This window comes from Nocardia concava NBRC 100430, assembly GCF_000308815.1.
GTDB classification, from domain to species: Bacteria; Actinomycetota; Actinomycetes; order Mycobacteriales; family Mycobacteriaceae; genus Nocardia; species Nocardia concava.
In genome coordinates this window covers 169,086-212,623 of the sequence record NZ_BAFX01000124.1, presented here as the reverse complement: position 1 = coordinate 212,623, position 43,538 = coordinate 169,086, and the positions used below count along the sequence as shown (strand labels likewise).

At 69.0% G+C, this 43,538-nt stretch carries 32 protein-coding genes (1 of these 32 only partly in view); 13 read left to right on the top strand and 19 right to left on the bottom strand.

All coding sequences use genetic code 11. The annotated features are described in order from the left end of the window. Together ON43_RS30040 and ON43_RS30035 are read left to right on the top strand one after the other, a co-directional pair. Positions 1 to 12,505 (top strand): non-ribosomal peptide synthetase (locus ON43_RS30040; RefSeq protein ID WP_040812880.1); only part of this gene is annotated, 12,505 nt, incomplete at its 5' end. Between the two features lie 171 nt (positions 12,506 to 12,676). Continuing rightward, positions 12,677 to 13,981, top strand: coding sequence for a family 1 glycosylhydrolase (locus ON43_RS30035; protein ID WP_040812976.1), 1,305 nt, complete (start codon positions 12,677 to 12,679; stop codon positions 13,979 to 13,981). Between the two features lie 118 nt (positions 13,982 to 14,099). Here ON43_RS30035 and ON43_RS30030 read toward each other — a convergent pair whose 3' ends face one another. After that, positions 14,100 to 14,900, bottom strand: coding sequence for an enoyl-CoA hydratase/isomerase family protein (locus ON43_RS30030; RefSeq protein WP_040812877.1), 801 nt, complete (start codon positions 14,898 to 14,900; stop codon positions 14,100 to 14,102). Further along, positions 14,897 to 15,643 carry an IclR family transcriptional regulator gene (locus ON43_RS30025; protein WP_083913830.1) on the bottom strand — a complete coding sequence of 249 codons (747 nt, stop codon included), beginning with the start codon at positions 15,641 to 15,643 and terminating at the stop codon, positions 14,897 to 14,899. The genes ON43_RS30030 and ON43_RS30025 overlap by 4 nt, the downstream gene beginning before the upstream one ends. A gap of 112 nt (positions 15,644 to 15,755) precedes the next feature. Here ON43_RS30025 and ON43_RS30020 point away from each other — a divergent pair, with 112 nt between their 5' ends. The 4 genes from ON43_RS30020 (at position 15,756) to ON43_RS30005 (ending at position 20,735) form a co-directional block, all read left to right on the top strand. After that, on the top strand, positions 15,756 to 16,787 hold the full coding sequence (locus ON43_RS30020) for a TIGR03617 family F420-dependent LLM class oxidoreductase (RefSeq protein WP_040812875.1): 1,032 nt from the start codon (positions 15,756 to 15,758) through the stop codon (positions 16,785 to 16,787). Between the two features lie 68 nt (positions 16,788 to 16,855). Continuing rightward, a complete protein-coding gene (locus ON43_RS30015; RefSeq protein WP_040812874.1) occupies positions 16,856 to 17,623 on the top strand; it encodes an ABC transporter ATP-binding protein in 768 nt (255 codons plus the stop codon). After that, positions 17,608 to 19,176: a hypothetical protein gene (locus ON43_RS30010; RefSeq protein WP_040812872.1), complete on the top strand. Its 1,569-nt coding sequence runs from the start codon at positions 17,608 to 17,610 to the stop codon at positions 19,174 to 19,176. The genes ON43_RS30015 and ON43_RS30010 overlap by 16 nt, the downstream gene beginning before the upstream one ends. Before the next feature lie 140 nt (positions 19,177 to 19,316). Further along, positions 19,317 to 20,735, top strand: a complete 1,419-nt coding sequence (locus ON43_RS30005; RefSeq protein WP_040812870.1) for a vanadium-dependent haloperoxidase — start codon at positions 19,317 to 19,319, stop codon at positions 20,733 to 20,735. A 17-nt stretch (positions 20,736 to 20,752) separates the two neighbouring features. Here ON43_RS30005 and ON43_RS30000 read toward each other — a convergent pair whose 3' ends face one another. Then, on the bottom strand, positions 20,753 to 21,880 hold the full coding sequence (locus tag ON43_RS30000; RefSeq protein WP_245568806.1) for a GDSL-type esterase/lipase family protein: 1,128 nt from the start codon (positions 21,878 to 21,880) through the stop codon (positions 20,753 to 20,755). Positions 21,881 to 21,990: 110 nt separating this feature from the next. Between ON43_RS30000 and ON43_RS29995 the strand changes: the two genes are divergently transcribed. Together ON43_RS29995 and ON43_RS29990 are read left to right on the top strand one after the other, a co-directional pair. Beyond that, positions 21,991 to 22,464: a MarR family winged helix-turn-helix transcriptional regulator gene (locus tag ON43_RS29995; protein ID WP_040812867.1), complete on the top strand. Its 474-nt coding sequence runs from the start codon at positions 21,991 to 21,993 to the stop codon at positions 22,462 to 22,464. Positions 22,465 to 22,551: 87 nt separating this feature from the next. Continuing rightward, on the top strand, positions 22,552 to 23,394 hold the full coding sequence (locus ON43_RS29990) for a patatin-like phospholipase family protein (RefSeq protein ID WP_051179435.1): 843 nt from the start codon (positions 22,552 to 22,554) through the stop codon (positions 23,392 to 23,394). Positions 23,395 to 23,397: 3 nt separating this feature from the next. Here the strand turns inward: ON43_RS29990 and atzF are convergent, their stop codons facing one another. The 5 genes from atzF to ON43_RS29965 all read right to left on the bottom strand — a co-directional run bounded on the left by atzF (position 23,398) and on the right by ON43_RS29965 (position 30,052). Then, positions 23,398 to 25,011, bottom strand: coding sequence for an allophanate hydrolase (atzF, locus tag ON43_RS29985; RefSeq protein ID WP_040812865.1), 1,614 nt, complete (start codon positions 25,009 to 25,011; stop codon positions 23,398 to 23,400). A gap of 75 nt (positions 25,012 to 25,086) precedes the next feature. Further along, on the bottom strand, positions 25,087 to 27,021 hold the full coding sequence (locus ON43_RS29980; protein ID WP_040812971.1) for a 5-oxoprolinase/urea amidolyase family protein: 1,935 nt from the start codon (positions 27,019 to 27,021) through the stop codon (positions 25,087 to 25,089). A 74-nt stretch (positions 27,022 to 27,095) separates the two neighbouring features. After that, positions 27,096 to 27,728: an urea amidolyase associated protein UAAP2 gene (locus ON43_RS29975; protein WP_040812864.1), complete on the bottom strand. Its 633-nt coding sequence runs from the start codon at positions 27,726 to 27,728 to the stop codon at positions 27,096 to 27,098. Continuing rightward, positions 27,725 to 28,471, bottom strand: coding sequence for a DUF1989 domain-containing protein (locus ON43_RS29970; RefSeq protein WP_040812862.1), 747 nt, complete (start codon positions 28,469 to 28,471; stop codon positions 27,725 to 27,727). The genes ON43_RS29975 and ON43_RS29970 overlap by 4 nt, the downstream gene beginning before the upstream one ends. A gap of 30 nt (positions 28,472 to 28,501) precedes the next feature. Continuing rightward, entirely contained in the window at positions 28,502 to 30,052 is a 1,551-nt protein-coding gene (locus ON43_RS29965) for an amino acid permease (protein ID WP_040812860.1), read from the bottom strand. Positions 30,053 to 30,236: 184 nt separating this feature from the next. Between ON43_RS29965 and ON43_RS29960 the strand changes: the two genes are divergently transcribed. After that, the gene (locus ON43_RS29960; protein WP_040812859.1) at positions 30,237 to 30,911 is read left to right on the top strand and encodes a TetR/AcrR family transcriptional regulator; all 675 of its coding nucleotides are present in this window, start codon (positions 30,237 to 30,239) and stop codon (positions 30,909 to 30,911) included. 16 nt (positions 30,912 to 30,927) lie between these two features. On the opposite strand, the gene ON43_RS29955 is transcribed toward ON43_RS29960, so the two are convergent. Beyond that, complete coding sequence (locus tag ON43_RS29955; protein WP_051179434.1) at positions 30,928 to 32,244, bottom strand: TerD family protein; 1,317 nt, start codon at positions 32,242 to 32,244, stop codon at positions 30,928 to 30,930. Between the two features lie 168 nt (positions 32,245 to 32,412). On the opposite strand from ON43_RS29955, the gene ON43_RS29950 reads away from it, so the two are divergent. Then, positions 32,413 to 34,044 (top strand): MFS transporter, encoded by a 1,632-nt coding sequence (locus ON43_RS29950; protein ID WP_040812857.1) that lies wholly within the window; start codon positions 32,413 to 32,415, stop codon positions 34,042 to 34,044. 25 nt (positions 34,045 to 34,069) lie between these two features. Here the strand turns inward: ON43_RS29950 and ON43_RS29945 are convergent, their stop codons facing one another. From ON43_RS29945 to ON43_RS29935, 3 genes are all read right to left on the bottom strand, one after another. Continuing rightward, positions 34,070 to 34,552: a hypothetical protein gene (locus tag ON43_RS29945; protein ID WP_040812856.1), complete on the bottom strand. Its 483-nt coding sequence runs from the start codon at positions 34,550 to 34,552 to the stop codon at positions 34,070 to 34,072. 81 nt (positions 34,553 to 34,633) lie between these two features. Then, positions 34,634 to 35,029 (bottom strand): NUDIX hydrolase, encoded by a 396-nt coding sequence (locus tag ON43_RS29940; protein WP_040812855.1) that lies wholly within the window; start codon positions 35,027 to 35,029, stop codon positions 34,634 to 34,636. Positions 35,030 to 35,075: 46 nt separating this feature from the next. After that, positions 35,076 to 35,600, bottom strand: coding sequence for a hypothetical protein (locus tag ON43_RS29935; RefSeq protein ID WP_245568805.1), 525 nt, complete (start codon positions 35,598 to 35,600; stop codon positions 35,076 to 35,078). 233 nt (positions 35,601 to 35,833) lie between these two features. Between ON43_RS29935 and ON43_RS29930 the strand changes: the two genes are divergently transcribed. Next, positions 35,834 to 37,189 carry a serine hydrolase domain-containing protein gene (locus tag ON43_RS29930; RefSeq protein WP_040812853.1) on the top strand — a complete coding sequence of 452 codons (1,356 nt, stop codon included), beginning with the start codon at positions 35,834 to 35,836 and terminating at the stop codon, positions 37,187 to 37,189. A gap of 17 nt (positions 37,190 to 37,206) precedes the next feature. Here ON43_RS29930 and ON43_RS29925 read toward each other — a convergent pair whose 3' ends face one another. Continuing rightward, entirely contained in the window at positions 37,207 to 37,797 is a 591-nt protein-coding gene (locus ON43_RS29925; protein WP_040812851.1) for a cysteine hydrolase family protein, read from the bottom strand. A gap of 132 nt (positions 37,798 to 37,929) precedes the next feature. On the opposite strand from ON43_RS29925, the gene ON43_RS29920 reads away from it, so the two are divergent. Continuing rightward, positions 37,930 to 38,916, top strand: coding sequence for a GlxA family transcriptional regulator (locus tag ON43_RS29920; protein WP_040812849.1), 987 nt, complete (start codon positions 37,930 to 37,932; stop codon positions 38,914 to 38,916). Here the strand turns inward: ON43_RS29920 and ON43_RS29915 are convergent, their stop codons facing one another. The 5 genes from ON43_RS29915 to ON43_RS29895 form a co-directional block, all read right to left on the bottom strand. Then, positions 38,917 to 39,714 (bottom strand): family 1 encapsulin nanocompartment shell protein, encoded by a 798-nt coding sequence (locus ON43_RS29915; protein WP_040812848.1) that lies wholly within the window; start codon positions 39,712 to 39,714, stop codon positions 38,917 to 38,919. It abuts the gene before it with no gap. A gap of 1 nt (position 39,715) precedes the next feature. After that, a complete protein-coding gene (locus ON43_RS29910; RefSeq protein WP_040812968.1) occupies positions 39,716 to 40,726 on the bottom strand; it encodes a Dyp-type peroxidase in 1,011 nt (336 codons plus the stop codon). Between the two features lie 85 nt (positions 40,727 to 40,811). After that, positions 40,812 to 41,138: a cupin domain-containing protein gene (locus ON43_RS29905; RefSeq protein WP_040812846.1), complete on the bottom strand. Its 327-nt coding sequence runs from the start codon at positions 41,136 to 41,138 to the stop codon at positions 40,812 to 40,814. Between the two features lie 113 nt (positions 41,139 to 41,251). Beyond that, on the bottom strand, positions 41,252 to 41,737 hold the full coding sequence (locus ON43_RS29900) for a dihydrofolate reductase (RefSeq protein WP_040812844.1): 486 nt from the start codon (positions 41,735 to 41,737) through the stop codon (positions 41,252 to 41,254). Beyond that, a complete protein-coding gene (locus ON43_RS29895) occupies positions 41,734 to 42,540 on the bottom strand; it encodes a thymidylate synthase (RefSeq protein WP_040812842.1) in 807 nt (268 codons plus the stop codon). The genes ON43_RS29900 and ON43_RS29895 overlap by 4 nt, the downstream gene beginning before the upstream one ends. Before the next feature lie 20 nt (positions 42,541 to 42,560). Between ON43_RS29895 and cobF the strand changes: the two genes are divergently transcribed. Continuing rightward, positions 42,561 to 43,403 carry a precorrin-6A synthase (deacetylating) gene (gene cobF / locus ON43_RS29890; RefSeq protein ID WP_083913827.1) on the top strand — a complete coding sequence of 281 codons (843 nt, stop codon included), beginning with the start codon at positions 42,561 to 42,563 and terminating at the stop codon, positions 43,401 to 43,403. Positions 43,404 to 43,416: 13 nt separating this feature from the next. Here the strand turns inward: cobF and ON43_RS29885 are convergent, their stop codons facing one another. Then, on the bottom strand, positions 43,417 to 43,538 hold the 3' portion of the coding sequence (locus ON43_RS29885; protein WP_040812840.1) for a winged helix-turn-helix transcriptional regulator. The gene runs 253 nt beyond the window's last position; only the last 122 of its 375 coding nucleotides appear in the window; the start codon falls outside the window, past its right edge; it ends in the stop codon at positions 43,417 to 43,419.

Here is a 43,538-nt window from a genome sequence, read left to right as displayed (position 1 = left end):
CGATGCCCGCTTCGCCGACCTGCTCTCCGAGGTCCGCGAACGCGACCTGGAGGCCTTCGCCAACGCGGACGTGCCGTTCGAGCGACTGGTCGAGGTGCTCAACCCGGTCCGCTCCACCGCGCGCAACCCGCTGTTCCAGGTGGGCCTCTCGTTCCAGAACCTGGCCGAGACCGCCTTCGAACTGCCGGGCCTGCACGTGGCCGCGGTCGAATTCGAATCGCAGCTGGCCAAGACCAGCCTGCAGGTCACGCTCTACGACCGGTACACCGAGGACGGCACCCCGGCCGAGATCTTCACCGAATTCGGTTACGCCACCGACCTGTTCGACGAGCCCACCGTGCGGGCCTTCGCCGACCGGTTCGTGCGCATCCTCGACGCCATCACGGCCGACCCGACGGTCACCGTCGGCGATATCGACCTGCTCGACGCGGACGAGAACGCGCGAATCCTGAAGCGGTGGAACAACACCGAGCAGGACGTGGACGCGGTGTTCCCGGGCGCGGGCGAGGCGACCCTGGTTTCGCTGCTGGACAAGTCCGTGGCCGAGGACCCCAAGGCCGTGGCCATCGTCACCGACACCCCCGACGGGGCCGAGTCGCTGACGTACGCCGAGCTCGACGCCCGCGTCAACCGGCTCGCGCGTGAGCTCATCGCGCGCGGCATCGGCGCGGAAGACCGGGTGGCGCTGGCGATTCGCCGCTCCACCGATCTGGTCGTGGCCATGTACGCGGTCGCCAAGTCCGGCGCCGCCTACGTGCCGATCGATCCGGATCAGCCCGCCGAGCGCGTCGGCTACATCCTGGAGACCTCGGCGCCCAAGGCCGTACTCACCACGGCGGCAGTCGGTTTCGAGACCGAACTGGCCGACGTGGTGCGCATCGACGAGGTCGACCTGTCCGGTCACTCGGACAAGCCGATCGCCGACGCCGAGCGGGTGCGCGCGCTCACCGCCGCCAACACCGCGTACGTCATCTTCACCTCCGGATCCACCGGCCGCCCCAAGGGTGTGGCGCTGCCGCACGGCGCGGTCGTGAACCAGTTGCTGTGGAAGGTCACCGAATTCGGGCTCGACCCGGCGGACGCGGTGCTGCTCAAGACCGCCGCCACCTTCGACCTCTCGGTGTGGGAGTTCTGGTCCGGTGTGGCCTGCGGTGGCCGCCTGGTCATCGCCGCGCCCGACGGGCACAAGGATCCGGCGTACCTCAACGAGCTGATGGCCCGCGAATGGGTGACCACCCTGCACGTGGTGCCGTCCATGCTGGACGCGCTGCTCACCAACGGCCTGCCGGACTCGCTGTGGCGGATCCTGGCCATCGGTGAGGCGCTGCCCGGGCCGCTGGCGCTGCGCGTGCTGCGCGAGCACCCGCGCACCGAGCTGTTCAACCTGTACGGCCCGACCGAGGCCGCGGTGTCCATCACCAACCACCGGGTCACCGAGCGTGACGAGCTGTCGGTGTCCATCGGCTCGCCCGAATGGAACTCGCAGGTGTACGTGCTGGATTCGCGCCTGCGGCCGGTGCCGGTGGGCGTGTCCGGTGAGCTCTACCTTGCCGGTGCGCAACTGGCCCGTGGCTACTTCGGCCGCCCGGATCTGACCTCGGACCGGTTCGTGGCGAACCCGTTCGCGGACAACGGTTCCCGCATGTACCGCACCGGTGACCTGGTGGCCTGGCAGGCCAATGGCGAGCTGGAGTACCGGGGCCGCACCGACTTCCAGGTGAAGATCCGCGGCTTCCGCATCGAGCTCGGCGATATCGAGTCGGCGCTGCTGCGCCTGGACGCCGTCGCCTCGGCCGCCGTGGTGGCCCACACCGATCCGGTGCTGGGCGACCGCCTGGTGGCCTATGTGGTCGGCACCGACGGCGAGCCCGACAAGCGCGAGCTGCAGGCGGCGCTGGCCGCCGAACTGCCGTCGTACATGATCCCGTCGGTCTTCATGGCGCTGGACGCGTTGCCGCTCAACGCCAACGGCAAGCTGGACCGCAAGGAGCTGCCGCAGCCGACCTTCGAGAAGGCGGTCTTCCGCGCACCCGTCAGCCCGATCGAGCAGATCGTGGCGGGCGTGTTCGCGGAGGTGCTGCGCGTCGAGTCCGGGCGCATCGGCCTGGACGACGACTTCTTCCAGTGGGGCGGCAACTCGCTGCTCGCCACCCAGGTGGCCGCGCGCCTCGGCGAGGCGCTCAACACCCGGGTGCCGGTGCGACTGATGTTCGAGGCGTCCACGGTGGCGGCACTGGCCGCCCGCGTGGAACGCGATGCCGGGGCGGGCCGCAAGGCGCTGACCGCGGTGGCGCGGCCGGACAACATCCCACTGTCGCTGGCCCAGCAGCGCATGTGGTTCCTCAACCGCTTCGACACCCAGTCCGCGGCCTACAACGTGCCGGTCGCGGTGCGGCTGTCGGGCGCGCTGGACGAGGACGCGCTGCGCGCCGCGATCGCGGATGTGGTTGCCCGCCACGAGATCCTGCGCACCATCTACCCGCAGACCGAGAACGGCGCGGTGCAGGTCATCCTGCCGCCGGCGCAGGCCGTGCCCGAGCTGCAGGTGCGGACGGTGAGCGCCGACGAGGTGGTCGGCGCGGTGGTCGAGCTGACCTCCACCTCCTTCGACGTCACCGTCGAGGTGCCGATCAAGGTGGCGCTGTTCAAGATCGAGGGCAGTGAGGCCGTCGTGGCCACGCCTTCCGAAGCGGCGGCGCATGCGGCGGCTTACACCTTCGACTTCGCCGACACCGAGCCCACGGGCCAGTACCAGGTCGTTGATCCGAACGCCCCGGTGAGCGCGGAATACGTGCTGGCCCTGGTGATTCACCACATCTCCGGTGACGGCTCCTCGGTGGCTCCGCTGACCCGGGACCTGATGACCGCCTACGCGGCGCGTTCCATCAAGCAGCAGCCGGGCTGGACGCCGCTCGCGGTGCAGTACGCCGACTACTCCATCTGGCAGCGCGAGCTGCTCGGTGACGAGAACGATCCGGAGTCGCTGGCCGCCAAGCAGGTCGCCTACTGGAAGCAGGCCCTCGCCGGGCTGCCGGATCAGCTGGACCTCCCGGCCGACCGGCCGCGTCCGGCGGTGCAGTCCTTCCACGGCGGCAAGATCGACATCCGCATCGATGCCGAATTGCACACGGCGCTGGTCGAATTGGCGCGCACCGAGGGTGCGACGCTGTTCATGGTCGTGCACACCGCGCTGGCGGTGCTGCTGTCGCGACTGTCGGGCAGCGACGACATCGCCATCGGCACCCCGATGGCCGGTCGCGGCGAGGCCGTCCTCGACGACCTGATCGGCATGTTCGTCAACACCCTGGTGTTCCGCACGCAGGTCGACGGCGGTCAGCCGTTCGCCGAGCTGCTGGCGCGTCAGCGTGAGACCGACATCCAGGCCTACGCCAATGCCGATGTGCCGTTCGAGCGGTTGGTCGAGGTGCTCAACCCGGCGCGTTCGACCGCGCGGCATCCGCTGTTCCAGGTGGGTCTGTCGTTCCAGAACCTGACCCGCTCCACCCTGGAACTGCCGGGGCTGACCGTGTCCGGGCTGGACGTCGACACCGAGCTGTCGCAGTTCGACCTGCACCTGATCGTGTCGGACCTGTACGCCGAAAACGGTGCGGCCGAGGGCATCACCGGCATCCTGACCTACGCCACGGACATCTTCGACCGGGAGACCGTGGTCGGGTTCGCGGACCGGTTCGTGCACCTGCTGCGCGAGATCGTGGCCGCGCCGCGCACCGCGGTCGGCGCGATCGAACTGCTGGCCCCGGCCGAGCGGGCCGAGATCCTGGACTCGCGCAACAACACCGCGCACCAGGTGGATTCGGCCGCGACGCTGGTGTCCATGCTCGGCGCCACGGTGGCGGCCAAGCCGACCGCCATCGCGCTCATCGGGCCCGACGGCGAGACGCTGACCTACGCCGAACTCGGCGCCCGGGTCAACCAGCTCGCGCGGGAGCTCATCGCACGCGGCATCGGCACCGAAGACCGTGTGGCCCTGGCCATTCGCCGCTCGGTGGATCTCGTGGTCGCGATGTACGCGGTCTCGGTCGCGGGCGCGGCATATGTGCCGGTCGACCCGGACCAGCCCGCGGAGCGCGTGGGCTACATCCTCGAGACGGCCGCCCCCGCGTGCGTGCTCACCACGTCGCGCGACGGTTTCGAGCTGCCCAATCCCCGTCATCCCGGCGCGCTTCTTGGCCGGGATCCACACGACGAGGCGTTGGATTCCGGCCAAAAGCACGCCGGAATGACGGAGGGTCTGCGCACGGAGGTGCTGCGCATTGACGAGCTGGAGCTGTCGGGTCACCCGACCGCGCCGGTCACCAACGCCGAGCGGGTGCGCGAGCTGACTGCCGCCAACACCGCCTACGTCATCTTCACCTCCGGTTCCACCGGTCGCCCGAAGGGTGTGGCGCTGCCGCACGCGGCGATCGCGAACCAGTTGCAGTGGAAGACGGCGGAATTCGGGCTCGGTGCGGATGACGCGGTGCTGCTCAAGACCGCCGCCACCTTCGACCTCTCGGTGTGGGAGTTCTGGTCGGCCGCCGTGTCCGGTGGGCGACTGGTGATCGCGGCGCCCGACGGGCACCGGGATCCGGCGTACCTGAACGAGCTCATGGCTCGCGAGCGGGTCACCACGTTGCATGTGGTGCCGTCCATGCTGGACGCGCTGCTCACCGCTTCCGAAGGCACGCTGAACGATTCGCTGCGGCGGGTGCTGGCCATCGGTGAGGCGCTGCCCGCCGCGGTGGCGCAGCGCTTCCGTGCGGCCAACCCGGACGCGTCGCTGTTCAACCTGTACGGCCCGACCGAGGCCGCGGTGTCCATCACCACGCACCTGGTCACCGATGCCGATCAGGGTGCGGTGTCCATCGGTGTGCCGGAATGGAATTCGCGGGTGTACGTCCTCGACGCACGCCTCAACCCGGTGCCCGACGGCGTGTCCGGTGAGCTCTACCTCGCCGGTGCGCAGCTGGCGCGCGGCTACTTCGCGCAGCCGAACCTGACCGCGGATCGCTTCGTGGCCAACCCGTTCGCCATCGGCGAGCGCATGTACCGCACCGGTGACCTGGTGGCCTGGTCGGCCGACGGAGAGCTGGAGTACCGGGGCCGCACCGACTTCCAGGTGAAGATCCGCGGCTTCCGTATCGAGCTCGGCGAGATCGAGGCGGCGCTGCTGGCGCTGCCGGAGATCGCGCAGACCGCGGTGCTGGCCAAGCGCGACGAGCGCACCGGTGACCGCCTGGTCGCCTACCTGGTGCCGACCGGCTCGGGTATCGATGTGCCGCTGGTGAAGTCGGCGCTGAACGCGGCGCTGCCGTCGTACATGGTGCCGTCGGCGTTCGTGGTGCTGGATGCCCTGCCGCTCAATGTGAACGGCAAGCTGGACCGCAAGGCGCTGCCCGAGCCCGAGTTCGAGACCACGGCGTTCCGTGCGCCGTCCACCCCGATCGAGGAGATCGTGGCGGGCGTCATCGCGGAGGTCCTGGGTACCGAACGCGTGGGCGCGGACGACGACTTCTTCGCGCTCGGCGGCAACTCGCTGCTCGCGACCCAGGTCGCCGCGCGAATCGGTGCGGCGCTGGACGCGCGGGTGCCGGTGCGCGCGGTGTTCGAGGCGTCGACCGTCGCCGGTCTGGCCGCCAAGGTCGAGCAGCACGCCGGTGCGGGAGATCGCAAGGCGCTCACCGCCGGAACGCGGCCGGAGAACGTGCCGCTGTCGCTGGCGCAGCAGCGCATGTGGTTCCTCAACCAGTTCGATACCGCGTCGGCCGCGTACAACGTGCCGGTGGCGGTGCGCCTGACCGGTGCGCTGGATGTGGAGGCGCTGCAGCAGGCGGTCGCCGATGTGATCGGACGCCACGAGACGCTGCGGACGGTGTACCCGCAGGTCGACGGGGCGGCCGCACAGGTGATCGTGCCGGTGGCGCAGGCGATTCCGGATCTGACGCCGGTGGTCGTGTCCGCCGAGTCGGTGACCGAGCGGATCGCCGCGCTGATCACCACCGGTTTCGACGTCACCACCGAGGTGCCGGTGCACGCCGCGCTGTTCCGCGTCGAAGGTGCTGAAGAAGCCGAGCACGTGCTCGTCTTCGTCACCCACCACATCGCCGCCGACGGCTGGTCCATGGGCCCGCTCACCCGCGACGTCATGGTGGCCTACGCCTCCCGTGCCGCCGGTATGCAGCCGAGCTGGGCTCCGCTGCCGGTGCAGTACGCGGACTACTCGCTGTGGCAGCGCGAGGTCCTCGGTGCCGAGGACGACCCGGCCAGCCTGATCGCCTCGCAGGCCGAATTCTGGCGCACCGCACTGGCGGACCTGCCCGACGAGCTGAACCTGCCCTCGGATCGGCCGCGCCCCAACGCGCAGTCCTTCCGCGGCGGCCGGGTGCTGTTCCCGATCGGCAACGACCTGCACCGCGGACTCCAGCAGATCGCGCGCACCAATAACGCGACCATGTTCATGGTCGTGCACACCGCGCTCGCGGTGTTCCTGGCGCGCCTGTCCGGCACCTCGGACATCGCCATCGGCGCGCCCATCGCGGGCCGCGGCGAGGCCGAGCTGGACAACCTGATCGGCATGTTCGTCAACACCCTGGTGCTGCGCACCGAGGTGAGCGGGCAGGCCGGGTTCACCGAACTGCTGGCCGCGGCCAAGGACAGCGACCTGCAGGCGTTCGCGCACGCGGACATTCCGTTCGAGCGGCTCGTCGAGCTGCTCAACCCGGAACGCTCCACCGCGCGGCACCCGCTGTTCCAGGTGGCGCTGTCGTTCGAGAACCTGCCGGAGAGCTCCTTCGAGCTGCCCGGGCTGCGGGCCTCGGCGGTCGAGTTCGAGAACGAGATCGCCAAGTTCGACCTCATGCTCACCCTGACCGAGGCCCCGGCCGACGCGGACGCGGGCATGTACGCCGAATTCGGTTACGCCCGTGACCTGTTCGACCAGGAGACCGTCCAGGGCTTCGCGGATCGGTTCCTGCGACTGCTCGGCGAGATCATCGCCGCGCCGCGCAAGGCCGTCGGCGATCTGGAGATCCTGGCCGCCGACGAGCGCGCCGACCTGATCACCCGCACGGGCGGTCCGGCCATCGCGCCGCGCACGCTGCCCGAACTGCTGGCCGACGCCGTGGCCAACAATCCGGTCGGCGAGGCGGTCGCCTTCGACGGTCAGGCTCTCGGTTACGCGGAACTCGATGCCGCCTCCTCGCGCCTGGCGCGGGTGCTCATCGAGCGCGGCGCCGGGCCGGAAACCCGTGTCGCGGTTGCCATTCGCCGCTCGTTCGAATCGGTGCTGGCCATCTGGGCCGTCGCCAAGTCGGGCGCGGCGTTCGTGCCGGTCGATCCGTCCTACCCGGCGGACCGCATCGCGCACATGGTCAACGACTCCGGCGCGGTGCTCGGCCTGACGGTCGACGCCGAGGTCGAGGGGCTGCCGCCGGTCAAGAGCCTGGCGGGCTGGATCTCGCTCGACGATCCGATGGTGCAGGCCGAAATCGGCTCGCACTCCGCGGAACCCGTCACCGACACCGAGCGCTGGGGTGTCATCCGGCCCGAGCACGTGGCGTACGTGATCTACACGTCCGGCACCACGGGCATGCCCAAGGGCGTCGTGGTCACCCACGCCGGTCTGGCCAACTTCGCGACCGAGCAGATCGTGCGCTACCACCTCGACTCCGGTTCGCGCGCACTGCACTTCGCGTCGCCGTCGTTCGACGCGTCGGTGCTGGAGTACCTGCTCGCCATCGGCGCGGGCGGCACCCTCGTGGTGGTGCCGCCGGGCGTCTACGGCGGCGAGGAGCTGGCCGAGCTGATCAAGCGCGAGCGGGCCACGCACGCGTTCATCACCCCGGCCGCGCTGGCGACACTGGATCCGAAGGGTCTGGATTCGCTGCGGGTGCTGGTCGCCGGTGGTGAAGCCGTTCCGGCCGATCTGGTGGAGAAGTGGGCGATTCCGTTGGAGAACCGCACGATTCGTGCGTTCCACAACGGTTACGGCCCGACCGAGACCACGATCATGACCAACATCAGCGATGCGCTGACGCCGGGCGATCTGGTCACCATCGGTGGTCCGATCCGCGGTATGCAGGCGCTGATCCTGGATGCGCGACTGCGGCCGGTGCCGGTGGGCGTCGCGGGTGAGCTGTACCTGTCGGGTATCCAGCTGTCCCGCGGTTACCACGACCGACCGGGCTTGAGCGCCGAGCGATTCGTCGCCAACCCGTTCCTGGCAGGCGAGCGCATGTACCGCTCCGGTGACGTGGTCCGCTGGACCCCCACCGGCGAGGTGGAGTACGTGGGCCGCAACGACTTCCAGGTGAAGGTGCGCGGCTTCCGCATCGAACTCGGCGAGATCGACGCGGCGCTGGCCTCGCACGAGACCGTGGACTTCGCGGTCACCGTGGGTCACAAGACCGAGGCGGGGGCGACCATCCTGGCGGCGTACGTGCTGCCGGTGGCCGGTCGTTCCATCGACATCGCCGCTCTGACCGAGCATGTCGCGGGTCGACTGCCGGAATACATGGTGCCGACGGCGATCACGGTCCTCGACGCCATCCCGCTGACCCCGGTCGGCAAGCTGGATCGCCGCGCTCTGCCCGAGCCGGTGTTCACCGCGCGCGACTTCCGCGCGCCGGTCACCGAGGTCGAGGCGGCCATCGCCGAGGTGTTCGCCGATGTGCTCGGGGTCGAGCAGGTGGGCGCGGACGATTCGTTCTTCGCGCTCGGCGGTGACTCGATCCTGTCGATTCAGCTGGTCTCGCGGGCCAAGGCGCGCGGCATCGTGTTCTCGCCGCGCGACGTGTTCGAACAGCGGACCGTCGCGGGACTGGCCGAGGTCGCCAAGCTGGGCGGCGACACCACGGCGCAGAAGCTGGCGGAGCTGCCGGGCGGCGGGGTCGGCGATATTCCGCTGACGCCGATCATGCACGCGATTCTGTCGAGCGGGTCGTCGTACCAGCGGTTCTCGCAGTCGATGCCGCTGCGGTTGCCGGACGGGATCACCCGTGAGGTGCTCGTCGGCGCGATCTCGGCGCTGTACGACCACCACGATGTGCTGCGGTCGCGTCTGCGCGGGAATGCCACGGAGGGCTTCGAATTCGAGGCGCTGCCGAAGGGCGCCGTCGATGTGGATGCTCTGGTGCACCGGGTCGAGCTGGCCGGGGACGTCTCCGATGAGGAGCTGACCAGGGTCGGCAGCATCGAATTCGATGCGGCACTCGGCCGTTTGGATCCGGCGAATGCCGCCATGGTGCAGTTCGTCTGGTTCGCCTTCGCGCCCGAGGGATCCGACGAGGCGCGCGTCCGCCGCGACGTGCTGCTCATCGTCGCGCACCACATGGTCGTGGACGGCGTGTCCTGGCGCATCCTGATTCCGGACCTGGGTCTGGCGTGGTCGCAGGTGGCGTTCGAGCAGCCGATCGCGCTGCCCGAGACCGGCACTTCCATGCGGCGCTGGGCGCACGCCCTCGTCGAGGAGTCGCGCTCCGAGGCTCGCGTCGCGGAACTGCCGTTCTGGCAGCGGGTTACCGAGACTCCGGATCCGCTGCTCGGGTCGCGGGCGTTCGATCCCAAGGTCGACACCTTCGACACCGTCGAGCGGGTCGAGGTCAGCGTGCCGGCGTCGGTCACCGAGGCCGTGCTCACGTCGGTCCCGGGTCTGTACCGGGGCGGTGTCAACGACGGTCTGCTGTCGGCGCTGGCCATGGCGGTCGCGCGCTGGCGCGGGGAGACCGCGGGCGGATCGGCGCTGATCAAGCTCGAGGGCCACGGCCGCGAAGAGGAAATCGTTGCGGGCGCGGATCTTTCGCGCACGGTCGGCTGGTTCACCGCCGCGTTCCCGGTCCGTTTGGACCTGAACGGTGCGGACCTCAGCGATGCCTTCGAGGGCGGAAACGCCCTGGGCGACATCGTGAAATCGGTCAAGGAGCAGCTGCTGGCGCTGCCCGACAAGGGTCTGGGCTGGGGTCTGCTGCGGCACCTCAACCCCGAAACCTCCTCGCAGCTGCGGGATGTCGGCCAGATCAGCTTCAACTACCTGGGCCGGGTCTCCGCCGGTGAGGTGCCCGAGGGCATGGCCGAGCTGGGCTGGGTGCCGGTCGACGATCTGGGTCGCCTCGACGGCGAGATGGACGCCGACATGCCCGCCAACGCGACGCTCGACATCAACGCCATCGTCACCGACGGCGAGGACGGGCCGCAGCTGGGTGCGGCGTTCTCCTACCCGAGCGGGCTGCTCGAGCGGGAACGCGTGCAGGAGTTCGCGGATCTGTTCGTGGCGGCGCTGACCGCGCTGGCCGAACACGCCAAGCGGCCCGACGCCGGTGGCTTCACGCCGTCGGATCTGGCGCTGGTCAAGGTCGAGCAGTCCGATATCGAGGTGTGGGAGCAGGCGTATCCGGCGCTGTCGGATGTGTGGCCGCTCTCGCCGCTGCAGTCGGGTCTGCTGTTCCACGCCATGCTCACCCAGAACACGGTGGACGTCTACACCATTCAGACCGTGCTCGACCTGAGCGGTGTGGTGGACATCGACCGGCTGAAGGTGGCCGCGCAGGCCATCCTCGACCGGTACCCGAGCCTGCGGACCGCGTTCGTCACCGACGCCGACGGTCAGGCCCACCAGGTGGTGCTGGACCGCGTGGAAGCGCCGTTCCAGGTCATCGACCTGACGGATCTGCCCGAGGCCGAACGCAATCCGCGCATGCGGGAGATGATCGAGGCCGATCGCGCCGATCACTTCGATCTGTCGGCGGCTCCGCTCATGCGGTTCAACGTGTTCCGGATCAGCGACGAACTGGTGCACCTGGTCATCACCACCCACCACATCCTGGTGGACGGCTGGTCGATGCCGCTGCTCATGCGGGATCTGCTGGTGCTGTACGCGGTGCGCGGCGACCTGTCCGCGCTGCCGCGGGTGGCCTCGTTCCGCAACTACCTGGCCTGGCTGGCCGGGCGGAACCGGGACGAATCGCTCGAGGCGTGGAAGAAGGCCCTGGCCGGCGTCAGCGAGCCCACCCAGCTCGCGCCCGCCGCGACCAAGGACGAGACCTACGAGATCGGCCGCCACAGCCTGGAGATCGACGCCGAGCGCACCCGCGCGCTGACCAAGCGCGCCGGGGAACTCAATGTCACGCTGAACACGCTGATCCAGACCTCCTGGGCGGTGCTGGTCGGGCGCCTCACCGGGCGCAGCGACGTGGTGTTCGGCGCGACCGTGTCCGGTCGCCCCGGTGACCTGCCGGGCGTGGAGTCGATGGTGGGTCTGTTCATCAACACGGTGCCGGTGCGCATCCGCGTCGATGACCGGCTGACCATCGCGGGCCTGCTGCAGCGGGTCCAGCGCGATCAGGCCGACCTGCTCGAGCACCACCACATCGGGCTCACCGAGATCCTGCAATTGGCCGGTGCCGGAGCGGAATTCGACACCATGATGGCGTTCGAGTCCTACCCGGTCGACAAGGACGCGATCGCGGCGGCCAGTTCCATCGACGGCATGTCGGTGAGTGGTGTCGGCATCAACGACAACACCCACTACCCGATGTCGCTGGTGATCATGGCGGGCGAGACCATCGACATCAATATGCGCTACCTCGACAGCCGCTTCACCGCGGACGAGGTCGCCACGCTGGCCGCGCGGTTCACCCGGATTCTGGACGCCCTGCTGGGCGATCCGGAGGGGCTGGTCGGTGACATCGACATCCTCGATGCCTCCGAGCGGGCGCGGATTCTCGCCGAAAGCGCTGTCACCCCGGCGGATTCGGCGGCGGAGCCGGCGCGGGTGGGTACCGCCACGGTCGCGAACGTGCTGGCCGAGGTGGTGGAAGAGGATCCGCAGGCTCCGGCGCTGCTGTCCGACGGGCAGGAGATCGCCTACCACGTGCTGGATCGGCGTAGTTCGCAGCTGGCGCGGTTGCTCATCGACCGTGGTGCGGGGCCGGGCGATATCGTCGCCGTCGCCCTGCCGCATACGGTCGACGCGGTGGTCGCGGTCTGGGCCATCCAGAAGGCCGGCGCCGCGGCGCTGTTCGCCGATGGCTTGTCGTTCGGTGAGATCCTCGCCGCGGGAGCCGGTTTCGGGATCGCGCAGGAACCGGCGGCCAGCTCGGTGCGCTGGCTGGTGCCTTCGGATCCGAAGGTCCAGGCGGATCTGGCGGCTCGCCCGGCCCATCCGGTGTCCTACACCGACCGGGTCCGGCCGCTGTCGGAGACCGATCCGGCGTTCGTGTACCGCGAGGGCGAGACCTGGGCCACGCTGACCCAGGCCGAGGCGCTGGAGCGGGCGGCGAACCTGCGTTCGGAGTACGAGCTGGACTACGAATCGACCACGTACACAACCGGTTCCATCGGTCGTGCCGCGATCGACGAGTTCCTGGCTTCGTCCACCGCGGGTGCCTTGTCCGTGCTCCCCGGCGGGGATATCGCCGCCGATCTGGAGGACGGCGAGGTGACCCACTGGTTCACCGTCGACGGTGACCCGGTCGAGGAAGCGGGCGCGGAAATCCGCACCATCGGCTAGACGCGAATCGCCGGTGGCAGACGTTCTCTTGTCTGCCACCGGCGAGTTCGTAATGTGAGGCTCCCGTGCCAAACCACTGCCGAGCTGGCATATTTCCGCAATCAATGTCAGCTATCCAGGAGTAAGTAGTCCTTTTCACTCATTTCGAGTGCTGCTCCTGGAGAAGTGCTGATGCGCACTCGATTCCGCTGCCTCGTCGCGTCCTGCCTCGTTGCGGCCGCCACCCTGCTCCTGGTCCCCGCCGCCGCCCGCACCGCACCCGAAACTCACGGCGGTGTACTCGGCGACGGATTCCTCTGGGGCGTGGCCGCGTCCGGCTTCCAATCCGAAGGCCAGTCACCCGACAGCAATTGGACCCGCTATATCGAGGCCAATCCCGCCTGGGACCGCCTCGGCGATTCCGTCGACTTCCGCACCCGATACCGCTCCGACATAGCCCTGGCAAAGAACCTGGGCGTCAAGGTATTCCGCATCGGCCTCGAATGGGCCCGCCTACAACCCCAACCGGACCTCTGGGACCCGGCGGCTTTCGCCTACTACGACGACGTCATCTCCACCATCGAAGCCGCAGGCATGCGCCCCATGCTCACCCTCGACCACTGGGTCTACCCCGGCTGGGAATCCGACCGAGGCGGCTGGTCCAACCCTGCCATGGTCACCGACTGGCTCGCGAACATGCGCAAGGTCGTAGACCGCTACGCGGTGCACAACCCAATCTGGGTAACCATCAACGAGCCGGTCGCCTACATCATGCACGAGTTCCACCAGAACGGCACCAACCCGGACCGCATGCTCGACCGAGTTGCCCAGGCGCACAACAACATCTACGGCTACATCCACATGGTCCAACCAAATGCCTTGGTAACCAGCAATGTCGGCTACGTGGCAGGAGCCGAATCCCAAGTAAACGGCCCCCTGATGTCCCTAATCGCCGACAAACTCGATTTCATCGGCATCGACTACTACTTCGGCTACGAACCTCCGCAACTAGCCGCCACCACCCCCACCCCCACCGGCATGTGGGACCTCCCAGTCCACCCCGAGGGCATCTACTTCGCCCTCCAACACTATTCACAACTCTTCCCCGACAAGCCCCTCTGGATAGTCGAAAACGGCATCCCCACCCAAGACGACCGCCCCCGCCCCGACGGCTACACCCGCTCTGCCCACCTCCGCGACACCATCTACTGGCTCCAACGAGCCAAATCCACCGGCATAAACGTAATCGGCTACAACTACTGGAGCCTCACCGACAACTACGAATGGTCCTCCTACACCCCAAGATTCGGCCTCTACACCGTCAACGCCCTGACGGACCCAACCTTGACCCGAACCTCCACAGACGCAGTCCCCACCTACCAAGCCATCATCGCCAACAACGGCGTCCCCACCGACTACCTCCCCACCCGCCCACCCACCGACTGCGACCTCGTAGATCCCCCCGCCAGCTGCGACTTCCCGGTGACGGTCCCGTGAGACCGCCTCGCACTAGCCATGCCCGACGGGATTCGATGATGCTCGGCGTCGGGGTACTCATCGGCGACACCCTCGACCCCGCAACCCTGCTGCCCTAGCCGGATCGCGCGAGTCGGGGTCACGACGGGTCGTCGAGGTCGGCGAGGTCGCCGGTCCAGGTGGGGGTGCGGTGGTCGAGGTAGGCGCGGACGCCCTCCTTGGCGTCGGGGTGGGACATGAGGGTGTGGTGGAGGGCGGTTTCGGCGGTGCCGGTGGCTGTGGCGTCGCGTTCGAAGGTGGACCAGAGGAGTTGTTTGGCGGCGGCTACCGAGAGTGGGGCGGTGTTGGTGGCGATATCGCGGGCCAGGGTGTGGGCGGCTTCGAGGACCTGGTCGGCGGGGAGGGACTGGACGGACAGACCCCAGTCAGCGGCCTGGTCGCCGGTGAAAGTTGTTCCGGTGAGGATTAGTTGGGCGGCTCGGGAGATGCCTATGAGGCGGGGGAGGGTCCAGTGGGAGTAGGCGTCGGGGAGGATGCCTCGGCGGACTTGGGGGATGGCGTATTTGGCTTCGGTGGACATGATGCGGAGGTCGCATTGGAGGGCGAGGGTTAGGCCTATGCCGATGGCATGGCCGTTGACGGCTGCGATGACCGGTTTGCGGAGGCGCCAGGCAGGTGGGTTGACGCCTGCGGCGCTGAAATCGGTTGCGGGAGAGGTGAAGGTGGCTTCGCCGGGGGTGAGGTCGGCGCCCGCACAGAACGCGGGTGGGGTGCCGGTGAGGATGATTACGCGGGTTTCGGGGTCCGCGTCGCAGGTGCGGTAGGCATCGGAGAGTTCGGTGCCCATTTCGCGGGTGAAGGCGTTGCGGTGGGCGGGGCGGTCGAGGGTGATGGTCGCGATGCGGTCGGAGACTTCGAGATTCAGGGTTCGGTAGGTCATCGGGGATCCTGGGGGCGGCGGGCTTCGGTGGAGCGGAGGGCCTCGGTGGTGCCGCGGGCGGTGGCCAGCACCATGGGGGCGAGGCGGTCGATGGGGATGCCGCGGCCCAGGGCCGAAATCGCGCCCAGGACAGTGCCATCGGGGTGGCGGACGGGGGCGGCGACGGCGGCGATGCGCATGGGGCAGCGGTCGGCTTCGCTGATCGCCAGGCCCTGCCGGGCCCGGGTTCGGTGCAGGCGGGTGTGGAGTCGGCGCAGTCGCGACGGGTCGGAGCGGGTGGTGAACAGGGCGTCGACGCGTTCCGGTCCCATGGTGGCCAGCACTGCCCAGCCCAGGGCGCTGCGATCGGCCGCGATTCGGGAACCGGCCAGCGGTGGCGGCACGGCTGACTCGGCACCGATCTTGTCGAGGTAGCGGATGCGGCGGCCTTCCAGAATGCCCAGATGTGTTGTGACACCGGCAGTCCGGTGCAGCGCATGCAGGCCCGGACCGGCTGCCGCCCGCAGCTCGCCGCATTCCCGTTGCCGCGCAGTCAGATCGAAGGCCTGCCTGCCGAGTCGATGCCCGCCGCGATCGGCTTCGAGCCACTCCAAACGGACCAGTTCGCGAATGATCCGGTATGCCGTGGTGCGCGGCAGCCCGGTGGCCGCAGCCACGGCATCGAGTGCGACCGGCTCGGACTCGGCGCTGAAAACGTCCAGCACATCGGTCATGCGCTCGATCATCGACGGCCTGCTCTCCATCACATACCTCCGATCCGAAGCTAACCCCCGGCGAGGACTCCGCCGGAAGCCCCGGTTCCACTGGCTGAAACGACCACCCCCGCGCCCGCGAACCGCCTGTTAGAGCTGGCCCATGCGCCTCGACATCCAGCTCGCCGCCCGCCCGGACCAACTCCTCACCCGCGCAGCGGAATTCGCCGCCCTCGGCGTGGACGGCCTGTTCACCTTCGAGGGCGCGCACGACGTCTTCGTCCCCCTGGCCGCGGTCGCCCCCACCACCGACCTGGACCTGATGACCAATGTCGCCGTGGCCCCGCCCCGCAGCCCCCTGCACGCCGCCCACGCCGCCTACGACCTGCACCTCCTCAGCCGCGGCCGCTTCCGCCTCGGCCTGGGCTCCCAGATCCGCCCGCACATCGAACACCGCTACGGCGCGACCTGGTCCCGCCCCGCCGCCCGCATGGGCGAATTCGTCACCGCGGTCAAGGCGATCCTGAACGCGTGGCAGACCGGCGAACCCTTGAACTTCCGCGGCGAATTCACCCGCCACACGCTGATGCCGCCCGCCTTCCACCCGGGCCCCAACCCGTACGGCCCGCCGCCGGTCCTGCTGGGCGCGCTCGGTCCGATCATGACCCGCACCGCCGCCGCGACCGCCGACGGCCTGCTCGTCATGCCGTTCAACAGCGCGAAGCATTTCCGCGACCGCACCATGCCTGCGGTACACCACGGCCTGAACCGCGCGGGCCGCGATCTCGCGGATTTCGCCATCATCCCCCAGGTCATGGCGGCAATCGGCCGTACACAGGAGGAACTCGACCAAGCCCTGACCGGTGTCCGCAAACTGATCGCCTTCTACGCCTCCACCCCCGCCTACCTACCGGTCCTCGAGATCGAAGGCCACGCCCACCTCCAGCCCACCCTCGACGCGATGGCGAAACGCGCCGCCTACCAGGACATGTCGGACCACATCGACGACTCCATGCTCGAAACCTTCGCGGTCCTCGGCACCCCCGAGGACTGCGCCACCGCCATCCGCGCCCGCTTCGGCGACGTGGCCGACCGCGTCTGCGTCTACTTCCCCGGCTACACCCCGGCCCCCGAACACCTCGCCGACCTGGCCGTAGCCCTGCACGCGTTGCAGTATCCGATCACGCCACGATAAGTCTGTGAACAGCGGCTTCGCCCGTATCGTGGGCGTTGGACACCGAAGCGTGCGCCCGAGGAGGGGCAATGACGACCAATGGGCAACTGGCGCTCGACCTCGACGGCTTGTACAAGCGGTTCGGGGGACCGTGGGTGGTCGACGGCGTGAGCCTGAAGGTGCCACCGGGCTCCTTCTTCGGCCTGGTCGGCCCCAATGGCGCGGGCAAGACCACCACCCTCTCCATGGCGGTCGGCCTGCTGCGCCCCGACCAGGGCACCGCGCGCATCTTCGGCACCGACGTCTGGTCCGACCCGGTCCGCGCCAAGGCCGCGGTCGGCGTCCTGCCCGACGGCCTGGCCCTGCCCGAACGCCTGACCGGCCGGGAACTGCTGAACTTCACCGGCCTGCTGCGCGGCATGGACAAGGCGACCGTGGTCGGCCGCGCCGACGAACTGCTGACCGTCCTCGAACTCACCGACGCGGAAAACACCGTGGTGGTGGACTATTCGGCCGGTATGCGCAAGAAGATCGGCCTCGCCACCGCCCTGCTGCACGCACCGAAACTGCTGGTCCTGGACGAACCCTTCGAGGCGGTGGACCCGGTCTCGGCCGGCACCATCCGCACCATCCTGCAACGCTTCGTGGCCGCGGGCGGCTCGGTGGTGCTCTCCAGCCACGTCATGGCCCTGGTCGAGAGCATGTGCGACCGGGTCGCCGTCATCAATCGCGGCCGGGTGGTCGCGGGCGGCACGCTCGCCGAGGTCCGCGGCGACGGCACCCTGGAAGAGGCCTTCGTGCGATTCGTCGGCGGCCGCGTGGGCGGCGAGGAGGGCCTGTCGTGGTTGGCGTCCTGATCCGCATGCGCCTGGTGATCACCAGGCGGCACATGCACGAAGGCCGTGCGGCACTGAACTTCTGGATGGGCAGCATCTTCGGGCTCATCGCCGCGGGCATCACCGCGGTGCTCATCGCCACCGCCCATGAGACCCTGCACGGCGGCGTCACCATCGCCGCGGCCCTGTTCGCGGCCTGGACCCTCGGGTGGATCTGCGGCCCGGTGCTCACCGGCAGCAGCGATGAGACCCTGCAGCCGGAGCAATTCCGCCTGCTGCCCTTGACGACTCGGCAACTGGCCTACGGTCTGGCCGCCGCCGCCTTCGTCGGACCGGCCCCGATCGTCAACCTGATCGCCTTCGGCGGACTGGTCCTGCTGGCCGCCCCGGAAGGCCTGGGCCCCATGGGAATCGCGGCGCTGGGCGCGGTGCTCCAGCTGCTGTTCGTGGTGATGTTGTCGCGGGTGGTGGTGGCCTGGCTGGGCGCGGCCATGCGCTCGCGGCGCGGCCGGGACATCGGCGTGCTGTTCGCGGCGCTCATCGGATTGGCCTACTACCCACTGAATCTGCTGATCGGCACCCTCGGCCCGAAATTGGACAGCGATACCGGAAGCCTGTCGGTGGCGTTGCGCGCGGTGCCGTCGGGCTGGGCTCCCTACGCCGTGGAGCTCGCCTCGCGGGGCAGCTATCCGCTCGCTCTGCTGCCGCTCGCCGGTCTCGCCCTGCTCGCCGTCCTGCTGTGGCAGGCCTGGGCGGTCCTGCTGGGCCGGCGGCTCACCACCCCGCCCGCCCCGGCCGGCCAGATCGTGGATACCGGTGGCGGCCTGCTGGATCGGGTCATCCCCGCCACCCCGGTCGGCGCGATGGTCACCAAGGAACTGCGCACCTGGTGGCGCGACGGCCGCCGCCGCGCGGCCCTGCTGCCGCTGCTGCTGGTCGGCTTCGTGCTGCCGTTCTTCCTGACCATTCGCGCGAACGGCATCCAAACCGTCCCGTTCTCCGGCGCTTTCGTGGTCTGGCTGGCCACCATGTCCAGCACCAACCTCTACGGCTTCGACGGCACCGCCGTCTGGCAGACCCTGGTGATCCCGGGCGCGGCCCGCCCGGATGTGCGTGGCCGCGCCTACGCGTGGCTGCTGCTGGTCGCCCCGGTGTCGGTGCTCGCCACCCTCATCCTGCCCGGCGCCACCGGGCACGCCGAGATGTACCCGTGGGCGGTGTCGACGCTTCCGGTGCTGCTCGGGGTGGGGGCGGGAGGTGTGGTGTTCCTGTCCACGCATGCCGCCTTCGCGCTCCCGCCCCAGCGCGGCAATCCCTTCGCGGGCAATGGCAATCCGGGCTGCGCGAAGATCCTCATGCAGTTCGTGGTGGGCATCGTTCAGTTGCTGGCGTCCATCCCGGTGCTGGTAATCCTGGGAGTCGGTGCGGCCCTGCACAATTCACTGCTCCAATGGGCAGCCCTACCGGTCGGTCTGCTGCTCGGCGTGGCCGCCACAGCAATCGGAATCCGCCGGGCCACCCTCCGCCTGGAGTCGCACGGCCCCGAACTGCTGGCCGAGGTGAAGCCGCGCTGACCGAGACGCGCCGCTACTCGCAATGAGGTCGATCCAGCCCCGGAATTCGGGTAGCCCACTACTGCGGAGTTCTCCCGATCCGAGTCCGATGCTGGATGCCGCGAGCGCAGTTCTCGAAAAATCTCTGGGAGACAGCGAAAGTGGATCAAATCCTGTATTGGAACGCGGTGGCGCTGGAGTCGGACCGCATGGCGCACACCGATATCAAACCCGTGGAACGCGGGTCCCGCGGTCCGGCCGGCAGTTCTCGTGCCCTGGCCATGGTGCACCTGGCCATGCACGATGCCCTCTTCAGCATTTTCGGTGCACCGCACGGCACCTGGCTGACCACCCCGCCGGTGGCGTCCAATGGCGCGGCGCCCGATGCCGCCATCGCCGTGGCCGCCCACACCACGCTGTCCGTGCTCTATCCGACGCAGACCCCGCGACTGGACAAGGCCCTGCGCGAGGCCGGTTTACGCGGGCCGGGCACCGGCCGCGGCAGCACCCACGGGCAGGCCGTCGGCCGCGCGATCCTCAAGGCCCGCGCCGGTGACCCGAATCTGAGCGATACCGACTACACCCCCGACACCGCCCCGCCCGGTCACCGCCCCGACCCGGTCAACCCGAAACAGGGTTACTACGCACCGCGGTACGGCGCGCGCTCACGCTGCTTCGCGGTCACCAGCCGCTACACCCTCGACCCGCCGCCCAAGGACAACGACCCCCGCTACCTGGCCGCCCTGCGCGAGGTCCGAGCCAAAGGCATTGCCGCCGAATCGATGGCGAGCTTGCCCGCCGGTTGGCCCGCCCGCACCACCGACGAGACCCTGCGCGGCCTGTTCTGGGCCTACGACGGCGCGAAGCAGCTCGGCAGCCTGCCGCGCCTGTTCAACCGCATCACCGGTGAGATCGCCGTCGCCCGCGGCAATGACGTGGAACAGAACGCCCGGCTGTTCGCCCTGGTCAACACCGCCCTGGCAGACGCCGCGATCCTGTGCTGGGACGACAAATACCGGCACAACCTCTGGCGGCCCGTCCTGGGCATCCGCGAATTCGATCCGACGCTGGGCCCGGAGGCGGTGCCGGGCACCGGCCTCGACGCCGACTGCGATCCGGGCTGGCTGCCGTACGGCGCACCCCGCAGCAATGAGATCGCGGCCAACTTCACCCCGCCCTCCCCGGCCTATCCCTCCGCGCATGCTGCCCTCGGCGGCGCGGCCCTGCAAACCATTCGCCGCTACTACGATGTGGCGGCCGAGGGCCCCGACATCCTTGCCGACGGTATGGGTTTCGTCTCCGAGGAACTCGACGGCCGCACCACCGACAACCACGGCGTCCAGCGTCCCCGCCATGTCCGCCGCTTCCCGGGCGGCCTGTGGCAGATGATGGAGGAGAATGCCCGCAGCCGCGTATTCCTCGGTGTGGCCTGGTCTTTCGACGCCTATGCCACCGATCCGGCCGGGCACATGGACCTGTCACAGAACGTCGGTGGCGTGCGGCTGGGCCGCGATGTGGCGGATGACCTGTGGGCCGGCGGATTACGGCAGGATCAGGCCGCCGGGCCGCGGCTGCCATGATCCCGCCGGCGCGGTACTCAGCGGAACACCGCCGGCAGCACGGTGAGATCCACCGCCTCCGCCATGGCCCGCGCGCCCGCGTCATTGAGGTGCATACCGTCCCCGCTGTCGAGGTCGGGCCGGATGAAGTCCGGATCCTCCGGATTCTCCACCGCCGCCGCCACATCGAAGACGCCGTCGAACACCTCGGTGGAGCGCAGCCACTCGTTGACCGCCCGCCGCACCGGAATGCCCTCGGCCACCGCCAGACCCGGGTAGATCGCACCGCCGAACGGCCCGATGGTGTTGGCGTAGATGGGAAGTCCCGCCGCGTGCGCCCGCTCGGCCAGCGCGGTGAAGCCCGCGATGAGCTGCTCGGCGGTGGCGGTCCCGGCCAGGATCAGGTCATTGATGCCGAAGTTGGCCCACACGGCCGCGGCACCCGGCACCGACAGCGCGTCCCGTTCGAACCGGGCCAGGCCGTGCTCGCCGATCTCGTCGGTCAGCAGCCGGTTGCCGCCGATGCCCTGATTGACCGCCCACCCGGTGGTCAGCCGCTCGTTGAGCACATCCACCGAGCGCCGGTTCGCGCCGTGGGTGGAACCGAAGCCTTCGAACCATGAGTCGCCGAAGGCCACCAGCACCGGAGCCGCGGAATCGACAGCGACGTCGATTCCGGTGAGGAAGAACCGCCCGACGGTTTCCTCGGCATCGGACGGTGCAGCGTCGCCCGTCCGATCGCCGGTGCTGATCCAGGCGTTCTCGACCGGGAGTTGCGCGAAGGCCGGCCGCGCCGACTCCGGCAGGTACACACTGACGGCCAGTTCGGCGCCCGCCTCGACGGCGAAGTCCACCGGATCGCTGACCGCGTCGGCCCCGGCCGGAATCCGGGTCGACGCGGACCCCGCGAACCGCACCTCGGTATCGGTCTCGGCCACGATCTCGCCGCCCGACTTGCGGACCGCGATCCGGGCCGCGCCGATCACCAGCTCCTCCGTGCCGTATCGATTGGTCAGCAGCAGCCGCACCGACGACCCGGTCCCGGCCACCCGCACCGGCTGGCGGACGGTCTCGCCGGTGAAGGTGCGCGGCTCGGCGAGCTTGATCACCTCGGCCGGATTCACCAGCGGCGCACGGTATCCCGCCACCCAAAGCTGCGTCGTCATCGGAACCTCCATTTAGTTGCACTGCGGAATATTGCGTTGACAACAAGATATCCCAAATATTCCGCGTGTCAACTATCCCCACTGAAAGCGTTTGGTTTAGGCTGGTCAGCGTGGATCCCAAGCATCTCTTCGACGACCCCAGGCTGACCGCCATGGGACTGCTCTACGAGGCTCACGACGGGCTCGTCGCCCGGCTGGAGGAGACCTGGAAGAGCAATGGACTCTCCGGTCTCGACCTGAATGCCCTGATGCGCCTGAGCCGTTCACCCGGCCGCAAGCTGCGCATGACGGATCTGGCGACCCAGACCAGCCTGTCCACCAGCGGCGTCACCCGGCTGGTGGATCGCCTGGAGCGCAATGGCTTCGTGCGGCGCGAGGCCGATCCGGGTGACCGCCGCAGCTCCTACGCCGTCCTCACCGCCGCCGGCGCCACCCGCGTGGCCCGCGTGCTGCCCGCGTATCTGGAGGGCGTCGAGCGCTGGTTCACCGGACTGCTCACCCCGACTCAACTCGAGGACCTCACCGCGGGACTGCGCGTGATCCGCGACGCCACCAACCCCCAGGCCACCCACGTGACGGAATGATCGCCGCACGGCCGCCGTTTCCCCCGTTGAGCCGGTAGTTTTCAGACCGCAGGGTGTCTTTCGAGCGGTGAGAAAGTGGGAACGGGTATGACGACCGAACGTGCGCTGGTCCTCGGCGGCGGGGGAGTGGCCGGAATCGCGTGGGCCACGGGCATTGTCGCCGGACTGGCGGATGCGGGCGTGGATGTGACCGAGGCGGATCTGCTGCAGGGCACCTCGGCCGGATCCAATGTGGCGGCCCAGCTGGGCAGCGGCGTCGAGATCGCGGAACTGGTTCGGCGGCAGGTGGATCCGGCGGTGCAGAGCCGCGAGATCGTGCCCTCCATGGAGAAGTTCGCGGGGCTGTGGGAGCAGCTCGGGGCGACCATCGAGGAACTGCCGGTGGATTCGGTCGAGCGGCGCCGGCGCATCGGTGCGCTGGCGCTGGCCGCCGAGTCGGTGCCCGAGCCCGAGCGCCGCGCCGTCATCGAGTCCCGGCTGCCCGAGCACGACTGGCCCGCGCGGGCACTGCGGATCACGGCCGTGAACGCCGAGACCGGCGAGCTGCGGGTGTTCGACAAGGATTCCGGCGTCACGCTGGTCGACGCGGTGACGGCCAGTTCCGCGGTGCCGATGGTGTGGCCGTGCGCCACCGTGGACGGCGTGCGCTACACCGATGGCGGCGTGCGGACTTCGGTCAATGCCGACCTCGCGACTGGCTATCCGCGGGTCCTGATCATCGCGCCCATGCCGGACGCGGAACTCGACGCGCAGGTATCGGGACTGGTCGCGGCCGGAGCACGGGTCGAGGTGATCGCACCCGACGAAGCGGCCATCACCGCCTTCGGAGTCAACCCCCTCGACTCCGCCACCCGCGTTCCGGCGCTGGAAGCCGGTCGCGCCCAGGGCAAGGCGGACGCGGAACGCATCGGCGCGCTCTGGCGGGACTGACCCTCAGCCCACCGCACCGGCCGCCAGCGCCGCTCGCCAGCCGCCGTATTCGCTGATGTCCTTGGCGGATTCGGCGGCCGCGCCGGTGCAGCCGAAACCGGTGTGCCAGCTGCCGTCGGCCAGTTCGACGGCGCCGAGCTGCATGGGGGCGGGCAGGGCGGCGAGGAAGCGGCCCAGGGCGGCGGGGGAGAGCAGCCAGCGTTCCCCGGCGATCGCGAACCCGGATTCGGTTGCGGGGACCCGGGTTACGGCCGGTTTGGGCGGGACGGTGTCGAGTGCGCCCAGGCGGTAATAGGGAGCGGTTTCGATAGGACCGCACCAGCGGGCACCGAGCGTGGTCAGCTGATGTTCGAGGGGCTGACCGCGCAGGTGTGCGCCGAAGACGATCAGATCCTGGGCCTCGGCGACAGCGGCGGGCCAGACCTGTTCTTCCGGTCCGAGCGGCGTGCCGGTGATCAGTGCGGCGATGTCGAGCGCGACCGCGTCTTCGAACGCGCGGGCCAGTACCGTCACGCCGAAATACGGCTCCTCCGTGGGGACCGCCACCGCGCAGAGGTCGAAGAGGTTGCAGAAGTTGGTGTAGGTCCCGACACGGGAATTGACGCCGATGGGGTCGGCGGCGACCTCGGCGATGGTCGGGTGGATGGGGGCGGTCGGCGTCAGGAGGGCATCGACGCCTTCGAGGCTGGCCATGGCGGTGGCGCGCAGGTTCTCCAGCGCGGCCAGGTCGGTGACCAGGCGGTGCGCGGGCAGGTCGCGTGCGGCGCGAATGATGGAACCGACTGTGGGATCGACCGATTCGGGGTGGGTGTCCACGAATTCACCGACCGCCGAATAGCGTTCGGCGACGAGCGCGCCGTTGTACAGGAGCTTGGCGGCTGCCAGGAACGGGGCCGGATCGACTTCCACGATGGTCGCGCCCTGATCGCGCAGTCGTGCCACGGTCCGCTCGAAGGCGCTGTGCCACAGTGGATCCAGATCGGGTAGGTCGCTGAAGATCGCCACGACGGGCTGCGGTGGGGCTGCCAGTCGGGTATCGGCGGGCCAGGGTCGAGTGGCCGCGCCGGTGGCCAGCACGCCCATGGCCCGATTGGCCAAGCGCAGGTCGGCCGCGAAGATGGTGACGCAGTCGTACGACCGGCAGGCGGGCACCACGCCCTCGGTCGAGACCACCCCCACCGTCGGTTTGATGCCGACCAGCCCGTGGAAGGCCGCCGGGACGCGCCCCGAACCGGCGGTATCGGTGCCGATGGCGATATCCGCCTCGCCGGTCGCCACTGCGACCGCCGACCCGGAACTCGAACCGCCCGAGACATATCCGGGCCGCAAGGCATTCTCGACGACGCCGTAGGGGGAGCGGGTCCCGACCAATCCGGTCGCGAACTGATCGAGGTTGGTCTTGCCGACCACCACCGCACCGGCCGCCCGCAGTGCGGCGACGACGGCTGAATCCCGATCTGGGGTGTACGCGAAGTCGGGGCAGGCCGCAGTGGTGGGCAGCCCGGCGACATCCACATTGTCCTTCACGGCCAGGAGCAATCCGGCCAGAGCTCCTGTGGCAGTGGCGATCTCGGCCGCAACCTCGGATTCGGCGCGTCGGTGGATCCACGTGGTCATGAGAACTCCTCGATCAGGGTCGGAGACGATGGTGCGGGGCCGAACGCGTGGTGCGGGGTGCGAATGCCCGGTGTGTCAGGCCTTTTCGGCGAGTTCGCCCGCCTCGCGCCACGAATTGCGCTCGGCGGTGAAGGCGTCGGCCTGGCGGGCACGGAAGTCGGCGATGGACCCGGCATTGTCGTCCAGGAACTTCCGGTAGTCGACGAGCCGGAACTCGCCGTCCTCGGCCAGCAGCCGTCCGCGCCCCGCGGCCGTATCGGCACGCAGGTCCAGCAGTTCCTCGGCGCTCACCGGATACCAGCTGATGCGGTCGAAATAGCGCAGCAGCCAGGGATCTTCGCCGATCCCGGTCGACCGGTGGTTCCACACCTGGGTGGTGCGCCCGACGAACTGGTAGCCGCCGGGACCCTCCATGCCGTAGATGCACAGGTACGCGCCGCCGATGCCGACCGCGTTCTCCGGGGTCCAGGTGCGGGCGGGGTTGTACTTGGTGGTGACCAGCCGGTGGCGGGGATCGGTCGGGGTGGCGACCGGCGCGCCCAGATAGACGTCCCCGAGGCCGAGGACCAGGTACTCGGCGGCGAAGACGGTGTCGAAAACCTCGTCCACGGAGTCCAATCCGTTCATCCGGCGGATGAACTCGATATTCCACGGGCACCACGGCGCATCGGCGCGGACGCCGTGCATGTAGCGGGTGATGGCCTCGCGGGTGGACGGGTCGTCCCAGGACAGCGGCAGTCGCACGGTGCGGCTGGGGACCACCAGTTCGTCGGCGGACGGCAGATCGGCCTCCACCTCGGCGAGCAGATCCAGCAGCCTGCGGGTGGGCAGCCGGTCGGGATCATTGCGCACCTGCAGCGACCGCACACCCGGCGTCAGCTCGGTGATGCCGGGCTCGGAGCGCTCCAGCAGCGCCTGGTGTAGGGCGTGCACGCGGGCGCGCAGCTCCAGATCCAGTGTCATATCGCCGTATTCGACGAGCAGGCCGTCGTTCCCGGCCCGGCGGTAGGTGACCGCGGTGTCCGCGCCGTCGCGTCGGGCGAGCACCCCGTCATCGCCGTCGCCGCCGTTGGACAGCACCACCGGCCAGGAGGCCCGGCGCTCGGGCCCGAGCTCCCGCAGCGAGGCCGCGCGATCGGCGCGGACCGGTACGAAGCGCACACTGTCGCCGGGGGTGAGCTGGCCCAGCTTCCAGCGATCGGCCGCAACCACGGTCACCGGGCAGACGAAGCCGCCCAGGCTAGGGCCGTCGGGGCCGAGCAGGATCGGGGTATCGCCGGTGAAGTCCAGCGCGCCAACGGAATACGCGGTGTCGTGGATATTGGACGGGTGCAGGCCCGCCTCGCCGCCGTCCGGGCGCGCCCACTCCGGCTTCGGGCCGATGAGGCGCACACCGGTCCGATCGGAGTTGAAATGCACCTCGTAGTCGGTGCCGATGATGGTGTCGAAGTCGGCGCGGGTGAAGAACTCCGGCGCCCCGTGCGGGCCCTCGGTGACCGCCAGCTCCCAGCGGCGGGTCAGCACCGGCTGGTCGTCGCCGGTCACCCCGGCCGTGACCCGACCCGGCTCGCCGAGCGCGACTTCGTCGTCGACAGCGAGCGCCCGGCCGGTGCCGCCGCCGAACTTCCCGAGCGTGAAAGTCGAACGGCTGCCGAGGTATTCGGGTACCTCGATACCGCCCGCCAGCAGGATGTAGCAGCGCATCCCCGGCCCGCGCACCATGCCGACATCCAGCACGCCGCCCGCGGGCACCAGCACGCTGCGCCACTGGCGCACCGCGCGGCCGTTCACGGTGACGGGAACCGGCGCGCCCGTGACGCACACCCAGGTATCGGTGTCGAAACGCAGCGCCGGTCCGCCGAGCGTGCACTCCAGCCCGGCCGCGCCCTCGGGATTGCCCAGCGCTCGATTGCCGAGCCGGAACGAGAGATCGTCCATCGGCCCGGACGGCGGCACACCCACGTGCCAGTAGCCGACCCGGGCGGGCCAATCCTGCACGGTGGTCTGCATTCCTGGCCGCAGGACCCGGAAAACCGGTGCGGGGGAGGGGTTCTCGGTCACGTCGAGTTCGGGGAGGACGGCCGTCATCGGGTCACCACCATGCGCACCGGTGTCGGATCGAAGCCATTGCAGGGGTTGTTGATCTGCGGGCAGTTCGAGACCAGCACCAGGGTGTCGGTCTCGGCGCGCAGCGTGATCGTCTTGCCCGGCGCGGACAGGCCGTCGACGATGCCGAGCGTGCCGTCGGCCTCGACGGGAACGTTCATGAACCAGTTGATGTTCGACACCAGATCGCGTTTGCCCAGCCCCCACTTCAGCCCCTCGGCGAGGAAGTTCTCCACGCACGCGTGCTGATGCCGGGTGTGGTGGCCGTAGCGCAGGGTGTTGGACTCCTGCGAGCACGCGCCCGCCACGGTGTCGTGATTGCCGACCTCGTCGGCGACCACCGTCATGAGCGGGGTGCCCGCCTCGGTCAGCAGCACGCTGCCGGTGGTCAGGAAGATATTGCGCTGCGCGGTGATGGTGGCCTGTGCGCTGTAGCGGTCGGTGTGGTCGGCGGCGTTGTAGAGCAGGCAGTCCACGGCCTGATTTCCGTGCAGATCGATGATTTCCAGCTGTTCCCCGGCGCGCACGATGGCCGACCAGGGGGCGCGGGCGGGCACGGTCTCGTCCAGCACGACGGTGTGAGTGGTGGCGGTGCTTGTTGTGGTGCTCATGCGAGGGTCTCCAGAGTGCGTGCGTGCCAGTCCTGTTCGGTGTTCTCCACCGCGCGCAGATATTCCGGATCGGTGCTGTGCGTGCGTGCCAGCTCCTCCGGAGCGGACCAGACCACGAGGTCGAGATCGGTCGGTGGAGTCGGATCCAGTGGATGCTCGGCATTGGCGAGCAGGAGTGTCACCGGCAGGTGCACGAGCAGCTCGACCGCCGCACCCGCCCCCGCGCCGCCCGTAACCGTCAGCGCCCCATCCGATTCCACCCGCACACCCCGGAAGAACGACACCGTCGGCCCGATATCGCGCGGTTCCAGCCCCTGCTTGACCCCGGCCAGCCGCAGTCGAGCCCGGGCGACGGCCGAGGGGCCGCACAGGGTGTCGTGATGCCCCGACGAGTCCGCGACCACCGTGGCCAGCACCCGGCCCTGATCCGACAGCAGCGGGTGGACCACACCCAGGTACGCCTGCCACGGCACCTTCACGGTGTCCGCGACATTCAGTCGCTCCCAGGGAGATTCGGCACGGAGCAGCAGCAGGTGTGCGCACGCCGAACCCTGCGGATCGGTCAACCGCACCCTGCTGCCCCGAGCCAGCACCACATTCGCGTAACCACCGGACGGAATCCGCTGGGCGAAGGTCACTTTCGTGGCATCCAAGCCCGTCGGTATCTCCGGCCCGTTGCGGTCGGCCGCGGCCGCCTGGGACCGCGCGTGATCGCGCGCGCCGGTGGTGTTCGCTGTGGTCATAGCTGCTCCGTTCTCGGAATCTATGGAATGTCAGGCGATCTGGGCGGCGGGCTCGGTGAGCAGTCCGCGGGCGGGCGTCACGATCCGGTGCACCAGCACGCCGACCGCCACCGTGAGCAGCACGAACAGCGGTGCGGCCCAGAGCATCCACCAGCCGCCGCCGGCCGGGGTGTAGACCGCGGCGCGCGGCCAGGCCAGGTTCACCGCCATGGCGATGCCCCACACCACGGCCAGGCCATTGATCGCGATGCCGTAGCGGCCCAGCGCGAACAGCTTGGTGCCCGCGGCGTCACCGGCGATATCGGCGGGCCAGCCCTTGATCCGGCGGATCAGCAGCGGGACCGTCACCAGCAGGTACGCGAGGTAGAGCATGACGATGCAGACGCTGGCCAGGGTCGCGAAGACCGCGCCGTTGCCCAGGTTCAGCAAGAGCAGGCCGATGCCGAGCACGCCGATCACCACGGCGGGCCATACCGGGGTGCCGAAGCGCGGGTGCACCGTCGACAGCTGCTTCGCGAACGGCAGCCGCCCGTCGCGGGCCATGGAGAACAGCAGGCGCGAGCCGGCCGTCTGAATCGCCAAGGTGCACACCGTGATCGCGCACGCCACGCAGGCCAGCACGATCTTGCCGGGCACGGTGGTCAGCTTGGCCTCGATCACGTAGGCGAGTCCGCCGCTGGCCAGCGAGCCGTCGGTCAGGCTCGGTGCGGCCATGAGCGCGCCCAGCAGGATCAGCCCGCCGCCCAGCGCGGACACCGCCAGCGCCGAGAGGATGGTGCGCGGTGCGACGTGGCGGGGATTCTTGGTCTCCTCGGAAAGCTCACCGGCGGAATCGAATCCGACCATGACATAGGCGGCCATCAATCCGGAGGCCAGGAACGCGGCCCAGTACGCCCCGGGCGCGGCCTGATCGGTCTGGGTGACCACGCTCGGCCCGCGATCGGTGTGGGTGAAGAACACCGCGATCACCGCGCACACGCCGATGATCTCGATGGTCACCCCCAGCGAGTTGATGCGCGCCATCCAGTCGATGCCCACCACATTGATGACCGTGGTGACCACCAGCAGGATGCTGCCCAGCAGCACCGCGTTCGAGGCCCCGTCGTGCGAGGTGAGCGCGGTATCGGTGCCGATGAGCTGGAATCCGGACCAGATGCTGGGCAGCACCACCTGCAGCGCGATGGCGGCGGCCGCGGCGGTCACGACCTGGGCGATGATCATCATCCAGCCGGCGAACCAGCCGACCACCTCCCCGGCCAGCCGGCGCGACCACTGATAGATGCAGCCCGAGATCGGGTAGCGCGCGGCCAGTTCCGCGAAGTTCAGCGCGACCAGGAACTGGCCCGCGAACACGATCGGCCAGGTCCAGAAGAAGGCCGCGCCACCGAAGGCGTAACCGAAGCCGAAGAACTGGAAGATGGTGGTCAGGATGGAGACGAAGGAGAATCCGGCCGCGAAGGAGGCGTAGCGGCCGAGCTTGCGGTGCAGGACGGGCTGGTAGCCGAAGCGCGCCAGGTCGGCACTGTCGGTGGAGGTGTCGGGCGGGCTCGGAGGGACTATGGCGTCGGCGGGGGCAACCATGGCGGCGAGTCTTTCGCGAGGGGAATATCTATCGATTGAAAGTTTTCCGTTCGCGATCGCCGCTGTGGTGACGGCGTTGTATCCGTCCCGTGGCCCGGCGTAACTTCTGCGTTGCGGGTATTTCTGTCAAATGACAGAAAACTCACCTCGCAGGTCGTCCCGCTGTATAGGACAGAATGGCTACGTGACCCAACTCGGACCCGGCCGTCCCCGACTAGAACCCCGCCGCCGCGCAGGCCAGACCCCGCGCGCCGAAATCCTCGACGCCGCCGCCGAGTTGTTCACCAGTCACGGATACGGCAATACCTCCACCCGTGCGGTCGCCGACGCCGTCGGAATCCGGCAGGCCTCGCTCTACCACCACTTCGCCGCCAAGGACGACATCCTCGACGCGCTGCTCGGCGAAACGGTCAGCACGCCACTGGAACTGGCGGGCAAGCTGGCCGACCGGCCCGAGCCCGCGGCGGTGCGGCTGTACGCGCTGGCCTGGTTCGACATCAGCCAGCTGCTGGCCAGCCGCTGGAATCTCGGCGCGCTGTATCTGCTACCCGAGCTGCGCAGCGACCGGTTCGCCAAATTCCGCGAGGGCCGCGACGCGCTGCGCCGGCATTACGAGGTCCTCTCCGCCGCGGTCATCGCCGAGGCCGGAACCGGGGCCGTGGCCGGGGCCGAACTGCTGCCGTTCCGGCTGGTGGAGTCGGTCATCAATATGCGTTCCGACGAGGGCGCGGCGCCGGAGTACGCCGAACAGCTCATCCCCGACGCCATCCTGCGACTGCTGTGCTGGAGCGGATCGCTGACCGAGACCCGGGCCGCCGCCTTGGAATTGGCGGCCCAGTTCCCGCCCGATCAGGACTGATCCGGCGAGCGGCGGCTCAGGACTTGCCCTTCGAAGTGCCCCACTTCAGGCCCCACCCGTAGGCCTGGTCCACCGCCAGCTTGCCCCAGAACTTGCGGCCGTCCGGCGGTCGCACGAACCGGGCCTCGCGGCGCACCACCAGCTCGCCGCGCACGTTCTCGATCAGCGCCAGCACCATCTCGCGCGAATCATCGTGGCAGCCGCTGACTTCCATCTCGATCGGCGGTGAATTGCGGGGGAACAGGGTCGCGGTCGCGTGCACGCCGCGGAAGTCCTGCGCGCCCTCGTAGAGCGAGGCGAACACCAGGATGCGGCGGAAGTCGGCGGTGTGGTCGAGATTGATCGACAGGTTCTCACCCGCGGCGCTGCCACCGGTCCGATCGTCCTGGTCCAGGGCGATGAACGGGGCCTTGTGCAGGTTGCCGAAGGTGTCCAGGGCGCTGACACAACCCTTGGTGCCGTCGGTCAGCTCCCAGAACGCGCATAGATCCAGGTCCAGACCGCCATTGCCGCGCTTGCGACCGAACAGCCCGCCCGAACTCGGGACCGACCAGTTCAGGTTCACCCGCATGATGCCGCCGGTCGCGCCCTGCTTGGTCAGGGAGACCGCCGGGGCCTCCTTGGTCAGCGAGATCTTGCCCAGATTGACGCGCGGCTCCTGCGCGGGCGGCGGGGGCGGCACGATCGGCTGCGGCGGCATGGGAGGCGGCGGGGGCGCGATCGGCTGCGGGGGAACCGGAGGTCGCGGGGGCGCGAAGGGCTGCTGCGGGGCGGCGGGCTGCGGGGCGGCGGGCTGCGGGGGAACCGGCTGGGACGCAGGGGCTTCGTTGACCGAGATGCCGAAATCGGTTGCCAGTCCGGCCAGTCCGGAGTCGTAGCCCTGGCCGACCGCGCGGAACTTCCAGCCGCCGCCGCGGCGATACAGCTCGCCGAGCACGAAGGCGGTCTCCGAGGTGGCGGCCGCGCTGTCGAAGCGGGCCAGTTCGGTGCCGTTCACATCCACCAAACGCACGTGCAGGCCGCGGAATTGGGCGAAGGTGCCGCCATCGGCGGAGGCGGCCACCACCACGGTGTCGATCTGCGGTTCGACCCGGGCCAGATCCACCGCGAGCGCGTCGACCACCTGCGGGCCCTGCCGCTTACCGAGATGCCGGACCGCGCCCGAGGCGTGCTGCGGCTGGTTGTAGAAGACGAAATCGGCGTCCGATCGGACCCGGCCGCCCGCGAGCAGCAGGGCGGAGGCGTCGGCGTCGGGCACCCCGGGTCCCGTCTGCCACCCCAGTTCGATCCGAACCTCGGACGCCGTCACCGGAACGTTGGAACCCTTCAGCATCGACACAGATTCCAAGTTATCCGATGCGAACCGGCGCCGTTCCGGGGCGAACGGTCCGCAAATGTCTAGCTGCCTGGACACCTCGACCTAGACTGTGGAACGGTCATATCGCACATTGGTGGCTAACGCGGTACATCGGGTTCTTCGGACGCAGTTCAGGAGCGATGGATGACGGAAGCTCAGCTCGATCTGGGTCGCAAGAAGTGGGTCACCCTCGGTGTCTTGGCCTTGGGCCTGTCCATGGTGGTGCTCGACGGCACCATCGTCGCGGTCTCCCTGCCCGTCATCATCAATGATCTGCAGCTGAATTTCACTCAGGCGCAATGGATCAACAGCATCTACGCGGTCGTGCTGGCCGCGCTGCTGATCACCAGCGGCCGCCTCGGCGATCGGCTCGGGCGGCGCAATATGTTCGCCCTCGGGGTGATCGTCTTCCTGATCGGTAGCGTGCTCTCCGCGCAGGCGCACAGCGCGTGGCCGCTGATCCTCGGGCGCATCGTGCAGGGCATCGGCGCGGCCGGGGTCATGCCCGGGACGCTGGCCACCATGAACGCCATCTTCCGGGGTCGCGACCGGATCATCGCCTTCGCGGTGTGGGGTTCGGTCATCTCCGGTGTCGCCGCCGTCGGCCCGCTGCTCGGCGGTTGGCTCACCACCTACTTCACCTGGCCCTGGATCTTCCTGGTGAACCTGCCGCTGGGCGCGGTGGTGTTGATCGGACTGGTGCTGTTCGTGCCGGAGACCCGGATGGGCAAGGCCGCGCCCGGATTGGACGTGGACGGATTCCTGCTCAGCGCAATCGGTTTCGCGCTGCTGGTGTTCGCGCTCATCGAAGGACAGACCTATGGCTGGTGGAAGCCGCTGCGGGAATTCCCGCTGGCGGGCTGGGATTGGCCGGCCACCGCGCCGGTGTCGCCGATCCCGATCCTGCTGGCGCTCGGGGTGCTCGCGCTGGTGCTGTTCATCCGCTGGGAGCAGCATCGCAATCTGATCGGCCGGTCCGCGCTGCTGGATCCGGCGCTGTTCAAGATCCCGAGCTTCCGGTGGGGCAATATCACCGCGTTCATGGTGGCGCTGGGCGAGTTCGGATTGCTGTTCGTGCTGCCGCTGTTCATGGTGAACGTGCTCGGGCTGTCCACCCTCGGCGCGGGATATGTGCTGGCGGCCATGGCCGTTGGCGCGTTCCTGGCCGCGGGGATCGCCGAAGGACTGGTGCGCAAATACGGTCCGGTGCGCGTCGTGCAGCTCGGCCTCGCCTTCGAGGCCGTGGCGATCGCGCTGACCGCCCTGTTCGTCACCCCGCACATCTCCGGCTGGTGGCTGGCGGTGCTGCTGATCGGCTACGGCATCGGGCTCGGCATGGCCTCGGCGCAGCTCACCGGGACCGTGCTCGCCGATGTGCCGCCGGAGAATTCGGGTCAGGGCTCGGCCACCCAGTCCACGGTTCGGCAGGTCGGTTCGGCCTTCGGCACCGCGCTGATCGGTGCGCTGCTGTCGGCGGCGCTGGCCCACGATCTGCCCAAGCAGCTGTCCAAGGTGCCGGATCTGTCGGATTCCGCCGCCGACACCCTGGCCACCGCCACGCGCGAATCGGCGGGTGGCGCGATCACCGGGGTGCGCGAACACCACGGGGCCACGGCCGTACTGGACGCGCTCACCCGGGCATTCACCGACTCGACCCGCACCACGCTGCTGGCCGGGGCGCTGTTCCTGCTGGTCGGACTGGCCTCGGCCGCGCTCATCCCGAACCGGCCCTACACCGGCGAGTCCGTCGCGGTCGACGAGGCGCCGAGCAGCTGAAGTGTCGCCGGGCAGCCGGAGTGTCTCAGAGCAGCTGACCGTTCGAACACAGACCTGATGAGCGGGTCGACGACTTCGGTTGCACCACACCGGGATCGAAGGTCCACTGCGAGACCGGCCCGGCGGACTTCCACAGCAGGCCGCCGCTGGTCGGCACCGCCTGGAAGACGTCCTCGACCCCCGGGATGAGCTGATCGCCCACGCAGTAGTCGTCGTAATCGGTGCCCGGCTGGCGGGCCCCGGCGCTGAAGCGGCCCACCGGATTCGAGTCCGCGCCCGGATTCGGCACCGTGCTCGCGCCGCCCCGGCCGCCGCGAATCCACAGCGGACCGGCCGCATCACCGCCGCAGGTGAATTCCCAGCCGCCCGCCACCACCCGTGAACCCGCCGGATGTGCTTCCCCCGCCCAGAGGCACGCGGATTCGAAGCGGGTATCGGCCACGGTGCCGAAGCCGAGGCCGCCCGTGGCCAGCGCGGCCGCGGCGAGCAGAGTAAGCGGTTTGATCACTGCAATCACCCTTGATTCGGTGTAATCCGGTTGGCGGAGCTGCCATTCAGGGATAGCCGGGGTGGTTACAGCGCGGGAGCGCTAGTCGATCAGATCCAGGGCGTGCAGGCGGCGGAAGACCATGAGCGATCCCGGAGCGACCTCGTCCATGGCCGCGTATTCGTCGAGGGTGAACCAGCGCAGTTCGGCGATCTCGCCCGAAGGGCGCGGCTCGTCGGTCAGCTCACCGAGGAAGCACGTCATGTGCAGCGGCGTGCCCGGCGCGTGCCCGTAGGCCTCGGCCTCGAACACTCCCAATTCGCTGACCGCGATGGTACCCACGCCCAGCTCCTCGCGAATCTCCCTGTGCAGGGCCATCTCCGGCGTCTCGCCCGGATCGATCTTCCCGCCCGCCATGTAGAAGACGGTCTTGCCGGTGGACCGGGTCTGCAGCATGCGCCGATCCCGGATATGAGCCAGCGCGGCGGTGCGAATCACCGGTCCACCCTATCGAGGTCCGGTAGCGCGGGGTTAGCGGGCCCGGTCAGCGGGTGGGCGGGGCGATCTTCCAGTGGCGCTGCAGGGCGTCGGCGATCTCCGGCAGGATGGTCACCGGAATCTTCTTCTGCCGCAGCATGGTCCGGATCTCGTTGACCTGCTCGCGCTTGCGCATGTCGTAGGCGCTGGAGATGGGCGCGGTGACCGGCGGAATCGACAGCAGCACCAGTTCATGATGCGGCTCGCTGCCGTCGTTGAGATCCAGCGCCAGCGACCAGCGCCCCTTCTCACCCAGCGCGAACCGCCCCGCCACCACCCGATCCCAGCCGAGCGTCGAACTGCCCCACGGCGTTCGCCGCACGATCCGCTCCTCGGTCAACTCGACCCCGTCCCGCCCGAACAGCGCGAACAGCAGCGCGATGGCGACGGCCACACCGAAGAACAACCCGGTGAACACACGATTCACCCCGAACACCCCGACCGTCCCCGCACACACGACACCCACCACGGCCAACCCCGCGACCGCGTACCCGGCCACCCGCCGCCCCGGCACCACGCCAGCTCGCACCATCGCCATCCGCCCTCCGAAACCGACTGCGGGCAATGTACCCGTGCCGGAGGTCCGAGAGCGCCGGACGTCAGCGTGTCCAGGCGCAGCCCCGTCGATCCGGTCGTCCATCGTCTCGCCGACGGTCCCAAGGTGTTCGCCGAGCTGGAGAACCGGGGCACCGCGGGCAAAAATGCGCTCGTCCCGGCATCGCTCAGGAAGTAATCTACGGTGCCCGCTACTTTCCAGGAGCACCCATGCCGCATGCCGAGCTCGAGCGCCGGCTCGCTGAATCGATCGAGCGGCACGGGGTGCCGGGGGCGCAGGTCGCGGTACTGGCCGGGGAGGAGATATTCGAGGCGGCCGCCGGGGTACTGAATATCGCGACAGGTGTTGCGGCGACGACGGATTCGGTGTTTCAGATCGGGTCGATCACCAAGGCCTGGACGGCGGCCCTGATCTTGCAACTCGTCGACGAGGGGGCGGTGGAGCTCGACGCGCCGGTGCGCGAGTATCTGGCCGAATTTCGGTTGCGGGACGAATCGGCCGCGGCGGCGATCACCGTCCGGCAATTACTCGGTCACACGTCCGGCATCGACGGCGACCTGTTCCTGGACACCGGGCGCGGCGCGGACGCGGTGGAGAAATTCGTGGCGGCCATCGCCGATGCCGCGCAGGTGCACCGGCCCGGGGCCATGTTCTCCTACTGCAACAGCGGCTACGTGCTGCTCGGGCGGATCGTGGAGGTGTTGCGCGGCAAGCGATTCGACGAGGTGCTGCGCGAGCGGCTGGTGACGCCGCTCGGGCTGACCCGGGTCGCCGCCGACGCCGACGAGGCCATCCTGTTCCGGGCGGCGGTGGGGCATCTGGAATCCACCCCGGGCGGAGCGCTGCGGCCCACGCCGGTGTGGGCGCTCCCGGCCTCCAACGCCCCGGCCGGTGCGCGGCTGGCGATGTCGGCCGGGGACCTGGTGCGATTCGCGCGGCTGCACCTGAATGACGGTGTCGCGGAAGGTATCCCGGTGATACCCGAATCGGCGGTGCGCGCCATGACCGTCCCGCACGTCGAACTGCCCGATATCGGCTACGGCACCCATTGGGGCCTGGGCTGGCAGCTGTTCGACGCCGCCGGATCCGGATTGTTCGGCCACGACGGCAGCACCCTCGGCCAGAACGCCTACCTGCGGATCGCGCCCGCCGCGGGCGTCGCCATCGCGCTGCTGGCCAATGGCGGCAGCGCGGCGGCGCTGTACCGGGACCTGGTGGGGGATCTGCTCGAGGAGTACGCGGGCATCCGATTGCCCACGCCGCCAACGCCGCCCGCGCGACCCCAACCGGTGGACGCCGCGCTGGTGGCGGGACGCTATCGCTCGGCCCTGGTCGAGCACGCCATCGAGGTGGACGCCGACGGCCGCGCCTGGCTGCGCACCACGCCGCTCACCGCCGAGGCCGCACTCGTCCCGGTGGCCGAACGCCGGGAAGTGCTCCAGCTGCGCCCCGACGCGCTGATCACCGCGGACCCGATCCAGGGCCGCCATGCCATCTTCGGGCTCGTCGGCCAGAACGGCACCCGCTTCATCCACACCAGCCGCGCGATGCCGCGGCAGCCCTAGTTCGGTTCGGGCGGGAGCTAGTTCAGCTCGGCGGCCGAGGCGACGACGACGCCGTAGAGGTCGGCGATGGTGGCCAATGCGCCGACATGCAGCTGCTCGGCGCTGACCTCGCCCGCCGCCGACTTCAACGGCCGGGTGGCGGAGGCGTCGGCCACGACGGTGGGCTGATTGCCGCGCAGGAACGCGCCCTCGGTGGTGAAGGTGACGCACATGTGGGTCATGAAGCCCGCGATGATGACGCTCTTGTTGCCCGCGGCGTCCACGCGCTCGGCGAGGTCGGTGTCGACGAAGGCGTTCGGAACCTGTTTGACCACAACGGGTTCGCCGTCGAGGGGAGCGACGCTCGGGTGGATCTGCCCGATCTCGGCATTGATGTCGTAGGGCGTGCCCGCGCCGCCGTCATTGATGACGTGGATGATCTTCGCGCCTGCCTTGCGGGCCCGGGTCAGCAGCTCGGCGGCCGCGTCGAGGGCGGGCTGCCAGCCGGTCAGCTCCATCACGCCGCGGGTGTAGGTGTTCTGGTAGTCGACCAGGATCAGGGTGGATTCGGCCAGCGTGGCCGGGGTCTGATCGAAGCCGCTGAGGTCGCGCAGGGTCTGGGCGGACATGGGGATTCCTCCGGGATTTCATGGTCCGAACCGCCTCGTGCGGTGGACGTTTTCCACGCTAGGGCGCGGCGGGCGTGTCGGAAATGTCATGTAACCTGCAAATCCGGACATCGACCGGCCGGAAGGAGAGCAGTGGGCACCATCGAGCGATTCGTCGTCATCGTGCTGTTCGATCGCGTCGACCTGCTGGACGTGACCGGGCCGCCCGAGGTCTTCGCGCTCTTGCAGCGAGAGATGCGGGGGGAGACCGGATATCACGTGGTGCTGGCCTCCGAGACCCTCGATCCGGTGACCACCTCGGCCGGGGTGCGGGTGCTGCCCGACGTCACCTTCGCCGAGATCGCCGAGCGCGGCATCGACACCCTCGTGGTGCCGGGCTCGGTCGAGGTGGACGCGGACGGGCGGGTGCGGGCGCTCAGCGATCCGGGCGTGGTCGAGTGGGTGCGCAGGTTGGCCGCGAAAACGCGCCGGATCGCGTCGGTCTGCGTGGGCGCGCACATCCTCGCCGACGCGGGACTGCTCGACGGCAAGCGCGCCACCACGCACTGGTCGACCGCGCAGCAGCTGGCGGCCGAGCACCCGGGCATCGAGGTGGACGCCGACCCGATCTTCATTCGCGACGAGAACGTCTGGACCGGTGCGGGACTCACCGCCTGCCTGGATCTGGCGCTGGCCCTGGTCGCCGACGACTTCGGCGACGCCCTCGCGCTGCGGGTGGCGCGGCAGCTGGTCATGTTCCTGAAAAGGCCCAGCGGGCAGAGCCAATTCAGCGTGTCACTCGAACCGATCTCGACCACGCGGCGCATCGACGAACTGCGGCACTACATCACGCGCAATATCGGCAAGCCGCTCACGGTCACCGATCTGGCCGCGCAGGCCCACGTCAGCGAACGGCAGCTGACCCGCATCTTCAAGACCGACCTCGGCACCACCCCGGCCGCCTACATCGAGTCCGCGCGTGTCGAATTCGCGCGCAATCAGCTCGAGACGACCGACAACACCCTGGAGCGGGTGGCGACCCTGTGCGGTTTCAATACCACCGATACCCTCACCCGGGCTTTCCGGCGCACGCTGGATACGACGCCGACGGAGTATCGAAACCGCTTCCGGATCAACTAGTTACGCCTCGAGGGCCACAGCCGCCTCGGCCGTGTACACCAGGAAGGTCAGGCTCTCCTGGAAGTACAGCTGCACCGACTCGGCATCGTGGGACAGGTAGCCGATGGACAGATCCTGACCCAGCTGCAGATCGAAATCGCCGCCGCGCGTGGACAAGACGAACGCGCCGTCGATGGCCGGAGCCCAGATGATCTCGCCGTCGATGAGCCGCTCGATATGCGTGCGGATCGGGTGGCCGTGGTCGGAGGTCTCGCTCACCGCGGTGTAGAGATCCGCTGACAGCAGCACCGAATACGGGCCGTCCACACCCGCGAGACGCAGCTTGCTCAACGCCTGCGCGACCGCCTCGGGGGCCAGCCGCGGATCGCCGGGCAGCTTCACCGGCTCGCACGAGGTGCTGGCGCGAATGCCGGTGATACCGGCGGCCGGGTAGCTCTCGAAAATTGCGCGGTCCTCGGCGAAGGCGATCTTCTTGGCGGCGTCCTTCACCGGATCCAGATCGGTGTCGCGGGACCCGCGCTCCACATTGTCGAGCTGCTCGCGCGACAGCGTGAACGGCACCCGCAACTCCACCAGCGGTACGACCACGCGCTGGCGGGCCTGCACACCGTCACCGGGGGAGTTGATGGTGGTGGTGCGCCCGGTGCCCACGGCGGAGTAGTCGGTGCCGTGCGGCCCGGACAGATCCACCACGCGGCGACCGGCGATGTGCCGCTTGAAGGTTCGCGTCGCCTCCTCCTCGATGGCCGACCAGGCCTCGGAGGTGATGGGCGCGAGTTCGCGATGCAGGTTGTTCACGTCAGCTCCTTCTCAGCGTCCCTATTCCGAGGGATCCATCCCCGGACACAACGCCATTGGTTTCCGAAGATTCCCGCACAGCGGCGGCCGCCGGGGCGGGTGCGTCCGGCAGCGCGTCGAAGAACCCCGCGGGCGGGGCGAAGAACGAGGTACCCGTGACGGCGGTGGAGAAATCCAGGATGCGGTCGTAGGCGGCGTCCGCGCTGCCCTGGAACATGCGGATCAGCATGTTCTCGGTAATCGCGGGATCATCGGCGTAAGCGATGTAGTACGTACCGAATTCGCCGTCCTTGACCGAGCCGAACGGCATATTGGCGCGGACGATATTGCCGATCTCGTCCTGATCGTTCACGGCCACATGGGAATTCGCGGGCTTCTCGGCATCGGACAGCTCGAAGTCGTCGAGCTTGGTGCGCCCGATCACCTTCTCCTGCTCGGTGGTCGACAATGCCTTCCAGGAGTCCAGATCGTGCAGGTACTTCTGGACGACGACGTAACTGCCACCGGCGAATTCGGGATCCTCGTCACCCACGAACGCGGCGGTCGCGGCGAGCTCACCCTCGGGATTCTCGGTGCCGTCCACGAATCCGAGCAGATCGCGCTGTTCGTAGTAGCGGAAGCCCACGGTCTCATCCACGATGGTGGCCGCACCGGTCAGCCGCTCGGCGATCTTCATGGCCAATTCGAAGCAGGCGTCCTGCGCTTCGGCCTTGATATGGAAGAGCAGGTCGCCCGGTGTGGCCGGGGCCTGATGCTTCTCGCCCGCGAACCCCGGGAACTCGTGCAGCTGTGCGGGTTTCGGCCCGGAGAACAGGCGGTCCCAGGCGGCCGACCCGATGCTGGCGATGCACGCGAGACCCGATCCGGGCGTCCGGAAGCCGACGGAGCGGCGCAGTCCGGGCAGGTCTGCGAGTAAGTCCCGCACCACCGCCTCGCCGCCCTCGTCGATCGTGGCGACGAGGAAAATCGCGGCCGGCGTGAGCGGATCGAGGATCGGCTGTGGCTCACCCATGATCACCAGCCTAGGCCCAGGCTCCGACAGCGGATTCGCCCGGTGGGCCCGTGTCGGCTCGCCCGGCGGCCCGGTGGCTACCGCACTACTTGGCGACGGTCAGCAGAAATGCCACGTCATCGATGGCTTTCACGCTGTGGCGGGCGTTGGGGATCACGATCAGATCGCCCGCCGAACCCTTCCACTCATTGGTGCCGCTGATCAAGGTCAGCACCCCGCTCAGAACCACGAGGGTCGCTTCGCCCGGATTCTCGTGCTCGGCCAGGCTCTGTCCGGCCGTCATGGCGATCACCGTCTGGCGCAGGCTGTGGGTGTGGCCGCCGTAGATGGTCACCGAACTGCGTCCGCTCGAGGCGGTGGACGCCAGCTTCAGCTGCTGGCGAGCGACCGCGGTCAGCGATTTCTTGTCCATGGACTGCCTTTCGCCGGAGTATCGCTGAGTATGCCGGACGCGACCGGACCGATCGGCGGTTTCGAGGCGTGTGTGCGGGAATTGCCGGACGTGGAATACCCGCGTTATCGGACTTACCGCGTATAACGGCGGAAGCGATAGCGGAGGCCCTTCGAGGACTCCTGCCAAGGGGACTCCTCGGCCTGCCATTCCGGATCGATCACAGGCGCCAGCGTGTCGCCGTCCACGTCGGCGTCCACCTCGGTGACCATCAGTTCCGTCGCGAAAGGCAGTGCGGCACGGTAGATCTCGCCGCCGCCCGCGATCCAGACCGATCCGTCGCCCGCCAGCTCCAAGGCTTCGGCCAGCGAGCCTGCCCGCTCCGCGCCCTCGGCCGACCAGTCGGCTTGCCGGGTCACGACGATATTGCGGCGACCTTCCAAGGGGCGGAAGCGCGCGGGCAGCGAGTCCCAGGTCTTACGACCCATCACCACCGGATGCCCCCAGGTGACGTCTTTGAAATGCGCCATGTCCTCGGGCACGCGCCACGGAATCGCGTTGTCCCGCCCGATGATTCCCTTCGGAGTCTGCGCCCAGATCAGGCTGATCGACCGGCTCACACGGCCACCGGGGCCTTGATGGCCGGATGATGCTGGTACCCCTGGATTTCCACGTCCTCGTATTCGTAGTCGAACAGCGACGGCGCGGGCCGCAGGTGCAGCTGCGGGAACGGGTAGGGCTCGCGGGTCAGCTGCTCGCGCACCTGATCCACGTGATTGTCGTAGATGTGCACGTCGCCGCCGGTCCAGATGAACTCGCCGGGCAGCAGTTCGGTCTGCTGGGCGACCATCTGGGTGAGCAGCGCGTAGCTGGCGATATTGAACGGCACGCCCAGGAACAGGTCGGCGCTGCGCTGATACAGCTGGCACGACAGCTTGCCGTCGGCGACATAGAACTGGAAGAAGGCGTGGCAGGGGGCCAGCGCCATCTTGTCCAGCTCCGCGACATTCCACGCCGAGACGATCATGCGGCGCGAATCCGGATCGGTGCGCAGCGTCTGCAACACCTGCGAGATCTGATCGATGTGGGTGCCGTCCGGGGTGGGCCAGGACCGCCACTGCACGCCGTAGACCGGACCCAATTCGCCATTGCGGTCGGCCCATTCGTCCCAGATGGTGACGCCGTTCTCCTGCAGCCACTTCACGTTCGAATCGCCGCGCAGGAACCACAGCAACTCGTAGACGATCGACTTGAGATGCACCTTCTTGGTGGTGATCAGCGGAAAGCCCTGGGACAGGTCGTAGCGCAGCTGATGTCCGAAGATGCTGCGGGTGCCGGTTCCGGTCCGATCCGCCTTGGGGGTGCCGGACTCCAGGACCAGTCGGAGCAGGTCCTCGTACTGGGTATCTCGGGCGCTCTCCACGCCTGGCAAGCTTACGCACCGTGCGGAAGTTGTATGTGATCGGAATCGGGGCGGGGGACCCGGACCAGGTGACGGTGCAGGCCATCAAGGCGATGCGCCGGGCAAACGTGTTCTTCGTCATCGGCAAGGGCGCCGAGAAGCAGGAACTGGTGGACGTGCGCGCCACCATCCTGGCCGAGCACGCCGACCAGCCGCACACGGTCGTGGAAATCGCCGACCCGCCCCGCGATCGCACCGTCCCCGCCAGCCGCGCCGACGCCGCCTACCAGGGCGCGGTCTCGGACTGGCACGAGGCGCGCGCCGAACTCCTCGAACGGGCCTTCGCCGAAACCGACGGCGTGGGCGCCATTCTCGTCTGGGGCGACCCGTCCCTCTACGACAGCACCCTCCGCATCGTCGAGCGCGTCCTCGAACGCGGCCGCATCACCTTCGACTACGAGGTGATCCCCGGCATCACCAGCGTCCAATCCCTGGCCGCCGCCCACCGCATCGTCCTGCACGAAATCGGCGAACCCGTCCACATCACCACCGGCCGCAAACTCCGCGAAGAGGGTTTGGCCGACGGGCAGTCGACACTCGTGATGCTCGACGGCGACTGCTCCTTCACCCAACTCCCTGGCGACGACATCCACATCTGGTGGGGCGCCTACGTAGGCATGCCGGACGAACTCATCATCGAAGGCCCCCTCCGCAAGGTCGAAGACGACATCGTCCACCGCCGCGCCGCCTTGCGCCAGGCCAAAGGCTGGATCATGGACATCTACTTGCTCCGCCGCTCCGTGGATTTGGATGAGGTCGCGGAGTATGTCGAGACGCACGACCTGTCCGATTCCATGGAAACCGGCACCGTCGAATCCGACTGAGCGCGCTTGCGGATCAGTCGCGGGCCGCGCGGGCGCGCTCTATCTCGTTGATGTGGGTCTCGGTCCATTCGCGCAGGGCGGCGATGGGTTCGGCGAGGCTGCGGCCCAGCGGGGTGAGTTCGTATTCCACGCGCG

Excerpts from the sequence above, each read along its gene's own strand:
- ON43_RS30020 (WP_040812875.1), top strand. The coding sequence starts at position 15,756 with ATGCGCCTCGACATCCAGCTCGCCGCCCGCCCGGACCAACTCCTCACC.
- ON43_RS29925 (WP_040812851.1), bottom strand. The coding sequence starts at position 37,797 with ATGTCCGCCCAGACCCTGCGCGACCTCAGCGGCTTCGATCAGACCCCG.
- ON43_RS29955 (WP_051179434.1), bottom strand. The coding sequence starts at position 32,244 with ATGCTGAAGGGTTCCAACGTTCCGGTGACGGCGTCCGAGGTTCGGATC.
- ON43_RS29950 (WP_040812857.1), top strand. The coding sequence starts at position 32,413 with ATGACGGAAGCTCAGCTCGATCTGGGTCGCAAGAAGTGGGTCACCCTC.
- ON43_RS29965 (WP_040812860.1), bottom strand. The coding sequence starts at position 30,052 with ATGGTTGCCCCCGCCGACGCCATAGTCCCTCCGAGCCCGCCCGACACC.
- atzF (WP_040812865.1), bottom strand. The coding sequence starts at position 25,011 with ATGACCACGTGGATCCACCGACGCGCCGAATCCGAGGTTGCGGCCGAG.
- ON43_RS30035 (WP_040812976.1), top strand. The coding sequence starts at position 12,677 with ATGCGCACTCGATTCCGCTGCCTCGTCGCGTCCTGCCTCGTTGCGGCC.
- ON43_RS30030 (WP_040812877.1), bottom strand. The coding sequence starts at position 14,900 with ATGACCTACCGAACCCTGAATCTCGAAGTCTCCGACCGCATCGCGACC.
- ON43_RS29990 (WP_051179435.1), top strand. The coding sequence starts at position 22,552 with ATGACGACCGAACGTGCGCTGGTCCTCGGCGGCGGGGGAGTGGCCGGA.
- ON43_RS30000 (WP_245568806.1), bottom strand. The coding sequence starts at position 21,880 with ATGACGACGCAGCTTTGGGTGGCGGGATACCGTGCGCCGCTGGTGAAT.
- ON43_RS29975 (WP_040812864.1), bottom strand. The coding sequence starts at position 27,728 with ATGAGCACCACAACAAGCACCGCCACCACTCACACCGTCGTGCTGGAC.
- ON43_RS29930 (WP_040812853.1), top strand. The coding sequence starts at position 35,834 with ATGCCGCATGCCGAGCTCGAGCGCCGGCTCGCTGAATCGATCGAGCGG.
- ON43_RS30015 (WP_040812874.1), top strand. The coding sequence starts at position 16,856 with ATGACGACCAATGGGCAACTGGCGCTCGACCTCGACGGCTTGTACAAG.
- ON43_RS29905 (WP_040812846.1), bottom strand. The coding sequence starts at position 41,138 with ATGGACAAGAAATCGCTGACCGCGGTCGCTCGCCAGCAGCTGAAGCTG.
- ON43_RS29980 (WP_040812971.1), bottom strand. The coding sequence starts at position 27,021 with ATGCAGACCACCGTGCAGGATTGGCCCGCCCGGGTCGGCTACTGGCAC.
- ON43_RS29935 (WP_245568805.1), bottom strand. The coding sequence starts at position 35,600 with ATGGTGCGAGCTGGCGTGGTGCCGGGGCGGCGGGTGGCCGGGTACGCG.
- ON43_RS29910 (WP_040812968.1), bottom strand. The coding sequence starts at position 40,726 with ATGGGTGAGCCACAGCCGATCCTCGATCCGCTCACGCCGGCCGCGATT.
- ON43_RS30025 (WP_083913830.1), bottom strand. The coding sequence starts at position 15,643 with ATGGAGAGCAGGCCGTCGATGATCGAGCGCATGACCGATGTGCTGGAC.
- ON43_RS29970 (WP_040812862.1), bottom strand. The coding sequence starts at position 28,471 with ATGACCACAGCGAACACCACCGGCGCGCGCGATCACGCGCGGTCCCAG.